Source organism: Agrobacterium larrymoorei, assembly GCF_037722385.1.
Taxonomy (GTDB): Bacteria; Pseudomonadota; Alphaproteobacteria; order Rhizobiales; family Rhizobiaceae; genus Agrobacterium; species Agrobacterium larrymoorei_C.
This window is the reverse complement of record NZ_JBBKAQ010000003.1, coordinates 443159-497402: the sequence shown is the minus strand read 5'-3', so window position 1 is coordinate 497402 and position 54244 is coordinate 443159. Positions and strand designations below refer to the sequence as shown.

General features: G+C 57.1%; 60 protein-coding genes (2 of these 60 cut by a window edge). 25 read left to right on the top strand and 35 right to left on the bottom strand.

What is annotated here, in order from left to right:
* Window positions 1-308: the 5' portion of an AAA family ATPase gene (locus WKI41_RS07765; RefSeq protein WP_340192909.1), read on the bottom strand. Its footprint begins 277 nt before the window's first position; the window shows 308 of its 585 coding nt (coding positions 1-308); its start codon is at window positions 306-308; its stop codon lies off the left edge, out of view.
* Between the two features lie 189 nt (window positions 309-497).
* Between WKI41_RS07765 and WKI41_RS07760 the strand changes: the two genes are divergently transcribed.
* From WKI41_RS07760 to WKI41_RS07750, 3 genes are all read left to right on the top strand, one after another.
* Window positions 498-680 (top strand): hypothetical protein, encoded by a 183-nt coding sequence (locus WKI41_RS07760; RefSeq protein WP_340192984.1) that lies wholly within the window; start codon window positions 498-500, stop codon window positions 678-680.
* A gap of 80 nt (window positions 681-760) precedes the next feature.
* Entirely contained in the window at window positions 761-1492 is a 732-nt protein-coding gene (locus WKI41_RS07755) for an AraC family transcriptional regulator (RefSeq protein ID WP_340192908.1), read from the top strand.
* Window positions 1493-1565: 73 nt separating this feature from the next.
* On the top strand, window positions 1566-2498 hold the full coding sequence (locus WKI41_RS07750; protein ID WP_340192907.1) for a DMT family transporter: 933 nt from the start codon (window positions 1566-1568) through the stop codon (window positions 2496-2498).
* Between the two features lie 30 nt (window positions 2499-2528).
* Here WKI41_RS07750 and WKI41_RS07745 read toward each other — a convergent pair whose 3' ends face one another.
* Window positions 2529-4256, bottom strand: coding sequence for an ABC transporter ATP-binding protein (locus WKI41_RS07745; protein WP_340192906.1), 1728 nt, complete (start codon window positions 4254-4256; stop codon window positions 2529-2531).
* Between the two features lie 222 nt (window positions 4257-4478).
* Between WKI41_RS07745 and WKI41_RS07740 the strand changes: the two genes are divergently transcribed.
* Window positions 4479-5693: an AI-2E family transporter gene (locus WKI41_RS07740; protein ID WP_425340997.1), complete on the top strand. Its 1215-nt coding sequence runs from the start codon at window positions 4479-4481 to the stop codon at window positions 5691-5693.
* A 9-nt stretch (window positions 5694-5702) separates the two neighbouring features.
* On the opposite strand, the gene WKI41_RS07735 is transcribed toward WKI41_RS07740, so the two are convergent.
* Complete coding sequence (locus WKI41_RS07735; protein ID WP_340192905.1) at window positions 5703-6158, bottom strand: GNAT family N-acetyltransferase; 456 nt, start codon at window positions 6156-6158, stop codon at window positions 5703-5705.
* A gap of 101 nt (window positions 6159-6259) precedes the next feature.
* Here WKI41_RS07735 and WKI41_RS07730 point away from each other — a divergent pair, with 101 nt between their 5' ends.
* Entirely contained in the window at window positions 6260-6658 is a 399-nt protein-coding gene (locus WKI41_RS07730) for a hypothetical protein (protein WP_340192904.1), read from the top strand.
* 48 nt (window positions 6659-6706) lie between these two features.
* On the opposite strand, the gene WKI41_RS07725 is transcribed toward WKI41_RS07730, so the two are convergent.
* The 3 genes from WKI41_RS07725 to WKI41_RS07715 form a co-directional block, all read right to left on the bottom strand.
* Entirely contained in the window at window positions 6707-7843 is a 1137-nt protein-coding gene (locus tag WKI41_RS07725) for a DUF2336 domain-containing protein (protein WP_340192903.1), read from the bottom strand.
* Window positions 7844-7994: 151 nt separating this feature from the next.
* Entirely contained in the window at window positions 7995-8600 is a 606-nt protein-coding gene (locus tag WKI41_RS07720; protein ID WP_340192902.1) for a flavin reductase family protein, read from the bottom strand.
* A complete protein-coding gene (locus WKI41_RS07715) occupies window positions 8600-9181 on the bottom strand; it encodes a nitroreductase family protein (RefSeq protein WP_340192901.1) in 582 nt (193 codons plus the stop codon). Before WKI41_RS07715 ends, WKI41_RS07720 begins: the two co-directional genes overlap by 1 nt.
* Window positions 9182-9289: 108 nt before the next feature.
* Between WKI41_RS07715 and WKI41_RS07710 the strand changes: the two genes are divergently transcribed.
* Window positions 9290-10270 (top strand): hypothetical protein, encoded by a 981-nt coding sequence (locus WKI41_RS07710; RefSeq protein WP_340192900.1) that lies wholly within the window; start codon window positions 9290-9292, stop codon window positions 10268-10270.
* A 92-nt stretch (window positions 10271-10362) separates the two neighbouring features.
* Here the strand turns inward: WKI41_RS07710 and thrS are convergent, their stop codons facing one another.
* The 4 genes from thrS to WKI41_RS07690 form a co-directional block, all read right to left on the bottom strand.
* Window positions 10363-12372, bottom strand: coding sequence for a threonine--tRNA ligase (thrS, locus tag WKI41_RS07705; RefSeq protein ID WP_340192899.1), 2010 nt, complete (start codon window positions 12370-12372; stop codon window positions 10363-10365).
* 108 nt (window positions 12373-12480) lie between these two features.
* Window positions 12481-12915 carry a DUF2267 domain-containing protein gene (locus WKI41_RS07700; RefSeq protein WP_340192898.1) on the bottom strand — a complete coding sequence of 145 codons (435 nt, stop codon included), beginning with the start codon at window positions 12913-12915 and terminating at the stop codon, window positions 12481-12483.
* 15 nt (window positions 12916-12930) lie between these two features.
* Window positions 12931-13287, bottom strand: coding sequence for a membrane protein insertion efficiency factor YidD (gene yidD, locus WKI41_RS07695; protein WP_340192897.1), 357 nt, complete (start codon window positions 13285-13287; stop codon window positions 12931-12933).
* Window positions 13288-13291: 4 nt separating this feature from the next.
* Window positions 13292-13738, bottom strand: coding sequence for an iron-sulfur cluster assembly scaffold protein (locus WKI41_RS07690; protein WP_340192896.1), 447 nt, complete (start codon window positions 13736-13738; stop codon window positions 13292-13294).
* Window positions 13739-14009: 271 nt separating this feature from the next.
* Between WKI41_RS07690 and folE the strand changes: the two genes are divergently transcribed.
* The 3 genes from folE to WKI41_RS07675 all read left to right on the top strand — a co-directional run bounded on the left by folE (window position 14010) and on the right by WKI41_RS07675 (window position 16182).
* Complete coding sequence (folE, locus tag WKI41_RS07685) at window positions 14010-14636, top strand: GTP cyclohydrolase I FolE (protein WP_340192895.1); 627 nt, start codon at window positions 14010-14012, stop codon at window positions 14634-14636.
* Between the two features lie 31 nt (window positions 14637-14667).
* A complete protein-coding gene (gene hisI / locus WKI41_RS07680) occupies window positions 14668-15123 on the top strand; it encodes a phosphoribosyl-AMP cyclohydrolase (RefSeq protein WP_340192894.1) in 456 nt (151 codons plus the stop codon).
* Between the two features lie 108 nt (window positions 15124-15231).
* Window positions 15232-16182, top strand: a complete 951-nt coding sequence (locus tag WKI41_RS07675; RefSeq protein WP_340192893.1) for a patatin-like phospholipase family protein — start codon at window positions 15232-15234, stop codon at window positions 16180-16182.
* A 61-nt stretch (window positions 16183-16243) separates the two neighbouring features.
* Here WKI41_RS07675 and WKI41_RS07670 read toward each other — a convergent pair whose 3' ends face one another.
* Both WKI41_RS07670 and WKI41_RS07665 read right to left on the bottom strand, forming a co-directional pair.
* Window positions 16244-16678 carry a CBS domain-containing protein gene (locus tag WKI41_RS07670; protein ID WP_340192892.1) on the bottom strand — a complete coding sequence of 145 codons (435 nt, stop codon included), beginning with the start codon at window positions 16676-16678 and terminating at the stop codon, window positions 16244-16246.
* A gap of 129 nt (window positions 16679-16807) precedes the next feature.
* Window positions 16808-17569, bottom strand: a complete 762-nt coding sequence (locus WKI41_RS07665; RefSeq protein WP_340192891.1) for a rhomboid family intramembrane serine protease — start codon at window positions 17567-17569, stop codon at window positions 16808-16810.
* Window positions 17570-17925: 356 nt separating this feature from the next.
* Between WKI41_RS07665 and WKI41_RS07660 the strand changes: the two genes are divergently transcribed.
* Together WKI41_RS07660 and WKI41_RS07655 are read left to right on the top strand one after the other, a co-directional pair.
* On the top strand, window positions 17926-18531 hold the full coding sequence (locus tag WKI41_RS07660; RefSeq protein WP_340192890.1) for a PilZ domain-containing protein: 606 nt from the start codon (window positions 17926-17928) through the stop codon (window positions 18529-18531).
* Between the two features lie 619 nt (window positions 18532-19150).
* The gene (locus tag WKI41_RS07655; RefSeq protein WP_340192889.1) at window positions 19151-19762 is read left to right on the top strand and encodes a transglutaminase-like cysteine peptidase; all 612 of its coding nucleotides are present in this window, start codon (window positions 19151-19153) and stop codon (window positions 19760-19762) included.
* Between the two features lie 228 nt (window positions 19763-19990).
* On the opposite strand, the gene WKI41_RS07650 is transcribed toward WKI41_RS07655, so the two are convergent.
* Window positions 19991-20425, bottom strand: a complete 435-nt coding sequence (locus WKI41_RS07650; RefSeq protein ID WP_340192888.1) for a DUF1489 family protein — start codon at window positions 20423-20425, stop codon at window positions 19991-19993.
* 64 nt (window positions 20426-20489) lie between these two features.
* Window positions 20490-21893, bottom strand: a complete 1404-nt coding sequence (locus WKI41_RS07645) for an L-serine ammonia-lyase (RefSeq protein WP_340192887.1) — start codon at window positions 21891-21893, stop codon at window positions 20490-20492.
* Window positions 21894-22553: 660 nt separating this feature from the next.
* On the opposite strand from WKI41_RS07645, the gene WKI41_RS07640 reads away from it, so the two are divergent.
* On the top strand, window positions 22554-22907 hold the full coding sequence (locus WKI41_RS07640; protein WP_340192886.1) for a hypothetical protein: 354 nt from the start codon (window positions 22554-22556) through the stop codon (window positions 22905-22907).
* Here the strand turns inward: WKI41_RS07640 and WKI41_RS07635 are convergent.
* Complete coding sequence (locus WKI41_RS07635) at window positions 22902-23657, bottom strand: phosphodiester glycosidase family protein (RefSeq protein WP_340192885.1); 756 nt, start codon at window positions 23655-23657, stop codon at window positions 22902-22904. The genes WKI41_RS07640 and WKI41_RS07635 overlap by 6 nt on opposite strands.
* Before the next feature lie 235 nt (window positions 23658-23892).
* Between WKI41_RS07635 and WKI41_RS07630 the strand changes: the two genes are divergently transcribed.
* Window positions 23893-24630: a ParA family protein gene (locus tag WKI41_RS07630; protein ID WP_340192884.1), complete on the top strand. Its 738-nt coding sequence runs from the start codon at window positions 23893-23895 to the stop codon at window positions 24628-24630.
* Between the two features lie 117 nt (window positions 24631-24747).
* Here the strand turns inward: WKI41_RS07630 and WKI41_RS07625 are convergent, their stop codons facing one another.
* Window positions 24748-24909, bottom strand: coding sequence for an entericidin (locus WKI41_RS07625; protein ID WP_340192883.1), 162 nt, complete (start codon window positions 24907-24909; stop codon window positions 24748-24750).
* Between the two features lie 111 nt (window positions 24910-25020).
* Complete coding sequence (locus tag WKI41_RS07620; protein WP_340192882.1) at window positions 25021-25977, bottom strand: LysR family transcriptional regulator; 957 nt, start codon at window positions 25975-25977, stop codon at window positions 25021-25023.
* 195 nt (window positions 25978-26172) lie between these two features.
* Here WKI41_RS07620 and WKI41_RS07615 point away from each other — a divergent pair, with 195 nt between their 5' ends.
* Window positions 26173-26373 (top strand): hypothetical protein, encoded by a 201-nt coding sequence (locus tag WKI41_RS07615; protein WP_340192881.1) that lies wholly within the window; start codon window positions 26173-26175, stop codon window positions 26371-26373.
* A 135-nt stretch (window positions 26374-26508) separates the two neighbouring features.
* Entirely contained in the window at window positions 26509-28584 is a 2076-nt protein-coding gene (glgX, locus tag WKI41_RS07610; protein WP_340192880.1) for a glycogen debranching protein GlgX, read from the top strand.
* A 102-nt stretch (window positions 28585-28686) separates the two neighbouring features.
* Here the strand turns inward: glgX and WKI41_RS07605 are convergent, their stop codons facing one another.
* Window positions 28687-29097 (bottom strand): response regulator, encoded by a 411-nt coding sequence (locus WKI41_RS07605; RefSeq protein ID WP_340192879.1) that lies wholly within the window; start codon window positions 29095-29097, stop codon window positions 28687-28689.
* A 57-nt stretch (window positions 29098-29154) separates the two neighbouring features.
* Between WKI41_RS07605 and WKI41_RS07600 the strand changes: the two genes are divergently transcribed.
* Both WKI41_RS07600 and WKI41_RS07595 read left to right on the top strand, forming a co-directional pair.
* Window positions 29155-29376 (top strand): hypothetical protein, encoded by a 222-nt coding sequence (locus tag WKI41_RS07600; RefSeq protein ID WP_340192878.1) that lies wholly within the window; start codon window positions 29155-29157, stop codon window positions 29374-29376.
* A 104-nt stretch (window positions 29377-29480) separates the two neighbouring features.
* Window positions 29481-30515 carry a GlxA family transcriptional regulator gene (locus WKI41_RS07595; protein WP_062426109.1) on the top strand — a complete coding sequence of 345 codons (1035 nt, stop codon included), beginning with the start codon at window positions 29481-29483 and terminating at the stop codon, window positions 30513-30515.
* Between the two features lie 81 nt (window positions 30516-30596).
* Here the strand turns inward: WKI41_RS07595 and gndA are convergent, their stop codons facing one another.
* The 5 genes from gndA to ccoG form a co-directional block, all read right to left on the bottom strand.
* Window positions 30597-32033 carry an NADP-dependent phosphogluconate dehydrogenase gene (gene gndA, locus WKI41_RS07590; protein ID WP_340192877.1) on the bottom strand — a complete coding sequence of 479 codons (1437 nt, stop codon included), beginning with the start codon at window positions 32031-32033 and terminating at the stop codon, window positions 30597-30599.
* Window positions 32034-32165: 132 nt separating this feature from the next.
* Window positions 32166-32321: a cbb3-type cytochrome oxidase assembly protein CcoS gene (gene ccoS / locus WKI41_RS07585; protein ID WP_340192876.1), complete on the bottom strand. Its 156-nt coding sequence runs from the start codon at window positions 32319-32321 to the stop codon at window positions 32166-32168.
* A complete protein-coding gene (locus WKI41_RS07580; protein ID WP_340192875.1) occupies window positions 32318-34618 on the bottom strand; it encodes a copper-translocating P-type ATPase in 2301 nt (766 codons plus the stop codon). The genes ccoS and WKI41_RS07580 overlap by 4 nt, the downstream gene beginning before the upstream one ends.
* Window positions 34615-35115, bottom strand: coding sequence for a FixH family protein (locus WKI41_RS07575; protein WP_340192874.1), 501 nt, complete (start codon window positions 35113-35115; stop codon window positions 34615-34617). Before WKI41_RS07575 ends, WKI41_RS07580 begins: the two co-directional genes overlap by 4 nt.
* Window positions 35112-36695, bottom strand: a complete 1584-nt coding sequence (ccoG, locus tag WKI41_RS07570) for a cytochrome c oxidase accessory protein CcoG (protein ID WP_340192873.1) — start codon at window positions 36693-36695, stop codon at window positions 35112-35114. The genes WKI41_RS07575 and ccoG overlap by 4 nt, the downstream gene beginning before the upstream one ends.
* Before the next feature lie 112 nt (window positions 36696-36807).
* On the opposite strand from ccoG, the gene WKI41_RS07565 reads away from it, so the two are divergent.
* Both WKI41_RS07565 and WKI41_RS07560 read left to right on the top strand, forming a co-directional pair.
* The gene (locus WKI41_RS07565; protein WP_340192872.1) at window positions 36808-37221 is read left to right on the top strand and encodes an SRPBCC family protein; all 414 of its coding nucleotides are present in this window, start codon (window positions 36808-36810) and stop codon (window positions 37219-37221) included.
* Entirely contained in the window at window positions 37218-37568 is a 351-nt protein-coding gene (locus WKI41_RS07560) for a VOC family protein (protein ID WP_340192871.1), read from the top strand. The genes WKI41_RS07565 and WKI41_RS07560 overlap by 4 nt, the downstream gene beginning before the upstream one ends.
* A gap of 44 nt (window positions 37569-37612) precedes the next feature.
* On the opposite strand, the gene ccoP is transcribed toward WKI41_RS07560, so the two are convergent.
* From ccoP to cobU, 6 genes are all read right to left on the bottom strand, one after another.
* Complete coding sequence (ccoP, locus tag WKI41_RS07555; protein ID WP_340192870.1) at window positions 37613-38476, bottom strand: cytochrome-c oxidase, cbb3-type subunit III; 864 nt, start codon at window positions 38474-38476, stop codon at window positions 37613-37615.
* A gap of 4 nt (window positions 38477-38480) precedes the next feature.
* Entirely contained in the window at window positions 38481-38633 is a 153-nt protein-coding gene (locus WKI41_RS07550) for a cbb3-type cytochrome c oxidase subunit 3 (protein ID WP_340192869.1), read from the bottom strand.
* A 12-nt stretch (window positions 38634-38645) separates the two neighbouring features.
* Entirely contained in the window at window positions 38646-39377 is a 732-nt protein-coding gene (gene ccoO / locus WKI41_RS07545; protein WP_340192868.1) for a cytochrome-c oxidase, cbb3-type subunit II, read from the bottom strand.
* Window positions 39378-39388: 11 nt separating this feature from the next.
* Window positions 39389-41011, bottom strand: coding sequence for a cytochrome-c oxidase, cbb3-type subunit I (ccoN, locus tag WKI41_RS07540; protein ID WP_340192867.1), 1623 nt, complete (start codon window positions 41009-41011; stop codon window positions 39389-39391).
* A 166-nt stretch (window positions 41012-41177) separates the two neighbouring features.
* The gene (locus WKI41_RS07535) at window positions 41178-41867 is read right to left on the bottom strand and encodes a hypothetical protein (protein ID WP_340192864.1); all 690 of its coding nucleotides are present in this window, start codon (window positions 41865-41867) and stop codon (window positions 41178-41180) included.
* Window positions 41868-42031: 164 nt separating this feature from the next.
* Window positions 42032-42556 (bottom strand): bifunctional adenosylcobinamide kinase/adenosylcobinamide-phosphate guanylyltransferase, encoded by a 525-nt coding sequence (gene cobU / locus WKI41_RS07530; RefSeq protein WP_340192863.1) that lies wholly within the window; start codon window positions 42554-42556, stop codon window positions 42032-42034.
* Window positions 42557-43099: 543 nt separating this feature from the next.
* On the opposite strand from cobU, the gene WKI41_RS07525 reads away from it, so the two are divergent.
* Window positions 43100-43786 (top strand): DUF599 domain-containing protein, encoded by a 687-nt coding sequence (locus tag WKI41_RS07525; protein WP_340192862.1) that lies wholly within the window; start codon window positions 43100-43102, stop codon window positions 43784-43786.
* Window positions 43787-43865: 79 nt separating this feature from the next.
* A complete protein-coding gene (locus WKI41_RS07520) occupies window positions 43866-44825 on the top strand; it encodes a heparan-alpha-glucosaminide N-acetyltransferase (RefSeq protein ID WP_340192861.1) in 960 nt (319 codons plus the stop codon).
* 325 nt (window positions 44826-45150) lie between these two features.
* Here the strand turns inward: WKI41_RS07520 and WKI41_RS07515 are convergent, their stop codons facing one another.
* A complete protein-coding gene (locus WKI41_RS07515; protein WP_340192860.1) occupies window positions 45151-45537 on the bottom strand; it encodes a MerR family transcriptional regulator in 387 nt (128 codons plus the stop codon).
* A gap of 66 nt (window positions 45538-45603) precedes the next feature.
* Window positions 45604-46974: a magnesium transporter gene (mgtE, locus tag WKI41_RS07510; protein WP_340192982.1), complete on the bottom strand. Its 1371-nt coding sequence runs from the start codon at window positions 46972-46974 to the stop codon at window positions 45604-45606.
* Between the two features lie 388 nt (window positions 46975-47362).
* On the opposite strand from mgtE, the gene WKI41_RS07505 reads away from it, so the two are divergent.
* Genes WKI41_RS07505 through WKI41_RS07495 form a run of 3 tightly spaced genes read left to right on the top strand, consistent with a single transcriptional unit; the run spans window position 47363 to window position 50494 of the window.
* Window positions 47363-49675: an FdhF/YdeP family oxidoreductase gene (locus tag WKI41_RS07505; protein ID WP_340192981.1), complete on the top strand. Its 2313-nt coding sequence runs from the start codon at window positions 47363-47365 to the stop codon at window positions 49673-49675.
* Window positions 49668-50006: a hypothetical protein gene (locus WKI41_RS07500; RefSeq protein WP_340192859.1), complete on the top strand. Its 339-nt coding sequence runs from the start codon at window positions 49668-49670 to the stop codon at window positions 50004-50006. The genes WKI41_RS07505 and WKI41_RS07500 overlap by 8 nt, the downstream gene beginning before the upstream one ends.
* Complete coding sequence (locus tag WKI41_RS07495) at window positions 50003-50494, top strand: peptide deformylase (RefSeq protein ID WP_340192858.1); 492 nt, start codon at window positions 50003-50005, stop codon at window positions 50492-50494. Before WKI41_RS07500 ends, WKI41_RS07495 begins: the two co-directional genes overlap by 4 nt.
* A 12-nt stretch (window positions 50495-50506) precedes the next feature.
* Here WKI41_RS07495 and WKI41_RS07490 read toward each other — a convergent pair whose 3' ends face one another.
* Window positions 50507-50929, bottom strand: a complete 423-nt coding sequence (locus tag WKI41_RS07490) for an OsmC family protein (RefSeq protein WP_340192857.1) — start codon at window positions 50927-50929, stop codon at window positions 50507-50509.
* Between the two features lie 125 nt (window positions 50930-51054).
* Between WKI41_RS07490 and WKI41_RS07485 the strand changes: the two genes are divergently transcribed.
* Entirely contained in the window at window positions 51055-51222 is a 168-nt protein-coding gene (locus tag WKI41_RS07485) for a Thivi_2564 family membrane protein (protein WP_003502827.1), read from the top strand.
* Window positions 51223-51404: 182 nt separating this feature from the next.
* Here the strand turns inward: WKI41_RS07485 and WKI41_RS07480 are convergent, their stop codons facing one another.
* The 3 genes in view from WKI41_RS07480 to WKI41_RS07470 are tightly spaced (at most 39 nt apart) and all read right to left on the bottom strand, a layout consistent with a single transcriptional unit that may run on beyond the window.
* On the bottom strand, window positions 51405-52478 hold the full coding sequence (locus WKI41_RS07480) for a BMP family ABC transporter substrate-binding protein (RefSeq protein ID WP_340192856.1): 1074 nt from the start codon (window positions 52476-52478) through the stop codon (window positions 51405-51407).
* A gap of 39 nt (window positions 52479-52517) precedes the next feature.
* A complete protein-coding gene (locus WKI41_RS07475; protein WP_340192855.1) occupies window positions 52518-53438 on the bottom strand; it encodes an ABC transporter permease in 921 nt (306 codons plus the stop codon).
* Window positions 53438-54244: the 3' portion of an ABC transporter permease gene (locus tag WKI41_RS07470; protein WP_340192854.1), read on the bottom strand. It continues 282 nt past the right edge of the window; only the last 807 of its 1089 coding nucleotides appear in the window; its start codon lies beyond the right edge, outside the window — the gene reads right to left on this strand; the stop codon is at window positions 53438-53440. The genes WKI41_RS07475 and WKI41_RS07470 overlap by 1 nt, the downstream gene beginning before the upstream one ends.

Here is a 54244-nt window from a genome sequence, read left to right as displayed (position 1 = left end):
CGCAGCCAGATGACGGCATCTGTTCGAGGCAGGCGTAGCGGAAGCGTTCCTGGACTATTGCCGTCGATGATCCAGCGATCCTCAGCTGCAAAGGCGGTCATGCGCTCGACAATCTCGGGCCGTGGTCGCAGCTTCCAGCCGGGCAGCCAGAAAATGTCGCGGTCACAGGATATGTGCGGCATTGCGAGCCGCTCGGACAGACCTTTGCTCAGCGTGCTTTTGCCGTTGCCGGAGCACCCCATGACGAGGAGACGACGAGAGCCTTTGATGATTTGTGCGGCCTCTTTGACGTCCTTGACGATGATCATCCTCATCACCCCTGCATAGCTGTTCTTAGAAAATCGCTATTGCAACCCTACTGGGCGGATTGCTATTAAATTAGAACATTGTTTGCAGCCATGAGATGCAACCGAGCCAAGACGGTCGTTTTGGCGCGGTTTCGTGTCTGGCGCGTTTTTCAACCATGAACCGGACCCATGGTCCAGCCGAGAGCCACGATGGACGACTTTTCCAACATCATCAACCTTCTCGAGTCCGCCAAGCAACTCGCTTCGATGAACAGCATGCCGGTACTGGCATACCTTATCGACGTGGCGAAGTGTGAAGCGCGTGAGAATAAGCCGGTTCTGCGCAAGCGCAAGCGGGGCGAATCGACGGTCAAGCAGGAAGCTGAGGTCTGAGCTTCTGTTCCCGTTCTCCGCACTTCATGTTAGAGAGTGGCCGCGAGGCCACTTTTTGCGTTTGAAGGAAGGAGAACGCCATGCAAGCCGCATCTGTCGATCTTCGCTCCTATTCTAAGGAATGGCCGGAGGAACGGCACGCTTTCGTCCAGATCGTCGTGCCGCTTCAAGGCAGTATGGATATCGACGTAGGAGGGCTGCAGCAGCGGCTCTCGACCTCAAAGGCCGTTCTGATCAACGGCAACACCAAGCACAGCATCGTCACGTCAGACAACAACCACTCACTGATCGTCGATCTAGACGAGCGTCACATTCCCGACGCGACGTTGGAGACGTTTTGTAATCAACCGTTCATCGATCTGACCAAGCGCTCTGCATCCGTCGCTCGTCACATGCGGCGATCCATCCATGATGGGGAATGCGATTCATCGTCGACGAGACTATGGGCCGAGTTGCTCGTGGGCAGCTTCACCGATAACAGAGCGGATACGGCATCTCGATTGCTGACGCTCAAAGCACTGATCGAGATCGATCCTTTCAAAGCCTGGACAGTCGAGCGCATGGCATCCGAGGCGGAGATCAGCGCGAGCCGGTTACATGCCCTGTTTCTGGATTACTTCGATTCCACGCCGCATGCTCTGGTAGCAGACGTGCGGATGAGGAAAATCTGCGCGCTCCTCGCCGGTTCGTCCTTGCCGATTGCCGAGATCGCCGCACGAGCAGGATTCTCCGATCAGACCGCTTTGACGCGGGCTATGAAGAAGTCGCTCGGCACCACGCCCTCCGCCTATCGGCGCTGTGCGATTTCCTGAATACCAGGAGTTTATGTCAAGACAGGTCCTCCCGCGCATGGCAAACAGCCCGCCATGATTGCGAGGGCATGAGATGAACAAGACGGGTTTGGGACTTTTCTACGGAATGCTGGCGGGTGCGCTATGGGGTGGGATTTTCCTCGCACCGAAGCTCATCCCGGCGGGCTTCACCCCGTTGCAGCTTTCCACAGCCCGCTACCTGACCTATGGCATCATCGCGCTTGTGCTGATTGCGCCAAAGATCAAGCGTGTGTCGGCACAGTTCGGTCGGGCAGAATGGACCGCCCTTCTTTGGCTCAGCCTCGTCGGCAACCTGCTCTATTACGTGTTCATCTCGACTGCCGTTCAACTGAGCGGTGTCGCCTTCACCTCCATCATCATCGGCTTTCTCCCGGTCGCCGTCACCATCATTGGCAGCATGGACCATGGCGCCGTGTCGCTGAAGCGGCTCTGGCCGTCTCTCTTCTTCGGCGCTGTCGGAATCATCGGCATCTCTTGGCAATCGCTGATGCACGACGGCACACCCCTGGATGCGCGAAAGCTGATTGGGTTGGCAGCAGCAATCGGCGCGCTCGCCTCCTGGACAGCGTTTGCTGTGGGCAATGCCCGTTGGCTCGTGCGACTGCATGCCGTCAGCGCGGATGAATGGAATCTGATGACCGGCGTTGTCACCGGCGGCATCGCGCTTGTTCTTGCTGTCCCTGCTTTCGTTTTTGGCGACGTCGCCCACCCCTCGTCTGATTGGATGCAGTTTACGATGGTCGCCGTCGGTCTCGGCATCTCGGCATCCATATTCGGCAACGCGCTGTGGAACCGTATGAGCCGGCTCCTTCCACTGACCATGGTGGGGCAGATGATCCTCTTCGAAACACTCTTCGCCCTGCTCTACGGCTTCCTTTGGGAAGGCCGTGGTCCGACGATAATCGAGAGTATCGCGATCGTCTCCGTCGTTCTCAGCGTGTTGCTGTGCATGCAGGCGCATCGGCCGCGAAAAATTCCTGGGTGAGGAAATACCCTCAGCCGAGAGTTCAGCCTGTCATGCGATCAGGCCGACACCAAACTGTGCTTCATAAAGCCGGCTGTACGGCCCTCTTGCGGCGAGAAGCTGCTGGTGGTTTCCGCTCTCGACGATGCCGTTGCCATCCACCACGACAATGCGCGATGCGTCGCGGATGGTTGCCAGGCGGTGGGCGATGATGAGTGTCGTGCGTCCTTCGGCAAGCTCTCCGAGCGATTGCTGGATTGCGCGCTCGGTTTCTGTGTCGAGGGCCGACGTCGCCTCGTCTAGAATGAGGATCGGCGGGTTCTTCAAGAACATGCGGGCAATCGCGAGACGTTGCTTCTGGCCACCGGAGAGCTTGACGCCGCGCTCTCCAATCACCGTCTCCATGCCGTTGGGCATGGCTTCGATGACTTGGTCCAGACGTGCGCGCCGTGCCGCGATCCAGATATCCTCGTCGCTCGCGCCTAGCCGCCCATATTCGATGTTCTCGCGCACCGTACCGCCGAACATGAAGACATCCTGCTGGACAATGCCGATCTGGCTGCGCAACGACGCCAATGTCATATTGCGAATGTCTATGCCGTCGATGGTGATAGCACCACTCGTAACCTCGTAGAAGCGCGGCAAGAGCGAGCACAACGTCGTTTTGCCTGCACCTGACGGCCCGACGAAGGCGACGGTTTCGCCAGCACTGATCGCCAGATCGATGTTGGAGAGCACCTGCTTGCCGTCGGCGTAGCCAAAGCTTACGCCCTTGTAGGCAATGTCTCCCCGAAGAGACGGAGCCGTGATCGCGTCCGGCGCATCGGCGATATCTGGCTCAGTATCGATCAATTCTGTGAAACGACGGAAACCGGCGATGCCTTTAGGATAGGTTTCAATGACGGAGTTGATCTTCTCGATCGGGCGGAAGAAGACGTTCACGAGGAGAAGGAAGCTGACGAAGCCGCCATTTGTCAGATCGCCATGCAGCACCAGCCAGGCACCGCAGATCATGATGATCATCTGCGTCAGGCGCATGCTCATATAGCTGAGCGAGGTGCTGGCCGTCATGATCTTGTAGGCGTCGAGCTTGGTGCGGCGATAGCGCTGATTGTCCTTTTCGAACAACGCGCGCTCGTGATCCTCATTGGCGAAAGCCTGGACCACCCGCATGCCGCCGACATTCTCCTCGATACGGGCATTGAAGGCACCAACGCGATTGTAGAGCGCGCGGAAGTTGTTGGTCATTCGGGTGCCGTATCGGCTCGTGACATAGGCTGTCAGAGGCACGATGACCGCCGTGATCAGCGCCAGTGGCACGTTGACCGAGAGCATCAAGAGGAACGCGCCGATGAAGGTCATGATCGCGATGAACAGATCTTCCGGGCCGTGATGCGCGACCTCGCCGATTTCCTCCAGGTCCTTCGTCAACCGACCGACAAGGTGGCCGGTCTTCTGATTATCGAAGAAGCGGAAAGACAGCTTCTGCAGATGGTCGAAGGCGGCGCGGCGCATATCGGTTTCAATGTTGATGCCGAGCATGTGTCCCCAATAGGTGACAGTCGCCATCAGACCGGTATTGAAGACGTAGACAATCAGCAATCCGACGGATGCTGCCATGATGACCGGCCAGTTGGATGCCGGCAGGAGGACATCGACAAAAAGCTTTACCGCCATGGGAAAACCGAGTTCGAGAAGACCCGAAAACACGGCACAGGAGAAATCGAGAATGAAAAGTCCCCGATATGGGCGGTAGTAGGCAAAAAATCGGCGCAGCATGATGAACAGCCCAGAACGGAGCAGGAAACCTCAGAGGTTGTAAAAGCGCTTGTTCATTCTCACATTCATGTCAGAAGTCCAAGCTTGTTGCTCAAATTTTACCAAATTCGTTCAATATGTTTTGCGACAACATAAAAGCGAAATAACGGGGGAATAGATTGCACCCCATATCTTACCTGTGACAGTGTGACCCGCTGCTCGGGGAATGCGAAAGAGACAAGAGTGAACAAAGCCGACAATCATCATCCGGATGGCGAAACCCGGTGGCTGGACACGGCCACGCATGCTCGAATTGCACTCGTTCCATCCGTATCGGCGGCTCGCTGGCTTTTACTGCTGATCGTCGCAGCCGGCATCTACTTCTTCTACGGCTTTCTGGTTCCTGTGCTTGCCGCCCTCGTCATTGGCTTTGCGAGCTGGCCCATCTATCGGCGGTTGCTGGACCGAGTGGGCGGTAATAATACGATCGGGGCGACGATCGCGATCTTGCTGATTATCACTTTCCTTATCGTACCCATCGTGATTGCCGCGTCCTATACGGCCGGTGAGATCCGCGAATGGTTCGGCTGGGCCGTAGAGGTCAACAAGACCGGCGCCCCTGTTCCCGCATGGATTGGAGCGCTCCCAGGGGTCGGCGTCTGGCTGAGTGAACAATGGACCCGCTATGTCGGAACGCCTGGCGCAATCGGCGAAGTGATCCAACTCGTCAGCGGTGCCAATATCGGCAATATCTACCGTGCGATCGTCGCGGCTGGCAACGGAGCGTTTCACCTCGTCCTGACGCTGCTCTTCATGCTGATCGCGCTGTTTTTCGTCTACCGCAACGGCGTGGGCTTTGCCCGCCAGGTCGACCTTGTGGGCGAACGCATCCTTCCGAACCGATGGGAGCGCATCTCGCGCGTGGTTCCTGCAACCATCAGCTCTACCGTCACAGGCATGACTCTGATCGCCATTGGCGAAGGCATCATTCTTGGCATTGCCTACTGGATTGCCGGCGTCCCCTCCCCGGTGACGCTCGGCGTTCTGACCGGCGTCATGGCGCTCATACCAGGTGGTGCGCCACTTTCCTTCACGCTCGTCTCGCTCTATCTCATTGCAAGCGGCTCTCCGGCCGCAGGCATTGGCCTCTTCATCTGGGGGTCGGTGGAACTCTTCATCGTTGATAAGACGATCCGTCCACGCCTCGTCGGTGGCCCGATCAAGCTTCCCTTCCTGCCAACCTTCTTCGGTCTTGTCGGCGGCGTGAAGACAATGGGCTTCCTCGGTCTCTTCATAGGCCCGGTGCTGATGGCGCTCCTCGTCGCCGTCTGGCGCGAGTGGGTGCGCGAGGCCGAAATCTCGGCGGGAGAACCCGTGATCGTGCAAGAGGTCTTTGAGGAGGAGATAGAGCTGGTAGAAGAGCCTCCGAGACCACGTAAAACCATGGGCTCGGTCTAAGCGCCTCGTTTAGAGGCACAGCTCCATGAACATGCTGAGCGGATCCGGCTTATAAGGCGCAAACGGCTCGATTTCAACGAAGCCAGCCTTGCGGTAGAGGCCAATCGCTTCCGGCTGGCTGATGCCCGTTTCGAGGCGAATGACCGCAATGTTTAGAGCCTTCGCGCGTTCGATCAAAGCAGCCATCATCCGTTTACCGATCTGAAGGCCGCGCGCTTCGGGATCGACGAACATCCGCTTGATTTCCGCCGTGCCATCACCTGCCTCTACCAGTGCGCAACAGCCGACAATGGTGCCGTCATTTCGAGCGACGAGGAACGAGACCGTTGGCTTTTCAAGCGCTTCGAGATCGACAAGATGGTTGCTTTCGGCAGGATAGAGCGAAGCCATGTAAGCGTTCGACATATCCATAAGGCGGGCGATCTCGGGCTGACGTGGCGATTCCGGATTGATTTCTACGGGCATGCTGTTTCCATATTAACCGAGCGGCTTTAGCCGCAATAAGACTGCAATCATATTGAATGACAAGGTCAGTAGAACAGCTCTTTCCTCCGGAGAAAAGTGAAATGCGAACCGCCCTCGTCTTGATGACCATCCTCGGCTGCGACGACACGGCATCCGATTGCCGTTACGTCGCCACGCTTCAACAACGATGGACGAGCGTGGAACTCTGCGATGCCGAGTCGGAGAAGCAGCTCGGTCAGTTTACCAACGTCTCCTATCCCGTCGTGGTTGCCGTTTGCCAGATGCCGGACGCCCCGGTAGAGCAAGCTGCAACCGGACAGGACACACCGAAGGTCGAGCCGCAGACGGAAGCGCAAGAGGAAGAAAATCTGGCGCAACGCGCTATTGGCCGCGTGCGAAAAATACTCCCCTCGACAGAGGGGGTGAAGGAGGTTCTAGGCAAACCCGTGCGGATGGTCGAAGACAGCTATTCCTGGATCGCCAGACGCCTGTCCAAATAAGGGCAGAGGTGAACCCACGATCTGTGTTTTCACCCGCCTGATCGGCGATCAGGCAGCCTCGGCGATCAATTCCTGCGCGAAAGACCGTGCTCTCTGGCGCTGATCGACGATGAGAAGTTTTTCGATCATCGACATCATTTCATAGATGCTTGCATCGTTCTCCCGGCTCGAGAACATATCAAGGAGTCTTTTGGCAACCTGCTGGACTGCACCGCCATAGGGCATCTCAGCAGCCTGGCGCCACAAACGTGTTGCCTCGACGAACACCTCAAGAGCACGACCAACGAGGCCTGTCGACTGATAGAGTGCCTTGACCGCATGATGTCTTCCGGTGGCGAGGATGGAGCGGACACGCCGCTCTTCGAGGCCGGACAGAATGGACATGGCTTCGGCAAAGAAATCGAGCTTGCCCGTACAAAGAAGCTGAAGGAGGAAAGCTGGCGTCAACTGGCTCTGCCGGCATAGATGTTCGACCAGATCCGATCTGTCCTGACCGGATGCCTGCCCGGCAATCAGCGTGACTGCTGATTCGGACGCGTCCTGGACGATCTGGCGCGCGCGTGCCACAGTGATCACATGGCTGACGATCCCTGCGGATGCCAGCGCCTCTCCGACCTGGAGAACAAGCGTGTGGCGCACATCGGCAGGCAGATCGCTGCGATCCAATAATAAGCTGCGGATTTCGAACTGTTCGCCAAATCGCTCGCAGACGCGTCTTAGCGTAACTGGCGTCAGCCTGGCGGAGACATTCTCCAACATGATCACAATTTCACAATCGCCGCCGATCTCTGCCATGGCGGCGCAGACACCAGCCGTCAGATCGGCGCGCGCCGCGATCATCGCGCGAGTGAGCGACGATCCTCGACCGATGAGATCGACGAGATCCGATTCTCGAAGCACCGGCGAATTGATGATCACCGGACAAGCAATCTCGACCTGATCCTCAGCGAGCGCGATTATGATGGGACGCGGTGCGTCCTTTGAACAAGCGAGCGCTTCGGCAAGCGCCAGACGAACTTTGGGGGACGGGTCGTCAAGAAGATAGGACATCGCCATGTAGGCGCCTGCCTGCTTGTCTTTCGGCAAGGATGCCGTCACATAGGCAGCACCCAGCGCCTTTGCAGCCTTGGCCCGATCGCCAGCACGTGCCTTATCCGTCCAGCTGATAAATGCCTCTACGACCACCCTGCACCCCAAGAAATGTTTCTTATGATCCCTTGGAAGTCATCGCGACTCGTTGCCGAAGCGGCGATCACCATCCATGGGTGAAACCTAGGGGGAAAAGGTTTACGATTGGTTCACCATGTTCTTTAACCATGGTAAAAACCGGAGGCTATCAGGCCTTGGGCCGCGCCAGTTGGAAGACATCGGCGCCACCATCTGCATAATCCATGTAGCCCATGCGGGCCACCGGCCGAGCAAGCCCCATATCGATGCGACCGTCACGGATGATCGAGCCGTCGATATGAATGCCCATCACCTGTCCGAAAACCACCCAGGAGTCAGCCGCCTCGCCTTCGATATCGTGTGGCTGCACGATCTGCGTGACGCGGCATTCTAGAGCGGCAAGAGCTTCAGCCACATAAGGCGCATCGACAACCTGCCCCGTACGTGCCGTCAGGCCAGCCAGTGCGAACTCGTTGATGGCATAATCGACAGGTGCGGACGACGCATTCATCCGATCCACGAGATGGCGGCTGACGAGGCTCGCAGTAAAGACGCCGGTTTCGCGCACATTACGCAAACTGTCCTTCTGTCCGCTCGATGAGAACATCACCAGTTTGGGCTTGTCCGCTATGGCGTTGAAGAAGGAATAGGGAGAAAGATTAAGCGTACCGTCGCTTCCCTTGGAGCCGATCCAGCCGATGGGTCTTGGCGCGACGATTGCCTTAAAGGGATCGTGCGCCATGCCATGCTGGTTCTTATCTGTGGTGTAGAACATCAGGCTTCACCAACCCAAGTCACGACGTCGGCCAGTTCCGGGCGCGGACGCTCTACAGGCGGAAAAGTCGTCGAACCGATGTAGATTAGTCCAGCTACCTTTTCCCCGTTGTTTACGCCCAATTCAGGTAGAAACTCAGAATCGTAGGATACCCATTCCGTCAGCCAGTTGGCAGCATAGCCGAGGGCATTCGAAGCCATCAGCAGGTTGAGGCATACGGCACCTGCCGACATTACCTGTTCCCATTCAGGGATTTTCACGTGCGCACCAGCCTTGCTGACGACCGCGATGACGACCGGCGCTCTGGTGAAACGAGTTCTTTCGACGGATTGGAAGTCGGTGCTGAGGTCGGGGTTCTTTTTGAGTGCAAGCGCCAGCGCCGCTTCGCCCAGTCTTACCCGCTCTTCGCCACGGATGACGATGAACCGCCAGGGTGCAATCTTTCCGTGATCTGGAACGCGGACTGTCAGGCGGAGGATCTCTTCAATATCCTCCTTGCTCGGGCCCGGCTCCGTCAACTGCGGCGCGGGGGTCGAGCGTCGTACATTCAGATAGTCGATGAGCTTGATGTCAGTTTTCATAGTCGCACCGTTCCATTCGCATGCAATGTAAAGACAGGCCTTGAAATAGCCTTGCGGTTCGGATTGAAGTGGTCCCACAAAAACAAGAAGTCAATCCGGTCGAGAGAAATGACGTTCACCAAAATCGGAGCCGCTCTGTGCATCGCGCTCGCCTCAACGAGTGCGCTACCCGCCATTGCCTTCTCGCAGGATGCCTTCAAGGAATTCAAGCAGCTTGGCGGCACGCCGAAAATGCCGAAGCTGAACGCCTTCTCAGTGCCCTCGCCCAGCGAACCGGAAGCGGTCAAATCTCGTGACATCGTACTGGAAGCCAAGCTGACCCAGCAGGGTGAGCCGATGATGGAGGGGCTGGCCTGGCGGGTCTTCAGCCCGATCCCCGGTGCGGATGGCAAGCTGCCGATGCTTGCAAGCTCCGAGGGCGGCTCAGCCGAGTTTCACCTCCAACCGGGAGACTACTTCGTCAACGTCGCGTTTGGTCGTGCAGGCGTCACAAAAAAGCTCAACGTTCCTGAAAACGGCAAGATCGACAAGCAGGTTCTCATTCTCGATGCCGGTGGCTTTGTGCTCAATGCGGTTGCCGGCAACGACAAGAATATCTCCGCCAATCAGTTGAAGTTTTCCATCTACGCTTCGGAAGCCTCGGAAAACGGCGAGCGCAAGCTGGTGATGACGGATGTGAAGCCGAACACCATCGTTCGCCTCAATGCCGGAACCTATCATGTGGTATCTGAATACGGGTCAGTCAATGCGGTGGTGCGTGCTGATATCCAGGTGGAAGCTGGAAAGCTGACGGAAGCGACGCTTCAGCACCATGCCGCGCAGGTGACCCTAAAGCTCGTCTCCGAGCATGGCGGCGAAGCGATTGCCGATACGGCCTGGTCTGTACTGACGGGTGCCGGCGACGTGGTAAACGAGAGCGTCAGCGCCTTTTCCACAATGGTCTTGGCCGATGGCGAATACACCGCGATCGCTCGCAACAAGGACAAGGTTTACCAGCGCAATTTCAGGGTGAAGGCGGGCCAGGACTCGGACGTGGAAGTGCTGATGAAAGATCAGGCCCCGGAAGACGCGACAGGCGACTTCGAGTAGTTCGCGAAACACTCAGTCTCGTCCCGTATACGTCCTGTTCTCCACGAAGCATCTTACGAAAACGGCGCCCTGAGGCGCCGTTTTCTGTTTGGTTAAGCAAGCTTGGCTTTCGCCTTTGCAGCGCGCTTGCGCTTGACGTCCGGCGGCGTGGCCTCGTCGACCAGATTGGCAATCGCTTCATCCAGAGCAAACGAGGTCTGTGCCTGCGAACCAAGGCGGCGGATATTGACGGTGCGCTCTTCCGCTTCCTTCTTGCCGCAAACGATGATCACCGGAACCTTCGTAACCGAGTGCTCACGGATCTTGTAGTTGATCTTCTCGTTGCGGAAATCTGTTTCCACCGAAAGACCGGCGTCACGCAGAGCCTCTGCGACTTCGCGACCATAATCGTCGGCATCCGACGTGATCGTGGCCACGACCACCTGAAGCGGTGCGAACCACAGCGGCATGTGGCCGGCGAAGTTTTCGATCAGAATGCCGAGGAAGCGTTCCATCGAACCACAGATCGCGCGGTGAATCATCACTGGCTGACGCTTTTCCGAGGCCTGATCGATATAGAAGGCACCGAAACGCTCTGGCAGGTTGAAGTCCACCTGCGTGGTGCCGCACTGCCATTCGCGCCCGATCGCGTCCTTCAGCGTATATTCGAACTTCGGACCGTAGAAAGCGCCCTCGCCCGGCAGAATGCCGGTCTTGATGCGGCCGCCGGATTGCTCCTCGATCGTCTTCAAGACATCGGTCATCACGCTTTCGGCGCGATCCCACAGATCGTCCGAGCCGACGCGTTTTTCAGGACGCGTCGAGAGCTTGACGACGATCTCTTCGAAGCCGAAATCCTGATAGACCGACAGGATCAGATCGTTGATGCGCAGGCACTCGGCCGCCATCTGCTCTTCTGTGCAGAAGACGTGCGCGTCGTCCTGCGTAAAGCCACGGACGCGCATCAAGCCGTGAAGAGCACCCGACGCCTCGTAGCGATGGACCGTACCGAATTCCGCAAGGCGAACAGGCAGTTCTCGGTAAGATTTCAACCCATGTTTGAAAATTTGGACGTGACCTGGGCAGTTCATCGGCTTCAGGGCGAAGACGCGGTTGTCCGCTTCCTTGTCATCCGGGTGGGTGAAGGCATAGGCGGATTTCACCGCAAACATGTTTTCCTGGTACCAGCCCCAGTGACCGGAGGTTTCCCACAGAGATGCGTCCAGCACCTGCGGTGCGTTGACTTCCTGATAGGTGCCCTCAAGGTTGCGGCGCATATAGCTCGTCAGCGTCTGGAACATACGCCAGCCCTTGCCATGCCAGAACACCACGCCTGGACCCTCTTCCTGGAAATGGAACAGGTCCATTTCACGGCCGAGGCGGCGGTGGTCACGCTTTTCAGCTTCCGCGAGAATGTGCAGATATTGATCCAGTTGTTCCTGCGTTGCCCAGGCGGTACCGTAAATGCGCGTCAGCATCGGATTGTTGCTGTCTCCGCGCCAGTACGCGCCAGCAACCTTCATGAGCTTGAAGGCGGTACCGATCTGCCCGGTGTTGGCCATGTGCGGACCGCGGCAGAGGTCGAACCAGTCGCCCTGATAATAGATCTTGAGATCCTGGCCCTCCGGGATCGCATCGACAAGCTCGACCTTGTAGTTCTCGCCCTTGGCGGCAAAAACTTCCTTGGCCTTCTCGCGCGACCAGATCTCGCGAGTGAATGGCTTCGACCGGCCAATGATCTCTTTCATCTTCTTTTCGATCTTGGGAAGATCTTCCGGGGTGAAAGGCTCATTCTTGGCGAAGTCGTAATAGAAGCCGTTTTCGATGACGGGGCCAATCGTCACCTGGGTGCCGGGCCACAATTCCTGCACGGCTTCCGCCATCACGTGGGCAGCATCGTGACGGATGAGCTCAAGCGCCCGCTTGTCGTCGCGGGTGACGATCTCGATTGCGCCATTGGCGATCGTATCGGACAGGTCGCGCAATTCGCCGTCCAGCGCAATGGCGATGGCTTTCTTTGCGAGCGACTTGGAAATGGATTCGGCGACGTCACGTCCCGTCGTACCCGCAGGATACTGACGAACGGAGCCATCTGGAAATGTAAGGGAAACGGCGTCTGACACTTTAATTCTCCTGTCCAGTCCCGCCAACGAATGCGGGTGGGATATTGGTCAGCCGAAACGACTGACAATGCAGCGCGTGGATACTGAAATTTGCCTATTCAGTAAAGTCTATTCAACTTCGGGAGAAAAACCCCAAAATGAAAGTGCTTCGGGAGAAACGGATTTGAGAAACCTTTTTAGCTTTTCCTCGTCGATGTGAAGACGCAATGCTTCCGTCACATCCCGTATCGCCGTATCTGGTGAGAGATTATGATCGCGCCTGAACGACATAAACTCCTCCTGCATCTTCTGTTTCGGGGCAAAAGGAACGACTGGGCAATTTGCATTCCAACCCGCAACGAAGAGTGCCCTCAAGCCTACGTTCAGCAAACCAGCAAACTCCAGGCTCTGATCCGCTGTCAGCCGCCGTCGAAACACACGAAGGACAGCTTCGAGCGTCGTGAAAGCTCGGTGCGTTGTGCTGACCATGGCTCTGTCGCGGACATCGATCAGCACAGCTCCAAAATCTCGGGATGCATGTATGAATTCCCGGGGTACAGTCATCGACCAGCTTCACCCTTAATGTTTTGCGGCCGTCCAGAATTTCCAAACCTGCCAGACGCGGACCGATTGAAGGTTCTCCGGCACGGTATCAAGGCCACTCGTTCCACCTGGTCCGCAACGCGCAACGCGGAACAGGCTTAACCATCCGCCGGACCACAAGCCGTGTCGGGCAATCGCTTCATATCCATATTCCGAACAGGTCGGGATGTGACGACAGGAGTTTCCGATGAAGCCGGAAAGCGTCAGTTGATAGAGCCGGATGAAACCCATGCCGAACAGCCTGCCGGGCGTCTTGCGAAAAGGTCCTGTCCAGTTGCGGGACCGGCGCACCGGCTCATGCGACTTATCCTGGCACCCCGGCTGTCCGCACATGCGATCAACTCGCTTCCGATAGAGGCTGCTTCGCCTCGAGTTGATCCAAGCAATCACAGACGGCATCGAAGGTGAGCATGGTCGAGGCGTGGCGCGCCTTGTAGTCCTTGACGGGCTTCAGGACGCGCATGTCCGCAAAGCGTCCCTCCGGTCCATCGCCGCCCGCTGTCAGCATATCGATCATGTCCTGGCGCGCCTTGCGGATTTCCGCGCGGCTGGCACCTAAGACATGATGCGCCATGATCGAGGAGGACGCCTGACCCAGCGCGCAGGCACGTACTTCATGGGAGAACTGAGACACCCGGTCACCCTCCATCTTGAGGTAGACCTTGACCTTGGAACCGCAGAGCTTGGAGTGCTTCTGCGCTTGCGCCTCGGCATCTGCCATGGCTCCAGCCAGCGGAATATTGCCGGCGAATTCAAGGATGCGGTTGTTATAGATGTCGTCCATGGTCGATATTCCAGATGATGGCTGAGGCTGGGCTCCTTGCCCCGTCATCATTTTTTAAACGATGTGTCGCTTGGGGAAAAGCTTTGCTGCCCATGGCGACCGTAATATGTTAACTCATGAGAGATACATCAAGGTTTGATGAAATAATGAAGGCAACAGGTGCACACTCTTGCCAAAATTTGGAAAAACAACCAGATAGCAGCAATTGGCGCGTAAGCGTCGTTGCAGGGCGTGTTCAGGTGTGGCCTTGAACCACACCGGGAGATTAAAAATGGATGCAATCGTGAAGACTTTTCCTGGCGCAGGTGCGACGGACGATTTGACTAAGGCGCGGCCCACGCAGGCTGAAGCTGAGGATGCGGTGCGCGTCCTTCTGCGTTGGGCAGGCGACGATCCTACCCGTGAGGGCTTGCTCGACACGCCCAAGCGTGTGGCGAAGGCCTACCGCGAACTCTTCTCCGGCTATGATCTCGATGCAAAGGACGTTCTTGGCACCTTCTTTGAAGAAGTCGGTGGCTATGACGACATCATTCTTGTGCGCGATATTCCCTTCTTCTCGCACTGCGAACACCATATGGTGCCGATCATCGGCAAGGCGCATGTCGCCTATCTGCCGAATGGCCGTGTTCTGGGCCTGTCCAAGATCGCTCGCGTCGTTGAAATTTTTGGTCGTCGGCTGCAGACTCAGGAAACGATGACGGCGCAGATCGCTTCGTCCATCGAAACCACGTTGAAGCCGCGCGGCGTTGCCGTGATGATCGACGCGGAACATATGTGCATGTCCATGCGCGGCGTGCAGAAACAGGGCTCGACGACACTGACGACTAGCTTCACCGGCGCGTTCAAGAAGGACCCTGCCGAGCAGGCTCGTTTCATGTCCATGGTGCGCAATCGATAAGTCGATTGCCGCAGCTTCAACAGGATATCTCATGTCTGCCACTTTTCCAGCCGCGCCCGCCGACAAGACAGCGCTGGAGGCATCCGGGCCGTTCTCGCCGAAGTTCGATGCGAACGGTCTCGTGACCGCCGTCGTCACCGACATCAAGGACGGTGAGCTACTGATGGTGGCGCACATGAATGCCGACGCTCTGAAGCTGACGCTTGAAACGGGCATTGCGCATTATTACAGCCGCTCGCGAGACAAGATCTGGAAGAAGGGGGAAACCTCCGGCAATCTTCAGACCGTCCGCGAGTTTCGCACCGATTGCGACCAGGACGCCGTCTGGCTGAAAGTGTCCGTCGCCGGACATGACGCGACGTGCCACACCGGCCGTCGCTCCTGTTTCTATCGCACCGTGATGCTGGAAGACGGAAGCGCGATCACCACGATCACGGACGACACGCGGCATTTTGACCCTGAAACCACCTATGGTTCATCTTCTTGACCCTGAGATCGGCGGAATCTTTTCGATTTCTTTGCCTTTTGATACGATCATGTGACGAAGCCTTGAGAAGACTCGTGGTTCTCGGCAGATGCAAGTGGGAGGCGTCGAATGCTTGGATGGGGAATTAACCGCGATAATCCATCGTCCGCGACGACACTTGGCAGCCTGGAAAAAATCGCACCGGTACCGAAACCACAGCTTCCACCCAACCGTATCGCACTGGCGCTTGGCGGCGGCGCAGCTCGCGGCTGGGCACATATCGGCGTGCTGCGCGCGCTCGACGAAGCCGGCGTGAAGATCGGCATGATTGCCGGCACATCGATCGGCGCTCTTGTCGGCGGTTGCTACTTGGCAGGCAAGCTCGACGAGTTGGAAGAGTTTGCCCGCTCGCTGACCATGCGCCGCATTGCTGGACTTCTCGATCTGACGATTGGTGGTAGCGGCCTGTTTGGGGGCATGCGCTTGACGAAGCGCATGCAGGAGCATCTCGAAGGCCTCAACATCGAAGATCTGGAGCATCCCTTCATCGCCGTTGCCACCGAACTGCGCACAGGCCACGAGGTATGGGTGCATCAAGGCAACCTGATCACCGCTCTTCGCTCATCCTATGCCCTTCCAGGTATTTTCGAGCCGGTGCGCTGCAACGGCAGGACGTTGATCGACGGGGCACTGGTCAACCCGGTACCGGTCTCGGTCTGCCGGGCGTATGAGCAGGCTCTCGTTGTTGCGGTAAACCTCAACTACGACATTTTCGGCCGCTCGGCTGTGGTCAAGCATGGTGCGGGTGCCGGCAGCAAGAGCGAAGCCGAAACGCCGATAACCGCCACATCGAGAATAGGCTTGCCGGGCGTCATGGTTCAGGCATTCAATATCATTCAGGACCGCATTTCGCGCGCACGACTGGCGGGCGATCCACCGGACCTGACACTGCATCCACGCATAAGCCATATCGGTCTGTCCGAATTCCATCGTGCATCTGAAGCGATCGACCAGGGTTATGAAGAGACACGTTCACGCATTCCCGAATTGAAGCGCATGCAGCAAGTGTTTCAACCTTGAAAACACAAAAGGCAGGCCGGGTGGCCTGCCTTCCTTACATCTGTGCGACCGGAAAGAGCAATCAGCCTGCAATATAAGCCTTGATGTGCTCCGCTTCCGTCTCGATCTCACTGATACGGGCTTTCACCACGTCACCGATTGAAATAATGCCTGCCAGGCGCCCATTGGCCTCTACCGGCAGATGGCGGAACCTGCCACCCGTCATGATCTCCATGAGATCGTCCGTGTTGGTCTCCTCGTTGCAGCGCGTCACATTCTTCGTCATCACATCGGAGACTCTGGTCTCCAAGGCGGCGGAGCCTTTGGCTGCCACGGCACGCACCAAATCACGCTCTGTAAAAATACCCAGGACCGCGCCATTATAATCGGTCACCACGACAGCACCGATGCGATGCTCGTAAAGGGTCACGGCAGCATCGGCAAGCGTCATATCGGGATCGACAGTTACGACCTCCCTACCCTTGAGATCGAGAATTTCTTTTACAAAAATCGGCATGCGTACCTCCCTTGTCCATTGCAGCCGGTTTACCGTTCTCAAGTCTCCTCCCTGAAAACGACGCACCATCTCCGAAATTTTGCGCTCCCTCGAAAGGGAAAGCAACAGGATTTCAGGCGCGAGCAAACTTCAATCGATTGAGGTTTCTTTGTTTTCCAAGGCGACTTGGCGATCGAACAGGCCGAAGAAAAGGAAGCCGAAGAAGAAACCGAAGATGTGGGCGTCCCACGCCACTTCGCCGCCGACATCACCGAAAAGCGGGAAACCGACCGCAATGAGCACATTGCCGGCCAGCCACATGATCGTGAAGATCAGAACCGTTCGGTTGGTCAGCGCCTGGATGATCCCCTGTCGTGGCAAAAGATGACCAAACGAGGGATTGTAGCGTTGCCCGCGTGGCGGAAAAGCGAAGCGGCAGGCAGCGCCCATAAGGGCTGAAACGACGCCGGAAGCACCGATCAGAACCGTAATGCTGCTCCAATCCAGCGCCGCATGACCAAAAGCGGAGACCGCCGCTGAGAGCACCCAGAATATACAAAACCGAGGCGTACCAATGCGGCGCGCGACCGGTGCACCAAAGGCCATCAACCAAAGTCCGTTAAACAGGATATGTTCGACGCCACCATGCAGGAAGGAGTAGGTCACCGGCGTCCACAGCCACTCGAGTCCCTTTTGCGCCAAGGGATCGATATAGCGTGCTGGAATGAAACCGAACGTAAAAACGAACGCTTCATATGTCTCGTCCGACATCAGATACGTCGACGCCACCTGGATGGCGATCATGAAGCCTAGAACGGCGACCAGAATGAACGGAAGATTGAAAATGGGCTGCTTCTGCGTCGGGCGATCGTCTTGCGGTTCTTGAAACTCACCGCCTTCATGATGCGTCATCTCATTTCCATTTCATATCGTTCGACCGTGTTTGAGCAATATAGGAAGGGCTGACCAAATAAAAGCGCGCGCCATAGGGCGACTTGCCTGATACCCGCCTTTTTCGCGACCCGAATATCCGTTTATTCCGATGTACAGAGAGCATCGGGAACTGACGTTACGACGGGTCGACATAGGTCGGAGTACACGCAATTTTGTGTGCATAATAGTTTTGCGCCAAAACGAGACAGTTGAATGGCATACCGCCAATGTTATCTCGCCATTCTCCTCAAATATTGGTGTACGATAAAACAGTCTGTTAACCTGCGCGTAGTAAACAGGGCTTGTCTTTTTCTTCATGCAACATAGCGCAGGCCATGTTTTCATCAAATCTCGCACACACCCACGTTTCGAAATCAATCGACACCGCCGAACCGCCGGTTACCGTCGGTCTGTCCGGACGTCTTATGTTGCCGACGGAAGATGAGTTCGACTGTACTGCCACGGAAATGACTGCGGAAAGCGCGCGGTTGACATGCTTCGCCAGACCCAATCGCAACGATCGCATCATCATCTATTTGCAGCATCTCGGCCGCGTCGAAGGCAAGGTTACGCAATTGACCGCCGACGGCTTCTCGATTGCCATTGCTGCGACAGAACGTAAGCGTGAGAAGTTAGCCGCTCAGTTGGCGTGGATAGCGAAACGCCAGGCGCTCGGCCTGCCAGAAGACAGACGCCACGACCGCCTCACTCCGCGCAACCCCGTTTCGTCGCTCCTCTTGAACGACGGCAATACCGTTGCCTGCCGCATTATCGACCTTTCGCTATCCGGCGCCGCGATCGAGGTCGATCCGCGCCCAGCGCTAGGCACAACGGTTCGTCTTGGAAATATGGGCGGACGCATTGTGCGTCATTTCATGGAAGGCGTTGCGATCGAATTCGACAGTGTGCAGTCAAAGGACGCCCTGATCGAGTTTCTCTAACGCCTCTTCACAGTTGAATATATCGACCGGCGACGCCACGCGTTCGCCGGTTTTTTATTGTCTTGCATCCGTGGCTTCGCAGTCGATTGCGTAGAGACGCTACGATTTCGATCTCGGCCCATTCAGATAAGCGCGTTCGTTAAAGCCAATAGGCACGCCTTCACACCTCCTCAAGTCTCGCGTGGTGTCAAAAAAGCTTCGATATGACCCTGTTCCAAAGCGGGAACTGGAAGAAATTTCAGAAAAAAGTGCAGAAAAATTCGATTGAAGTTCGATTTTCATCGCAACTTCAAGGAGAATTTCTGCCTGAGTAAGCCGTTTTTGATGTGTTCTCGGCGCAAAAACAAAGTTAGCAACGGATAAAAAGCAAGCGCATTTTGCCGGAAATGGTCGCGTCCGTTAACCTCGTTCCCTTGCCGAGTCCCGAAACACTGGCTCATTTCAGCCTCCCCTCGGATAAGCAGCTAACGAGATAGCTAAAATACTACTCAAATTTGCTTCAAATGAGAATCAAATAAGCTGTTGTTTTTGCTTAATTTAAGCTCGAATTTGAGCGCGGTTTTTTGCCTGCGATCAAAGTGTCGCTGGCATTGTCATCCTCACAACGGGGAGACAAGAAATGAAAAAACACAGCCGTTTGGGACTTACGATTTTGGCGCTGGCGATGGGCGCATTCGCTCCGCAGGCAGAAGCATCTCCGGGTGCGGCAATGCGCATTATCGGCAAAGCGAACCCTCCGATCGGGCACTACGAGTTCTGCCAGACTTACCAGAGCGAATGCCAGCCGACCTCGGCCGACATGGGCCCGCTGCGGCTTACGGAAGAAACCTGGAAGATGATTCTGGACGTGAACTACACGGTCAACACCACGATTACGCCTGCCACAGACATGGAAATCTACGGCGTTGAAGAGCGCTGGGCGTATCCCACGACCGCTGGCGACTGCGAGGACTTCGTGCTTCTCAAGCGCAAGATGCTGATGAACAAAGGCATCTCTGCCTCCAATTTGCTGATCACCGTCGTGCTGCAGCCAAATGGCTCGGGTCATGCGGTGCTGACGGTTCGCACAGATCGAGGTGACTTCATTCTCGACAACCTCCGCAACAAGGTCATGGACTGGTCGGATACCGAGTATACCTATCTCAAGCGGCAGGATTCAGCCAATCCAGGCCGCTGGGTAAAGGTTCAGGATGGCCGCAACGTCAGTGCCGTCGCGGGTATCAAGAACTGATTGTAAATACTAAGTTCCGGGACGCCTCCCCGCGGCTCGGCAAGTTTCGAAAAGCGGAAGTGCGAAGGGTATAGGTCCCTGAAAGGGCTTCCTTGGTTTAGGCAGGTCGCTCTACCCCGTGTCGATCCTGCCCCAGAACCGGTTCCGTTGCCCCCGGAGCCGGTTTTTCTGTTTTGTGGAAATCGTCATCGGTAAACCGCGATACGTTTGTTGCTGTGATCGCGCGCTCTAAAGAAGCCCGAGTTCGGCAAGTTCTCGCCGCAGGTCTGAGGGCATGTCTTCGGCAAGGCCTGATCCGCCGAGATCACGCGGGGCTTCCTCATCTTTCAGATAACGCCAGCCTTGAAACGGCCGCTTCGGCGCAGGCGAGGTTTCGATGACCTCAGGTCCCAGAACCAGATCACAACGCGTGATGCCGTCGCCGCCGGTGAAGGAGCGGATGTCCAGAAGCTTCTGGCGCGCCTGCACCTGTCCCTTGATCACCCAATAAAGCGAGCCGCCTTCCAGCAGCTCCTTCATGCGTTTCGGGATCATGCGCGTTGTGTGAACGCTGTGCGGTTCCAGCCCAGCCGCCATCGCGGTTAGAGAACGTTGAGAAACCCACTCGCGCAGATCCTCGATGGAGTCTGCGCCAACGCAAAGCTTGATCAGATGTAGAGCCATGCCGCTATCAATGCCGTTTCGGCGGACACGTCAAGCGCCCGTCGAACAATGGCGAGATCAAATATCAACATTCCACGACATTGACTGCGAGACCACCCGTAGAAGTTTCCTTGTATTTTTCGCTCATATCATTGCCGGTCTGGCGCATAGTCTCGATACAGGCGTCAAGCGGCACGAAATGTTCGCCATCGCCCTTCAAAGCAAGCGACGCGGCGGTCACGGCCTTCACCGCCCCAAGGGCGTTGCGCTCGATGCAAGGGACCTGAACCAGTCCCGCGACTGGATCGCATGTCATGCCGAGATGATGCTCGAGCGCGATCTCCGCGGCGTTTTCAACCTGTGCCGGTGAGCCGCCCATGACCGCTGCCAGACCCGCGGCCGCCATGGCAGCCGCAGACCCCACCTCACCCTGGCAGCCAACTTCCGCGCCAGAAATCGAGGCATTGTGCTTTATGATGCCACCGATCGCCGCGGCCGTCAGCAGGAAGTCACGAACGTCATCCACCGAGGCATCCTCGTGGAAATGGCGGAAATATCGAACGGTGGCAGGCACAACGCCAGCGGCACCGTTGGTCGGAGCCGTCACGACTCGCCCGCCGACTGCGTTTTCTTCATTCACCGCCATGGCATAAACGCTCAGCCAATCATTGGCGAGAACCGGGTTCAGCCGGTTGCTGCGCCACTCGGCATTCAGCTTGTTGTGAATGGAGCGCGCGCGGCGGCGTACCTTCAAGCCGCCCGGCATAATGCCCTCGCCCTTCAGGCCGCGCTCGATACAACCGTTCATCGCCTCCCAGATCTGGTCGAGGCGGCTGTTCAGCGCATCGCGGCTCATCACCGTTTCTTCATTGGCGCGTTTCATTTGGGCAATGGTACGGCCGGAGCGTGCTGCCATGTCCAGCATCTCCTTTGCGGTAGCAAAGGGATAAGGCACCTTGGGGCCGTTATCGACGGTTTTTCCGCGCTGGCGCATGGCGTCGAGCTCCGTATCGGTAACGACGAAACCTCCACCGACGGAGTAATAGATGCGCTTCAACAGCATCCTGCCCTGATTGTCGTAGGCGGAGAAGGTCATGCCGTTGGCGTGGCCTGGGAGCGGGTTCTTCTTGTCGAACACAAGGTCTTCGTTCGGTCGAAAGGCGTAGGACGGATGACCGGGCGGTGTGACGAGGCCGGTGCGCTCCACCTCGGCGATGATGCCGTCCATCGCGTCAGGATCGACCTGATCCGGCTTCTCGCCGGTGAGGCCCAGCACGACCGCCCTGCCCGATCCATGGCCGATGCCCGTAAAGGCGAGCGAGCCGTGGAGACTGACCTTAATGGCGGATACGGCAGCACCAGAAGGCCGTGGCCACTCATCCGACAGGATCAGTTCAAGAAAGCGATTGGCCGCCGACATAGGTCCCATCGTATGGGAACTGGAAGGCCCGATGCCGATTTTGAACACGTCGAAGACGGAAAGAAACATTCTGGGATGCCCTATGTATAGACCTATTGGCGCGACTCTATCGGAAGCGAGCGGGACGAACCATATCAAAATGCGGCCTAAACTGTGTCGGTAGCGCTATGGCGACATAGCTTGCTGCAAACGAAAACAGCGCAGCTCTTGGGAGAGGCCGCGCTGTCTTGAAAAAACTTTTTAAAAAGTGAGATGCTTACGGTGTACCAAAAAGATAGGTCAATGCGAGAAAAGCAGCGAAGCCTGCGAGTGCGCGTAACGTTACACCCCAGCAGGATTTCTGAGCGGTTTCTTCCATGTTTACTCCAGCGTGTTCACTCTTCGGGCGGCTCTTGCAGCGCGTCCCGTGGCGCAATCATTTATTAAAAATGTATGACGAACGCAAATGCAAAAAGAGGCTAAACCGAGGCAAATCCTGTGATCTGCCATACGCGCAGCGCATAGGTATGTGAAAAAACAAGCAGTTAATAGGTGGCATCAATATAGGGGCGGTACCTTTGTAATCTCAATTCGGACATGAGTGTAAACGATGTGAGACAGTCACTACTGGAACTGCTGATCGCTCGGTCAAATGTCGCTCGGTCCGGCTTGTAAAACGATCGTGCGGAGACCGCTTGAAAAGCACATGCCTCTAGACTACCGGAAGAAACTCAAAGAGAGCGGGGAATCATGCAGAGCGCTTCATCAGCCTTTCCAGACCGGGATACAGTGGCATCTAAGATCTCGACGCTGAGCGTGGACGACCAGGCTTGGTTGAGACTTCTATTGGAAAATCCACAGCAGGACGAAGCGCTGCTTGAAGGTCTCCTTGCCTTTCTCGATAGGCAATCCCAGTCCAGCTTTCTGAATGCTCTGAAGCTGGAAAAAAGCGGCAAGTGGTTTGGTGACAATGCCCCTGCCCGCCTGCAAATCCGCCTTCACGAGGTAGCCAAGAGCAGCCAGCATCCCGCCTACAATGCCTTCAAAACCGGCGTCTCCAAATCTGGCGGACTGGAAAAGGCTTATCCCAAGTCGCCTCTATAAGTCCGGCACCTTGTCTACCACCGCAATGATTGGCCCCATGGGAAACAGATCGTCGCGTCGGCCCATGGCGGGAATGTCCACACTCGAAATGGTTCCGTCCAGATAAAGAGCGTTATCCGATTTCAATCTGTCGCGGAACAGGGTGGCGAAGTCATAGAAGCGCACCGGGTCTTCTGAAATTGCGAAATGCACGACGCCGTCGGATGATACGCCGACGCCGTTTCTCCGCTTGAAGCTGTCGCTGTCGGCCAGAAAGCGCGGATGGAGCTTGCCGTCGATGACCAGCATTGGACCTGACTGCGTAGCTGTGTCGGGTTTGAGATTGGCGTTTAGATAGGCGCTGGTTTCGCGGACGCCCGCTTTGCCGTCAGCGATGAAGAAAACGCCGTTCGGTTGCATGTGAAAATTGCCCCACCCCCCGGCGATACTGATCGATTTTTTCTCGATCTTGTTGTCTATAAAGAGCCCGACCGGCGATAGATCGCGGTGGTACATGCCGCCATTCATGGCAAAGACGATGAACTGATGCTGGCGCCATAAGGCAGATGACAGTGCGGCGAACCCACCATAGGAAGTGCCGTTAACGTCGTCCCTGCTGTAAAGCCGGATGTCTGCCGTCTCAGGATCAAAGCTGCAAACCGTGTAGGTGGCGCTGACGTGTTCCATTTTAAGACAGTATGAAGGTAATTCGCTACCGCGTGCTTGTGTTGCAAGAAACAACGATGAAAAATATATTGCTAAGCGACGCATATTTCCCCTTGGCGCAAGTAAAGAATCGTCGTTTCTATTGGGCGGGCGCTGGTGCGCCGCATAATCGAGATCCAAAAGACCTGAGACGAGGCCACCTTCTTTCCAGCCGGAATTTCCGTCTGAATTGAGGCCGCAGAACTACGATCCAATAACAAAACACGTTCCGTTTTATGATGAAGCGGTTGTCGATTGCGGGCGATGATACGGCTCGAACACACTATCAGGGGTTCAGACAGTGCCAGTCATTACATTTGCAAATACCAAAGGCGGTGCCGGTAAAACAACGGCGGCCGTAATCGTTGCCAGCGAACTCGCACGAATGGGACACCGCGTCACATTGCTCGATGCGGATCCGCAACAGTGGACGTCCAGATGGTTCGGGCTGACCAAAGCCCAGAAGAACCTCTCCGTAATTTCGGACGTGAGCGACGAAACCATTGAAGGCCATATCAAGGACGGAAAGAAGCGTGGCGGCTACATTATCGTGGATCTTCCCGGCGGGCGGTCGCCTCTTATGGCAAAGGCCATCGGCTTTGCCAACCATGTGTTCATCCCGGTTCAGGGCTGCGCCATGGATGCGGTGGGCGGCGCCGAAGTGCTCGGTCTTCTCAAAGACCTTGCTGATCGTTGTGACATCCGCATCCCGCATTCGGTTATTCTGACGCGCATCAGCCCGATCATAACGACCCGCTCCATGCAGGCAGTGAAGTCCTTGCTGGCTGAAAAGATGGTGCACGTTCTCGGAACGCCTCTGGTTGAACGCGCCGCCTATCGCGACATGTTCGTTGCCGGCGGTGCGCCACACATGATGGATCCCGAGCGCGTCAGCAATCTGGACAAGGCGTGTGAGAATGCACAGGCGCTTGCGCTCGATGTCCTTAGCCTCGTTCCACCGAAGGCAGTTGCGGCCAAGTCCACGAAAGCAGCAACCGCGAAGGCGGCTGGTAACAAGGCGGCTAAGAAAGCAGCATAATACCACGTGACTATTTGCAGAATGGCATATTGTTACACTGCTTCAGAAACAAAAAAGCCGACGATCGCTCGTCGGCTTCATCTTCTTCGACCAGTACCGTAGGGTACAACGATCACATCAACGGCGTGCGGCGCGATCTACACTGCGCCCTGCATCCTGGGTTGCGTCTACAGCGTTTGCCGTGTCGCGCCCGAGGCCACGGATGGTGTTGCCGCAAGAGCTGAGGCTAGCGACCGTAACAAGAATGGCAGCAACGGTTGCGAGTGCACGTGTTGTCATATTTCAAAACTCCCCTTGAGCCTACGCATGCAGGCGTGATCCTGAACGATCAAAAAACGTTGCACACTTAATGGGGTTCCACGCGTTTTCAAAAAAACGTGAGGATGAAACTTATTTTGTTTCTGGCTGGCCGCCGACCTGCGCAACATCGCGAAACGCACTGCGTATGCTGTCGGCAACAGCTTGGATCGGACGCGAGACCTTATCTGTCATGATGAGACGGATATCGAAACTACCAAGCGCAGGCAGCCCCTCCTTCTCACCTAAAATGACCATGTCGTTCTGGATGTAGGAGCGCGGTAACGGCGCAATCGCGAGATCCGCTTCGATCGCGGCTCTCTGAGCCATGGTATGACCGCTCAAGTAGGCTACCCGGTACGGACGATTGCGCTTATCAAGAGCGTTGATTGCCTCTGAGCGCCAAATGCATCCATCTTCCCATATCGAGATCGGCAGTGGATCGCGCAGATGCGCAGTACCGCACTTGGCGCCGGCCCAGACGAGCCGCTCCCGCATCAACACTTCGCCAGTCTCCCGCAAAGGATGAGATGCGCAATTGACCAGCGCTAGATCGAGCCGCTGCTCGTCGATGCGCTTATAAAGTTGAGAGCTGGAATCGATCGTGACATCTACCATGATCGCCGGGAAGGCTTCAGCGAAGCGCTTGAGAATGCCGGGTAACAATCCCCGCTGACCGAGATCATCCGGTGCGCCCAATTTAACGACGCCCGACAATTCCGGCATGACGAAGCGAGATACGGCCTCGTTCGACAGCGCTATCATTCGTCTTGCATAGGTCAACAATATCTCACCGTGGGCCGTCAAGGTGACAGACCGTGCGTCTCGCAGAAAGAGCGTCGTCTTCAGCTGCTCTTCGAGCTTCTTGATCTGCATGGAGACAGCCGACGGTGTGCGGAAGACCACCTCCGCAGCCGTCGAGAAATTGCCTGTTTCGGCAATCGCGACAAAGGTGCGAAGGATGTCATTATCGAGCAGAGGAAGCGGCTGGCGAAAGGAAACAGTCATGACCATGTCCGTCAATTTTTCTGAATGATAGATCGATATCATTTCGTTTGATTGAATGTCAAGCGACGTTCATTATCCATTGCAGAGACAGACAAGCGCTCCGACAGCGAACTGAAATCAACACAAAATGTCATAGGTGACATCAACGCCATTCAGTTGATTGATGATTTTGTTGGGCGCATAGCTGTCCATGTCAGAAGGAAGACAGACGCTAAAACTGAAGGAAGGAGCGTTAAAATGACAATGATCATACTGCATGAAGAAACCGGTAGCTGGCTTAGGCTACGGCCACCAACCTGGCTTTCCCGCGCAATCCGGGCTGGTTTTCAGCTTCACGCGTCCTGGCAGATCAGACGCAACCTCCATATTCTCGAAAGCCTGCCGGCGGACACATTGAAGGACATTGGATGGCCTGCCAACGACACCATCCGCAAGTGATCAGACGGTATAGACGCTCCGTCTATACGAAAGAGTAAGCGGCTCGCCAGATATCCCGGCGGGCCATTTTTTTGCGTTGCGGAACAAACCGCGCGGACGCCAGTTTCACAGGGTCACTTCATCACGAGGAAACCCATGTCCAAGTTTGGCTCCAGCATTCAGCCCGGCGACTTCACGCGCCTGGGCGCCAATTTCGATGGCGACGGCGTAAATTTTGCGATCTTCAGCGCATGTGCAGAACGAGTTGAACTTTGTCTTTTCGACGAAACGGGCACTACCGAAATCGAGCGTATCACTCTTCCAGAGTTCACCAATGAAATCTGGCATGGCTATGTTCCGGGGCTGAAGCCCGGCGCTCTTTATGGCTATCGCGTCCACGGGCCTTACGATCCGGAAAACGGCCACCGCTTCAATCCGAACAAGCTGCTCGTCGATCCTTATGCGCGCGAGCTTGTGGGCGATATCCAGTGGGGCCAAGAGCAGTTCGGTTACGACCTGAACAGCGAAGACAAGGACCTGTCTTTCAACGAGGCCGACAGTGCATCCAAGATGCCAAAGTGCCGGGTGATCGACCCGAAGGATTACGACTGGAGCGGCGACAAGCGCCCGAACATCCCATGGTCGAAAACGATCTTCTATGAGACTCACGTCAAAGGCTTCACCAAGCTGCACCCTGCACTTCCCGAGGAACTCAAGGGTACTTATGAGGGACTGGGCCATAAGGATGTGGTGGCCTATGTCAAAAGCCTTGGCATCACCTCGATCGAGCTTCTGCCGATCCATTACTTCCCTGACGATTCCCACTTGCTGGACAAGGGCCTTAAGAACTTCTGGGGATATAATTCCCTCGCCTTCTTCGCACCGGCGTCTCGTTACTACGGCCCGCGCGCTATGGCAGGTTTCCGTGACATGGTTCGTGCCTTCCACGATGGGGGCATCGAAGTCATTCTCGACGTGGTTTACAACCACACGGCGGAAGGCAATGAGCTTGGACCGACCCTCTCATTCAAGGGCATCGACAACTTCTCCTACTACCGCACCCTGCCCGATCAGCCGCGTTATTACATCAACGACACGGGAACGGGAAACACCGTCAACACCTCTCACCCGCGCGTGCTGCAACTCGTGACGGATTCGCTACGCTACTGGGCGGAAGATATGCACGTCGATGGCTTCCGCTTCGACCTCGGCACTATTCTTGGTCGCGAGCCGGAAGGTTTCGATCAGCGCAGCGGCTTCTTCGATGCTGTCGGTCAGGACCCGGTGCTGTCTCGCTTGAAGCTCGTCGGCGAACCTTGGGATATCGGCCCTGGCGGTTATCAGGTTGGCGGCTTCCCACCCGGCTGGGCAGAATGGAACGACAAGTATCGCGACACGGTGCGCGAATACTGGAAGGACGAGGATGGCACTGCCGGCGACTTCGCCGCGCGCGTTCTCGGCTCCGGCGATGTCTATGATCTTCGTGGTCGCAAGACCTGGGCCAGCGTCAACTTCATCACGGCGCATGACGGCTTCACGCTGAACGACCTCGTTTCCTACAACGAGAAGCATAATGAGGCGAATGGCGAAGACAATAAGGACGGCCATAGCGATAATCGCAGCTTCAACTACGGTGTCGAAGGTCCAACGGATGACGAAGGCATCAACGCCGTTCGTGATCGTCAGAAGCGCAATTTCCTTGCAACTCTGCTGCTCTCTCACGGCACTCCGATGATCCTGGCCGGTGACGAGTTTGGCCGCAGCCAGATGGGCAACAATAATGGATACTGCCAGGATAGCGATCTGAGCTGGGTACACTGGGAAGGCCTGCCGGAAAGTGCTGAAACCCTGCGCGACTTCACCCGCCGTCTGATCGAACTGAGACAGACCCACTCCGTGCTTCGTCGTGACAGCTGGCATGACGGCACACATGTGACCTGGCTGAACCCAGGCGGTGGCGAGCAGAAGCCGGAGCATTGGCAGGACCCAGGCAGCACATCGCTCGGCCTGCGCATGACGCGCGAAGGCGGCCCGGAAGGCGATGAGTGGAATGACGTTCTCATTCTTTTCAATCCGCATGAGGGAGACGTCGAGTTCAAGCTTCCTGAAGTCGAGCATGGCTGGACCACGGAACTGACCACGGCGGACCCGACCGTTGCCGGCAATCAGATAGCGAATGCGCAGAACTATACGATGGAAGGCCGAAGCCTGGTTCTGCTGCGCGCGGCGTAAATCATCGATCGACAGCGTGATCTAAAATCAAAAGCCGGAGTGACCCTCCGGCTTTTCCTATGTGGCAGAGTAGGTTGTCGCTCATTCCGCTTGCTTCAAGCGTCAGCGCGCAGACGCGCCGACGAGACGCAAGCCGCGACGCTTCTTCAACAGTTTCGCCTTTGCAGCGATCGCGGAGCGGACGGCGAAAAGAATGTCGTCGAAATGATAGGGCTTGCTAAAGAAGCGAGCGTCTGGCGGAAGGTCCAGTGCTTCGGACGCATGCCCCCCAGAGGTCACAACGACGGCAATGTGATTTTGAGAACTGTCCAGTGTCTCGACCAGATCCAGGCCGGACAGGCCGCCCGGCATGTCAATGTCTGTCACCACGGCTGCAATCTGCTCGTTCTTGCCAAGCACACCCACAGCTTCCAGTACATTGGATGCTTCCAAGACGCGGTAGCCCTTCTCTTCCAGGGCATCCACAAGGGCAAATCGAATGATCGGTTCGTCTTCGACAACCAATACCGTCACGCCAGCTTCCTGCATACGCAATACTCCGCTTTAAGCTTGGACCGACAAGCACAAGGCTTGACCAGTTCACGTGCCGTGGCACCCGACGGGGCGGCGGTGGCTTCGACGCCCGCCATCCCATCTTTCCAACAGAACGCGCAATTCGGCGACATTGATGAAAGCATGCGGGACAAAATTGAAAACAATATTAATAAAATGCAAAATATCTCCGAATGGCATGTCGCAATTCAGATATTGCCGTTTGTCAAGCCACTCCCACGGATTGTTTTTTTGACGTAACGTAAGTCACGTCGTATTTGTCAATCGACATGTCGCATCAAGAACATAAAGATGATAGTTTCCAAGCAAGAAATTGCTTTTCCGCAAAATGGAGCATGGTCATCATGAGCAAAACTCCCAAGAAGCGTTCAATCGTATTTTTTATGGTTCCTCAATTCACTATGCTGCCTTTTACGGCGGCAGTGGAAACATTGCGTATCGCTAACCGTATGCTCGGCTATGACGCTTATGAGTGGCGCCTTGCCTCCATTGACGGTCTGAAAGTCACCTCCTCCAGTGGTATTGCACTTGAGGCAAACACCTCTCTTGCCGAGGAGCGCAAATGCATCGGCGGGGAAAACCGCCCGAGCATGGTACTCGTCTGTTCCGGGATCGACATCGATCAATACGTCAACAAGTCGGTCAATGCCTGGCTTCGCGAAGTCAACAATCGCGGAATCGCTGTCGGCAGTCTCTGTACGGGCGCACATGTGCTTGCCCAGGCAGGACTGCTGAATGGCAAGCGCTGTGCGATCCACTGGGAAAACCTCCCAGGCTTTTCCGAAGCCTTCCCGCAGGTGGAAGTCTATGCAGATCTCTATGAGGTGGACGGCAACATTTATACCTGCGCCGGCGGAACAGCCTCCCTCGACATGATGCTGAACCTGATCGGTCAGGATTTCGGCGAAAACCTCGTCAACCGTGTTTGCGAACAGCAGTTGACGGACCGCGTGCGCAATCCCCACGATCGTCAGCGCCTGCCGCTCCGCGCCCGTCTCGGCGTCCAGAACGACAAGGTCCTGTCGATCATCGAATTGATGGAGAGCAATCTTTCCGAGCCGCTCTCGCTCCTTGATATCGCTGAGGGTGCCGATCTTTCGCGTAGACAGGTGGAGCGACTGTTCCGCCAGGAAATGGGGCGTTCGCCCGCACGGTACTACCTGGAAATCAGGCTCGATCGAGCGCGTCACCTTCTGGTGCAATCGGCCATGCCAGTCGTCGAAGTCGCGGTCGCCTGTGGCTTCGTCTCGGCCTCGCACTTCTCCAAGTGTTATCGCGAAATCTACAACCGCACGCCACAACAGGAGCGCGCGGAACGCAAACTCGTGATCAGCGCATCGAGAATGCTGGCAGCGAGCCAAGGCAAGGCAGCGCATTAAGCCATATATGCGCGTCGGACCTGATGTCGGAGACGCGCAACTCATTATGAAAAAGGCCCGCCGGAGCGGGCCTTTTGTTCATTACTTCGAGAAGATATCCAGACCGCTTCCCCAAGGTCCGTGCGGCTTGTCGACACCGTCGGTCCGTTCGAAGCCATGGGCGCCGAAGAAGTCGCGCTGCGCCTGGATGAGGTTTGCGGTACCGCGACCGCGGCGATAGGCGTCGAAATAACCGAGCGCGGAGGCCAGAGCCGGCACCGGCAGACCGGACAGGATGGCATGCGAGACGACATGGCGCAGAGGTGCGTCGGTGTCCTGAACCATCTTGGAGAAGGCCGGTGTAACGATCAGGTTCGCGACATGCGGATCCTTGGTGAAGGCCGAGGTGATTTCATCGAGGAACTGCGAGCGGATGATGCAGCCAGCGCGCCAGATGCGGGCGATGGTGGGCATTGGCAGATCCCAGTTGAACTCTTTGGAAGCCGCGGCCATCACGGCAAACCCCTGCGCATAGGCGCCGATCTTTGCCGCGAGAAGTGCGTTTTCCAAATCGTCGATGAAAGCCTGCTTGTCAGCAGGTGCGGCAAGCGCCTTCGGAACGCCGAAGATTTTCTCGGCAGCTTCGCGCTCATCCTTCTGGGAGGAGAGAATACGGGCGGCGACGGCAGCTTCGATGGCCGTTGCGGCAACGCCCATGTTCTGGGCCTCGATGACGGACCACTTGCCCGTGCCCTTCTGACCGGCCTTGTCGAGGATCAGATCGACCATCGGCTTGCCGGTGACGGGATCAGCGGCGCGTAGCACCTTCTCGGTGATCTCGATCAGGTAGGAATTCAAGCGGCCCTTGTTCCACTTGCCGAAGACGTCGGCGATTTCGCCAGCGCTCAACTTCAGGCCGTCGCGCAAGATGCCATAGATTTCCGCGATCATCTGCATGTCGGCATATTCGATGCCATTATGGATCGTCTTGACGAAGTGACCGGCGCCGTCGTTGCCAAGCCAAGCAACGCAAGGGTCGTTATCGTACTTCGCGGAAATGGAGGTGAGCACTTTCTCGACGCGCTTCCAGCTCTCCTCGGTGCCGCCGACCATGATGGACGGACCATGGCGTGCGCCTTCTTCACCGCCGGAAACACCCATGCCGATGAAGGTCAGGCCGCTGTCTTTGAGATTGTCAAAACGGCGGATCGTGTCGCGGAAGTTGGCGTTGCCGGCGTCGATCATGATGTCGCCGTTTTCGAGATAGGGCTTCAGAATTTCCATCTGCTGATCGACTGGATCGCCGGCCTTGATCATGATGATGATGGGGCGCGGCGGGCGGATGGCGGCAACGAAGTCTTCAATGGTCTCGCAAGGAATAATCTGTCCCTGCAACTCGCCGGCGTCGGCGTAAAATTTCTTCGTTGCTTCCGGGGTTCGGTTGAAAACGGCAATCTTGTTGCCTTTTTCCGCGATGTTGAGCGCCAGGTTCGAGCCCATGACGCCAAGACCGATCAAACCGATTTCTGCCTGTTCCACGGATGTGTCTCCATTTTGCATTTGATGGCGCCTGTTTTGGCACTCTAACCTTCAAACGGCAAGGTGAGACCCTGTTTAAACGGTTAAATTTTGATGACAGCGGTCAGCTTTGGCGCCACTCTCGATAGACCATCAGGCTGTAGGTTTGTCGTCTCCATCCTCAAGTGCACGCCATGCGGAACCATCCATATCCTCATACTGCCCGCTCTTCAAAGACCAGAGGAAGGCGAAAAGACCGAGCGCGCCGAGAAGCAGCGCCACGGGTATCAGGAACACCAACATGTTCATGCGATCTGCACTCCAGTTGCCATCTCACCCGCGGCTTCCCGTCGATCGAGCTTGCGTGTCACTTTCCTTTCAAAGCCACTAAGGCGCAGCGCGTTGGTGACCACAATGATTGAGGACGTCGACATGGCAATGGCTGCAATCATTGGCGTAGCGAGACCTGCAAGCGCAATCGGAACGGCGATGATGTTGTAGCCGATCGCCAGCGCAAAGTTTTGGCGGATGAGCCGCCCTGCCCGTTGCGAAATGTCGACAGCAAAGGCGACAGACCTGAGATCGTCCTGCAAGAAGACAAAGTCTGCGGCCTGACGGCCAATGTCGGCTGCCGATGCTGGCGCGATAGACACGTGGGCTGCTGCAAGTGCCGGGGCGTCGTTGATTCCGTCGCCCACCATCAGCACCTTGCGACCTTCGCGGGCAAGTTCATGGCAGCGACGCGCCTTGTCCGCCGGGGCGAAACCGCCGTGCCAGCTTGCAAGCCCGAGCTTGCCCGCCAATGCTTCTACAGCGGAGGGTCGGTCTCCGGAGACGATCTCTGCGCTGAACCCGAAGCGCTGCAAGGTTTGAATCGCATCGCAAGTACCGGGCCTCATCTGGTCCTCGAAGCGAAAGCAAGCAACTTCTTCACCCTCCAGTGACAACACAACCTCCGACGCTGTATCTCCGTCCAGTCGTGGCATCTCGGTCGGGCAGCAGAAGCGTCTGTTGCCGAGCCGGTAGATGCCTTTGTCTGTCCTCGCCTCGACCCCGCATCCGGGTATCTCGCTGACCGCATCGAACATTGGGAGCGCGCCGCGAACGGAGCCGTAGAGCGCCTGTGAAAGAGGGTGACGAGAATTGGCGGCAAGTCCCGCAGCGAGCCGCAAGGCATCGTCCGGCACGGCCGTCGTATCAAGCAGACGGGGCTCGCCGAGTGTCAGTGTCCCCGTTTTGTCGAAAAGCACGGTATCGGCCTCGGCAAGCCTCTCCATCGCCGACCCATCCTTGACCATGACGCCGTTCTTGAACAGTTCGCCTGCTGCAACAACCTGCACAACAGGAACAGCAAGGCCAAGGGCACACGGGCAGGTAATGATCAGAACGGCAATCGCGACTAGCATCGCCTGCTTCCAGTCACCGCCAAATATGCCCCAAGCAACGAAGGATATGAGCGCCAAAAGGTGAACCACCGGCGAATAGTACTGCGCAGCGCGATCTGCCAGGCGCCGATAACGCGCCCTGCCCCCTTCGGCCGCCTCCATCAACCCGATGATCTCAGCCAGAAAAGACTCCCGCGCAATTGCCGTTGCTTTAAGGTTCAGTGGGCCTGTGAGGTTTAGTGTTCCTGCCTGAAGATTGTCCCCCGGCTGCACGGTTCTAGGGGCGCTCTCGCCGCTGACGATGGACATATCCAGATCGCTGCTCCCGGCGACGACCACACTGTCCACCGGCACTCTTTCGCCGGCTGCAACAAGGATTGCGTCGCCCGGAGCCAACTCGGCAATTGCACGGTACTCTCGCTGTCCATCTGGGAGCAGCACCATGGCACCGCGTGGTGACAGTCTCGCAAGACCGGCGACTGCCGAGCGCGCGCGGTCTCGCATGACATGATCGAGCGTGCGTCCGATCAGTAGAAAGAACAGCAGCGAGACGGTCGCATCGAACCAAGCATGACTGCCGCTATGCATCGTTTCCCAAAGCGAGACGGCATAGGACAGCGTGATCGCCAGAGCGATCGGCACATCCATATTGGTTCGGCCATGCTTCAGAGCATGATAGGCGGACTGATAGAAGAAGCGTCCACCATAGATCAGCGCTGGAGCCGCGATCAGGGCAGATATCCAGTGAAACATGTCGCGCGTGGAGGCATCCGCACCTGACCAGACCGAGACTGACAGAAGCATGATGTTAGCGGCTGCAAATCCGGTCAAACCAACGGCACGGATCAGCTGGTTTCTGAGTTCGTCGGAAGCTTCCTCGGCGCTGGTGAAGAGATGAGTTTCGTATCCGCTCAGGGCTACGGTCTTTGCAAGATCACCGGGATCGGTTCGAACGCCAGCGATCTCTTCCCGCCAGACAACCGACACGCGCTTCGAGGAGAGATTGACGCGAGCGCGCTCCACCTGCGGCAGTCTTTTCAAACACGTTTCGATCGTGGTGATGCAGGCGCCGCAATAGACACCGGGCACCGAAAGATCGATCTGGCGTAAGCCTTGGCCGAGATCGCGACTGGCGAGCATCATCTCTTCAGACGACGGCAGGGCCTTCCTCAAGCCCGCTTGCTCAATGGCACCTTCGGTGCCCGGCGCGCAACAAGTCATCTGACACCTCCGGCAATATCGATCCGTTTGCCTTCATGAACGATGATCTTACCGTCCTTCACAGCCACCGCCTCGATGATCCAGTCTCCTGGCGCGAGTTGGTAATGCGACGCAAATCGATTTGCGGATTGCTTGTCTAAAACGAGCGAAAAATCCTGTTTCTCTCCAACAGGCCGGCGAAAATTGAGCGTTACAGCATCAGTCTCTACAGGACCCTCAGTGGGATGAGTGACTTCATACACGATTGTATCGCCATCAAGTTTGAGTTCGCCGACGATGCCGCTCGCTGCACGCGCCTTGGCAGCCTCCGCCTTGCTGTTGAACTGCTGGCTGGCAACATAGGTGTTTTGCACCACAAGCCCGCTCCAACTCGAAACCGCATTCCACGCCATGGTGACATTGACGGCAATCACCGTTCCGAAGAACAGCACCATGATGGTGAGCATGTGCCAGCCGGTGAAAACAAAGCCTGGCTTTTCCTCTCGCTCGATCGTCATTTCTTTGCTCCCGGTCCGTTGAATACGGCCTTGTAATGCGCAGCCTCGGCGTTTTGCGCATCCGAGGCGAGGAAGGTGAAATCGCTCGCTGCCTTGGTGTCAGCGGCGGGAGTGGTGACGAAGAGCTTCAGGCTCGTCACTTCGTCCGGCTTCACTTTGATGTCGAAGCTACGCGCAGGCTCATCTGCGAAACCGTTGATCTTCATCACGGCACCGGGAAGCCCTTCCAGCGACAGGGTAATGGTGCGCGGCTGTGCAATCATGTTGAGAATTCGCACAGTATATCCGTTGCGGATGGAGCCATCCGATTCCAGCACATATTGCGGATTGCGATCGTGAATAACATTCAAGGCAAGCCGCTCCCGCGTGGCAAGCGTCACCAGCATGACGACACCGACCAGACACCAGACGGTCATGTAGAAGATGGTGCGCGGGCGGAAAATGATGCGCCAGTTGAAATGACGAATAGCATTGACGAAGCTGCCATCGGGATTGCGCACGGCACCTGGCGCTATGGCATGGGTGCCATCGCCGGTGGCCAAAGCCATGTTCGCATCATATTCCTGCAGCGTGGCATACGCGATCAGACCGCGCGGCTTGCCGACCTTGTCCATAACGCCGTCGCAGGCATCGATGCAGAGCGCGCAGGTAATGCACTCCATCTGCTGGCCGTCGCGGATATCGATCCCCATGGGACAGACGGCAACGCAGGCATTGCAGTCCACGCAGTCGCCGACCGGCTCGCCAGCGGCAAGTGCCTTCTTGGCGTGGCGCGAGCGGGGTTCGCCGCGCCAGTCATTATAAGTCACCACCAGCGAATGCTCGTCCAGCATTGCGCCCTGGATGCGAGGCCAGGGACACATATAGGTGCAGACCTGCTCGCGCATCAGGCCGCCAAGCACGTAGGTCGTCGCGGTCAGGATCGCCACGGTGTAATAAGCGACCATTGGCGCTTCGCCCGTTACGAACTGCTTCAGCAGTGTCGGAGCATCGGCGAAGTAGAATATCCACGCACCGCCCGTCATCACGCCAATCACAAGCCAGATAAGATGCTTGGAGACGCGCTTGCGCAGCTTGTCGAAGCTCCAAGGCGCGGCATCGAGCTTCATGCGCGCATTGCGGTCTCCCTCTACGGCGCGCTCCACCACGAGGAAGAGATCGACCCACACGGTTTGAGGACAGGTGTAGCCGCACCAGGCGCGACCAACGGCAGAGGTGATGAGGAAGAGGCCAAAACCAGCCATGACGAGAAGCCCGGCAACGTAGTAGAATTCCTGCGGCCAAATCTCGATGAAGAAGAAATAGAAGCGCCTGCTGGCAATATCCACCAGCACGGCCTGATCCGGTGCGTAGGGCCCACGGTCCCAGCGGATCCAGGGAGTGAGATAGTAGATGCCGAGCGTGATCAGCATCACGATCCATTTGAAACGGCGAAACTGCCCCTCTGCCCGCTTCGGGAAAATCTTCTTGCGTGCCTCGTAAAGCGGCTTTCTGTTTTTCGCGGAATTGACCGGCTCGGCATTCAGTCTCTCGACAGGCTCAGAGCCATTGCCAGGGTCGCGGGCGGTATAAAGGTTCATGATCGCAAGGTCCGTTTCTGTCCTTGCTTTTTGACATCTTGGGGGTCCATCATCCTTGACTTAGGTCAAGTAGGGACAAAGTGGCACAGGCGCTGCGAAGTGGAGAGGCATGATGGCAACGATGATTTCACGGATCGTGCACATTGCAATCGACCGGCCATGGCGGGAGGTCTACGCCTTTGCATCAGATCCTGAAAAGATGCCGCTGTGGGCCGCGGGTCTGGCAAGTGGCCTCAGACAGGATGGTGAAGCCTGGATCGCTTCCGGGCCTCTGGGAGAAGCCCGTGTGCGCTTTTCCGAGCCAAACGATTTCGGTGTCATCGACCATGTGGTCACGCTTCCAGATGGCATTGATGTCTATAACGCGCTACGGGTGACACCGAATGGTGACGGGGCGGAAGTAGCGTTTACCGTCCTGAGACTGCCGGGCATGAGCGAGGCGGATCATGAGCGTGATGCAGTTGCCGTCATGGCCGATCTGAAAATGTTGAAACACCTTCTTGAAGAGAGCGAAGGAACCATATGAGCAGCCGCAACAACAGGCTCGACTACGTCGAGTTCAACGTCATTGACATCGAGGTCTCGAAGGCCTTTTACGGCAAAGCATTTGGATGGACCTTCAAAGATTATGGTCCTGCCTATTGCGAGTTTTCCGATGGCCGTCTCACAGGCGGCTTCACCACCACGGCGCCGGTGAACGCTAAAGGCGGTGCGCTCATCATCCTTTTTGTCAATGATATCGAGGCTGCAAGAACACGCGTTGAGAATGCCGGCGGAAAAATTACGGTGCCTATATTCTCTTTTCCCGGCGGACGCAGGTTCCATTTCGAAGACAAAGACGGGTACGAACTTGCGGTTTGGTCCGACCAATAGAGAGGGAGGGGCTACACTTCGCGACCCCTCCATTTTGACCTCATCTATTCTCCACCACCTAGCGAATGAACGAAAAGCGCCAGTTGCTTGACGGTCGTATCGCCTAGGCGCTCGCCCCAAGCTGGCATGACACCATGCTTGGGTGCGCGGATCTGGGCGACGATCCCCTCCTCGCCATGTGCTTTCAGCCAAATTGCGTCAGCAAGGTTTGGGGCGCCCATATCGCGATTACCCCTGGCGTCTTCGCCATGGCAGGAAGCGCAATTATCGGCAAAGATTTGCTTGCCGGCGTCCACGAGCGCTGGATCATACGGCGTACCGGTGAGGCTCACCACATAAGCCGCCACGGCACGGATTTCGTCGCTCTTAAGCACATCAACAAAGACCGGCATTTCCGAGACCCGCGTTTCCGGATCTTCGTTGAAGCGGATACCATGGGTGATGGTGGTGTAGATATCTTCTGCCTTGCCACCCCACAACCAGTCGTCGTCGTTGAGATTAGGGTAGCCGCTACCGCCTTCCGCACCTGAGCCGTGGCATTGGACGCAATTGACCTTGAAGGCTGCAGCACCGCCGGCGACAGCGAATTGCATGAGCTCATTGTCGGCCTGGATATCCTCCAGCGACGAGGATGCGATCTTCTCCAGATAGGTATTCTGGGCTGCCTTGGCATCGGCGATCTCGGTCGCGACATTGGCGCGGCTGCTCCAGCCGAGAACGCCGTGCGTTGCACCGCTGATCAAGGGCCAGGCGGGAAAGGCGATGGTGTAGCCGATGGCCCAGACGATGGTGGCGTAGAAGGTCCAAACCCACCAGCGGGGCATGGGGTTGTTCAGCTCGCGAATACCATCCCATTCGTGGCCGGTGGTTTCGACGCCGCTGATCTGGTCTATGTGTTTGTCCGACATGGTATCAATCCTCCTTGAGAGGAATATTAGCGGCGTCATTGGCGGCCTTTCCGCCACCGGGACGCAGGGTGAAGAGGACGACGCAGAGGAAGAAGAGCGTCATGACGAGCAGGCCCCAGCTATCGGCGAAGTGGCGCATGGCGGTGTAGGTTTCCATCTGATCCTTCTCCTATCGATAGCCAGCGGCATCGTCATAGGTCGAGAAATCGACGAGCGTGCCGAGCATCTGCAGATAGGCAACCAGCGCGTCCATTTCGGTCAGCTTCGTCGGGTCGCCATCGAAGTCGCCGATCTTTGCCTTGGGGTAACGCGCCTCCAGTCCGGTCGTGTCGGCATTGGGATCGGCCTGCGCCTTTATGTCGGCTTCTGCGCTCTGCAGCATTTCCTCGCTATAGGGCACGCCAACCGCGCGGTTGGCCTTCAACTCCATTGCGACATTTGTAACCTGCAGCGGCGTCGTCTTCAGGAAGGCGTAGCTCGGCATGACCGATTCCGGGACGACGGAGCGCGGATCGCTCAGGTGCTGGACATGCCATTCGTTGGAATAGCGATCTCCAACGCGCGCCAGATCGGGGCCCGTTCTCTTCGAACCCCACTGGAACGGATGGTCGTACATGCTCTCCGCCGCCAGGCTATAATGACCGTAACGCTCCACCTCGTCGCGGAAGGGACGGATCATCTGGCTATGGCAGACATAGCAGCCCTCGCGGATGTAGATGTTGCGACCCGCAAGCTCCAGCGGCGAGTATGGCCGCATGCCCTCCACCTTTTCGATGGTGTTTTCCAGATAGAAAAGCGGCGCGATTTCCACGATGCCGCCAATCGAGACGACAGCCAGCGATCCGACGAGAAGCAAGGTGGCGTTTCGCTCGATGACGCCGTGTTTGTCCAGGATAGACATGATCGGTCTCCTTACTCGGCCGGTTGCAGCTTGGGCGCTGCAGACTTGCCGGTGTTCTCTTCACGCATATGGCCGAGAATGGTTCTGGTGATGTTGTAGGCCATGACGATTGCGCCGCTGAGGAACAGCAGGCCACCCGTTGCGCGCAACAGGTAGTATGGGAACATGGCGGCGACGGTTTCGGCGAAGGAGTAGACCAGGAAGCCCTGCGCATCATACTCACGCCACATCAAGCCCTGCTGGATGCCGGCAACCCACATGGAGGCGGCGTAGACGACGATACCAAGCGTGGCGAGCCAGAAGTGCCAGTTGACCAGCGCAAGGCTGTAGAGCCGTTCGCGATGCCACAGTTTCGGCACGAGGAAATAGACCGCACCGAAAGTGATCATGCCGTTCCATCCAAGTGCGCCTGAATGGACGTGGCCGATCGTCCAGTCGGTATAGTGACTGAGAGAATTCACGGCCTTGATCGACATCATCGGGCCTTCGAAGGTCGCCATGCCGTAGAAGGCAACCGCCATGATCATCATGCGCAGGATCGGGTCGGTGCGCAGCTTGTCCCATGCGCCCGATAGCGTCATCAGGCCGTTGATCATGCCACCCCATGAGGGCATCCAGAGCATGATGGAAAACACCATGCCAAGCGTCTGCGCCCAGTCGGGAAGTGCTGTGTAATGCAGGTGGTGCGGGCCGGCCCAGATATACATGAAGATCAGCGCCCAGAAGTGGATGATCGACAGGCGGTAAGAGTAGACCGGGCGGTTCACCTGCTTCGGAATGAAGTAGTACATCATCCCTAAGAAGCCAGCAGTCAGGAAGAAGCCTACGGCATTGTGGCCATACCACCACTGCGTCAACGCATCCTGCACGCCGGAGAAGGCCGAATAGCTCTTCACGCCGAGGAACGACACCGGCACTGCCAGATTGTTGACGATGTGGAGCATCGCGATGGTGACGATGAAGGCCAGATAGAACCAGTTCGCCACATAGATATGTGGCTCCTTGCGCACGAAAATGGTGCCGAGGAAGGTGACAAGATAGGCGACCCATACGATGGTCAGCCAGATATCCACATACCATTCAGGCTCGGCATACTCCCTGCCCTGCGTGATGCCGAGCAGATAGCCAGTGGCGGCCATGACGATGAAGAGATTGTAGCCCCAGAAGACAAACCAGCCGAGATCTCCACCGAACAGGCGTGCGCGACAGGTGCGCTGCACCACGTAAAAGGAGGTCGCGATCAGCGCATTACCACCGAAGGCAAAGATGACCGCGGAGGTGTGCAGCGGACGAACGCGGCCGAAATTGAACCATGGCTGGATGTTGAGGTCGGGATAGGCAAGCTGGAGCGCGACGATGACGCCGACAAGAAAACCGACGACGCCCCAGAAGACTGTGGCGACGACGCCATAGCGGATAACATCGTCGAAATATTCGGTTTTCTTGCGCGTCTGTACGACGGGATCAACCGGCGCGAAGGAGACGCGACGCAGCATCACCACAGAGCCGACAAGCAGCACGAAGAACAGCACCCACATATGGGCGGCAAAGAGATTGTCGTGAGCGAAGGCCGCTCCGAGCAACGCGAGGAAGGCCCCCACGGCCACCATCGCTATTCCTAAGGTAGAGTTCATTGTTGGCTTCCCCCAACGTCGCATCAGATATGACGCGGAGCGAAGGAACCGGAATCAAAGCGGCAGACATGCTTTCGCGTCGTTTGCAGCTTTGCCACCAGGACAAGAAAGCGACCTTGATCCAAATCAAGACCGCAGCCTTACCGGACGATGTGGGATGGGCGGCTCAATGAGCAATAGGTGGCGGCGGGAAGCTGAGGAGCGCGGATTTATAGTTCTCGATCACGAAGCTGATTGGCGTCCCGTCTGGCTTCGTCAGGACGGCCTCGTTGCTGATGATGGTTTCCGGAATATCCAGTAGCTCGCTTTGGGCGGTCGGGATTGCATCGCCTGTTTGCCAATGCTCCGGAAGAGATTGCCAGATGAGGTGAGAGGACACGGTATGACGCTGGAAATGCAGCGGTAGCACGACCCTGCCGAAGGGCGTGTCCGTGGTGTCCAGCGTCTGGTTCATGTCAGTCGTCAACCGCTCCGGCACATACCAATTATCCGCTTCCGATAGCACCAGATCGCCGCATTTTAGCAAGACGTGCCGGTAGCCGAGCGTATCTGAGGCGGAAACGTTCAATTTGCGGCGTACCTCATCCGCCGCGGTCTTTGTATCCTTGAGGCGGATCGCCGAGATTTTCGCAGGTTCGGCGAGCTTATGGTCGGCACACCAATGCTCGAGTGTCAGTGTCGCGCTGTCCTGGCTGAGCAGTTGGATACTAAGATCCTGCACGGTGGCCAGCGCCGCGAGACGACCCACAGGCGTGTCCGGCCACCTCGCTTGCGAGGCAAGGGCTTGCCCGGAGATGGAGATGGAGACGGAGATGGCTAGGCAGGAGAGAAGAGCTTTGAAGGCGGAGGATGACATGGGCTGCTGACTCCGGATCGACGTGAATGGCTAGAATCGGAACAGGCAGTCGGCTTCAGACGATGCAGACACAGCACATCACGATGCCTCTGTGGCAGATTTATGGGAGGCTTGGGATATCGAAACGTCGTACGAGTAAGACCAACGTGGCGCCTCAGGGTGGCCTACCCTTTCATCTTCAAAGGCAAACCGGCCGCGATGAAATATACTTCCGAAGCAGCAGTAGCGATCTTCTGATGCAGACGGCCAGCGTGATCCCGAAAGTCTCGCGCCATGCGATTCTCGGGTACGATGCCAAGTCCTACCTCGTTCGAAACCAGAACGATCTTCGCTTTGGCTTTTACCACATGCTCAACGAGCGGCAGAAAAGCTGCTTCAACGTCCCGCGCCTCTTCCATCATCAGATTCGTGACCCAGAGGGTCAGGCAATCAACGAGGATGGTGTTAGATACGTCATCGAGACGTTGTAGCGTCTCCACCAGATGCAACGGTTCCTCATGGGTGATCCATTGATCCCCGCGCTGGAGCCGGTGGCTGGCGATACGAGACTCCATTTCCTCATCCCAGGCGCGGCCCGTTGCCACGTAGTGAGCAACACCCTCGGACGACAGCACCAGCCGTTCAGCAAAAGCGGACTTGCCCGAGCGCGCGCCGCCCAGAACCAGCACGGCACGAGATGTCTCGCTCATTCAGAGCCTGCAGGGATAGGAAGAGTTAAGAGCGATCCGGCCGCCAATTCGGACTGTGCCGAAAGCCTTGAGGCGCCAGACATGAAAAGAGAACGATTCGTAGATATGGAGGCGTTCTCCCGGTCGATCATGCTGGATCGTCGCAGTAACCGTCACAAAAGCCGGATGCCCGACCGCACTGCGCGGTCAAGTCGACATCGGCTTCCATGTGGAAAGCGTCGGATCGCTAAGATGAAGGTAGGATGCGATGTGGCTCTTGTCAAATTTTGCGAGAGAAACGCCACCCAAAAATGTGCTCTCCGGCGCGGGAATTGACGGAAAACAGAGGACGGGCCCCGGTACTCAATACCCGCTCCGGAGCCCCGCCGATCTGTCTAACGGTATAAGCTTACCGGATGGTTAGCGCGCACTAAAATGGTTCGGATTTTTACGCCGGCATGTCTCGATTGCCTTGCAATGATTTCTTGGTATGACAACCTTCGAAAACATTCCAGGTAGTTATCTGGTCGAAGAGATGGTTGGCGGGTTACGGGCGGGATCGACATGACGACAATGGACTACATCGCGCTCGTCATCTTCCTGGTGCTCTGGGTATCCTACGCCTACATCACCACCGCACGATCGCCCTTCGGCAGAACCAGCCTCAACCAGGCAATGGCCGAACGCCGCAGAAGATGGATCTATAATTCCCTGACGCGTGACCTGAAGATGATCGATACGCAGATCATGTCAGGCCTACAGAATGGCACGGCGTTTTTCGCCTCGACTTCGATCTTCGCGATCGGCGGCTGCTTTGCGCTTCTCGGCGCCACTGACAGGGTCGAATCGGTTTTTCGAGATATGCCCTTTGTCTATTACGGCGGGCGAACCGCTTTCGAGTTAAAGGTTATCGGCCTCACCTGTCTTTTTGGCTATGCCTTCTTCAAGTTCGGCTGGTCGTATCGCCTCTTCAACTACTGCACCATTCTCTTTGGTGGAATGCCGATGATGCATGAAGCAACCGCAGATAAGAAAGCGGCGCAAAGTGCGGCTGAGAATGTTATTCGCATGAACGTCATCGCGGCGAAGAATTTCAATGACGGGCTTCGAACCTTCTTTCTATCGATCGGCTATCTCGGCTGGTTCATCAACGCCTATGTCTTCATCGTCATGACGGTCATCATCATCGTCGCGCTGTTGAGACGTCAGTTCTACTCGGAAGCGCGTCTTGCCATCATGGACGATCTTTAATCGCCTGTCATGAAATCGCCCCACTTTGCGGGCGCAAGCGCAGGCAAAGCCACCTCACCGTTGCGAAGGAAATCACAGAATGAATGAGGCGACCGCAACGGTTACCAAGTCCGGCCGTATCGGCTTTCTCGACACATGGCGCGGCATCGCGCTGATTGCCATGGCAAGCTACCATTTCACCTGGGATCTTGCCATGTTCGGCTACATCCCGCCGGAAACGCCCACCGAGGGACTGTGGCGTCTTTATGCGCGCGCCATCGCCAGCTCATTTCTGTTCCTTGCAGGATTCAGTCTGTTTCTCGCGCATCGCAGGGGAATAAACTGGCCGGCCTTTGGCAAGCGGTTTGCGATGGTCGCAGGCGCTGCGCTACTGATCTCGGTCGCGACGTTCTTCGCGGTGCCAGACGGCTGGATCTTCTTCGGCATTCTGCACAATATCGCGGTGGCAAGCCTGATCGGCCTGATCTTCCTGCGATTGCCTGCGGTGGTCACATTGGCCGCGGCTCTGCTGGCCTTGTTGGCTCCGATCTATTTCTCGTCGGATGCCTTCAACACGATCTGGCTTTCCTGGATCGGGTTCGCGACCGCGCCACCGCGCTCCAACGACTACGTACCTGTCCTACCATTTCTGGCGCCATTCCTTGCTGGTCTAGGTGTTGCGCAAATCGCTGTCCCACTGGGATGGCTGGATCGCTTCCGTAAGCCCAGCGGCAGACGCAACCTGCTCGCCTTCTTCGGTCGTCACAGCCTCTCCTTTTACCTCATCCACCAACCGGTGCTGATCGGGCTCGTCTATCTGGCGTCGATCACCTTCCCGCCACCGCCTGTCGATCAGGTCGAGGCTTACAAGAAAAGCTGCGAAGCGAGCTGCATGCAGACCCAAAACAATCTTGATCTCTGCCAAAGCTTTTGTGGCTGCACCTTGGAGAAGCTGCACACAGAAAATGTCTTCGACGCGATGATGGCGAACACCGCCACCACCGATCAGCAGAGCAAGATCAGGGACGTCGCGACGCAGTGCTCCGCAGAGGTCCAATAGCGTGCAAGTGTGCGAAGCGGTCGGATTATGCGGAGATGGTATTGAGATGGTCGGGTTGGTCGCTGTGACGCTCTGACGTTGCCTGGGAAAGAGCATCAGCACGCACGTCCTAGATAACCGACGAGGTCCGCTACCCGTATTTTGCTAGAAGTGCACCGTACATCGCCGAGCAGCCCGCCTTGGGTAGAAGTCTGGTAAAGCAGATCTTCTTGGAGACAGGTGTGGTATGCTCAGAGCCGATCAATCAGGCAGACGACCCACTCGGCGTCTCGATCGCGATTGGCATAATCGGAAATGTCTTCATCATCTGGTACAGACCAGGATGTTACGTACCGACACCGATCTCGGCGAGGCGCGTCAGGCACGCTTCCTCGACATTGTCGAGTTCCGCTAAGGTCTCTTCAATGTCACGGCGCTTTTGGCGAAGGTCGGCGCGCTTCTCGTCGACCTTTTTCATGAGCAGCTCGAGCTGGCCAGATTCACCGGGCGGCTCTTTGTAGACCTGGATGATTTCTCGGATTTCAGCAATGGTGAAGCCAATGCGCCGGCCACGGAGGATTTCCTGGATGAGTCGGCGATCAGCGGTGCGGAACAAGCGGGTACGGCCACGGCGCTCCGGGTGGATCAGCCCCTCGTCCTCGTAGAAACGAAGAGTGCGGGTGGATACACCGAATTCGCGCGTGAGTTCCGTGATGCTATAATACTTGTTCAAGGCTGTGTCCGATTCTGGCTTGCGGACATTATGTTTGACCTTCACGTAAAAGTCAATTTTCGATGCTCATCCCGATATGCCGAACCACCAGGTTGCCAGGCCGAGGAAAGAGAAGAAGCCGACAATATCGGTCACTGCAGTGACGAAGACGGCCGAGGAAACGGCTGGATCAGCGCCAAACTTGTCGAGAAACAACGGAATGAGAATACCGGCCAGAGCTGCAGCAAGCATGTTGATCAGCATGGCTGTCGCGATGATGCCGCCAATGTTTACATCGTGAAACCAAATGCCGGCGATGATGCCGATGGCGCAGCCGAAGAGAGCGCCGTTCAATAGGCCCACACCCGCTTCACGGCGGATAATGCGCGCTGCATTGTGGATATCGAGGTTTTTGGTTGCGAGAGCACGAACCGAAACTGTCATGGTTTGCGAGCCCGCATTTCCGCCCATGCCAGCCACGATCGGCATCAGGATGGCGAGCGCCACAACCTGCTGGATCGTGGCGTCAAAGAGTTCGATCACCGAGGCTGCCAGAAACGCCGTCATCAGATTGATGCCGAGCCACGGCACACGCGATTTGGACGTGCTGGCGATACTGTCGGACAGTTCTTCATCGCCGACGCCGCCAAGACGAAGCAAATCTTCCTCCGCCTCTTCCTGGATCACGTCAACCACATCATCGATAGTGAGCACGCCGACGAGGCGGCCGTTGCTGTCCACGACGGCCGCAGAAAGAAGGTCGTACTGCTCGAAAAGCTGGGCTGCCTCTTCTTGGTCCATCTCTGCAGGAATGGGATGGTTCGTTTCGTGCATGATCGTTTCGATCTTCACCTGCCGCTTGGAGCGCAGCAGCCGATCAAGATCGAGCGCGCCGACGAGTTTGAAGGTCGGATCGATAACGAAGATCTGCGAGAAGGATTCGGGCAACTCCTCCTCTTCTCGCAGGTAGTCGATCGTCTGGCCAACCGTCCAGAAAGGCGGCACGGCGACGAACTCCGTCTGCATACGGCGACCGGCGGAGCTTTCGGGATAGTCCAGTGCCCGCATCAGCCTGACACGTTCAGTGAACGGCATTTGCGAGAGGATGTCTTCGCGGTCTTCGCGATCGAGGTCTTCGAGAATGTAGACGGCGTCGTCCGAATCGAGCTCACCAATGCCGGCGGCAATCTGCTCGTTGGGCATCTGCTCGACAATATCGAGGCGGATTGCTTCATCCACCTCGGTCAGCGCGGTCATGTCGAAATCGGTGCCGAGCAGGCGCACCAGCGCGTGGCGCTGATCCGGCTGGATCGATTCCAGCAGGTCCCCCAGTTCGGATTCATGCAGACGGGCAACATTCTCGCGCAGGAACAGCACATCGCGATCGGCGATCGCAGCACCGACAATGGCGAGGAAATCGGACCGGATCGAGCCGTCCTCGGCATAGATGTCGGCCATGACTTCCGGACGCTTGGCCTCTTCCGTTGCGGGATGATCGTGGTCGGCTTGTGTCAACGTGCGCCCCCTTCTCCGGTCATTGGCCTGCTTCGCGAACGGGCTGGAGATTGTCGTTTAGAACAACAATGTCAACAACCCGTTAGGCAGGAACTGGTTTCATCTTCTTCCTCCCCACCATCGGAAGCCGATGACGAGAGCGCTCATGTCGTCCAGAAGCAAAGAGGATGTCGCCATTGAGAAAACGAAACGCGCATCCGCGCCACCGAAAGAATTGATATATGCTAGTTAAGCGCCTATCTGAACGGCGACGCTGCCACGGGCGCGAATAGATCGGCAGGGCTTTTTTTGGGGCGCCGGTCGAGACATATCTTCAAGGAGAGACATGACTATGGGCAAGATGGATTTCATCGGCAAGCCCTCATCCGCGGCTGGCGGCTGGGGCGCGCTAAAGAGCGTGGGCAAACGCTTGTTGGAATCCGGCGCTCCTTTCTCGAATGCGAAGGTGCTGCTCAAAACCAATCAGCCCGATGGCTTCGATTGCCCCGGCTGCGCCTGGGGCGACCCGGAGCACGGCTCATCCTTCGAGTTCTGCGAAAACGGTGTGAAGGCCGTTTCGTGGGAAGCGACTGAGGCCCGCGTTCCGCCGGAGTTTTTTGCCGAGCATAGCGTCTGCGCGCTCAGCGGTTGGTCGGATTACGAGTTGGAAAAACAGGGGCGCCTGACAAACCCGTTGCGCTACGATCGCGCGTCAGACCGCTACATGCCCGTTTCCTGGGACGATGCCTTTCGCGAGATCGGCAGCATTTTGCGCAGCCTCGACAGCCCGGATCGCGCAGAGTTCTACACCTCCGGTCGCGCCTCCAATGAAGCTGCGTTCGTCTATCAGTTGATGGTTCGCCTCTATGGCACCAACAACTTCCCCGACTGCTCCAACATGTGCCATGAGGCGAGCGGCGTGGGCCTCAAAGCCTCGATCGGGGTCGGTAAGGGCACCGTTCTTCTGGAAGACTTCGAGAAGACCGAAGCGATCTTCGTCATTGGACAGAATCCCGGCACCAACCATCCCCGTATGTTGGGCGATCTGAGGCGAGCGGCTCTGCGCGGTGCGCGTATCGCCGTCTTCAATCCCATCCGGGAAAAGGGCTTGCAGCGCTTCAGCGATCCGCAGGACAAAATCGAGATGATCACCGGCGGCAACACCAAGATTGCCACCAATTACTATCAGCCCCGCCAGGGTGGCGACATGGCCGCCATTCGCGGCATCAGCAAAGTGGTGTTCGCGGCAGATGAAGCAGCGCGTGCGGCGGGCAAGCGGGCGGTCATCGATTATGATTTCATTGCCGACCATGCCACAGAGTTTGAGGCCTACCGGGCTGCAGTGAACGAAACGAGTTGGGAGACGATTCTCGACCAGTCAGGTTTGACGCGCGAAGAGATCGAAGAGGCTGCCTCCATCTACATGAGTGCCAGATCGGTCATCGCCACGTGGGCTATGGGGGTCACGCAGCACAAGCATTCGGTCATGATCGTTCGCGAGATCACCAATCTCATGCTGCTGCGCGGCAATGTCGGACGGCCCGGCGCAGGTCTCTGCCCCGTTCGCGGACACTCCAACGTGCAGGGCGATCGCACCGTCGGCATCGACGAGAAGGCGCCACCTGCCCTCCTCGATGCGCTTGAGCAAGAACTCGGCGTCAGCATGCCGCGCAATCGCGGTCACAACACAGTCGAAGCGATCAGCGCCATGCTGGACGGCAAGGCACAAGCCTTCATCGCGCTTGGCGGCAATTTCCTGCGCGCCACACCCGACAGCCCGCTGATCATCGAAGCATTCAAAAAGCAGAAGCTGACCGTCAACATCGCCACCAAGCTCAACCATTCACATCTGGTGCCAGGAGAAACCTCCTTCATCCTGCCTTGCCTTGGCCGCACCGAGATCGACCGCAATTCCGCAGGTCTGCCGCAAATCGTGACGGTGGAGGATTCCATGAGCATGGTTCACGGTTCGGGTGGCATCAATGAACCTGCATCCCCGGAACTGCGCTCCGAGATCGCTATCGTCGCCGGTATCGCCGAAGCGACGCTTGGAAATGAGCGCGTCAACTGGAAGGCGCTTGCGGACAATTACGATCTGATCCGGGATATGATCGAACGTGTGATTCCAGGTTTCCGGCAATTCAACGAGCGCGTGCGCGTGCCGCGCGGCTTCCATCTGCGCAATGCGGCTGCCGAGCGGGACTGGGACACGCCGGAGAAGAAGGCCGTCTTTTTTACTGGCCCTTTGCCGGAGATGACCGAGCATCAACAGGCGCTTTCGAAAGACGGTGTCTTCGTGCTGCAGACCTTCCGCAGCCACGACCAGTACAACACGACCATATATGGACTGGATGACCGCTACCGCGGCGTCTACGGCGAACGTCAGGTGATCTTCATGAACCCGAAGGACATGGAGACGCTGGGCGCCCACGCCAAGCAGCGCGTGGATGTGATCGGCGAGTATGGCGATGGCGTCGAACGGATTGCCCAGAACTTTCGTCTGGTGCCGTACAACATCCCGAAGGGCAGCATTGGCGGTTATTACCCCGAGCTCAACGTTCTTGTTCCGCTGCATAGCTATGGCGAAGGCAGCTTTACGCCCACCTCCAAATCGGTGCTGGTGTCGGTGCGACTGCGGCATGAAAACGAGATGGCAAATGGATGAGGACGCCGCCGCAACACGCTTCATGGCCGTGGTGGACCACATGCTGAGGAATGCGTCTGGTGGACTCCAACCGACAGGTGCCGCCATCATTGCCGCGATCCATATGGGCATTGGCAATGACAGTCGCAGCCTCTCCAACCAGCTTGGGGTGGCCCATGCTCTTGTGCTCAGAGAGATCAGCACGCTTTCCGGTACGCTGCTTCGCATCGTTCGACGCGACGCGAGAACGCAGCGGACATTTGTGGAGTTGACGGACGAAGCGCAAGCGCTTGCGGCGGCAACCTCCAAAGCCTTTATGAAAAGCTCACTTTCAAACTTCGAGACACCATGACGGTCCGCAACATCGTTCGATATCCAGACCCTGCCCTTGCTACGTCGTGCGCTATGGTGACGACGTTCGGCGCAGATCTTGCGGCACTCCAGCAGGACCTGGTCGACACCATGCGTGCCGCGCCTGGAGTTGGCATCACGGCGGCGCATATCGGCGTGTCTCAAAGGATCTTCGTCCTGGAGCTTCAGCCCGGCAAGATACTCACCTACGTCAATCCCAATATCGTTAGAAGCTCGACGGAGACGATGCGTCATGCGGAAGGCAGCGTCTCCATGCCGGGCCTGACTGAGGAACTGGAACGTCCCCGCGAGGTGACGGTGCGATTCCAGGATGTGACAGGCGCTGAGCAGGAGGAATCCGCTGTTGATTTCCACGCCACTTGCATCCAGCACGAGATTGATCAGCTCGACGGCATCTTCTGGATCAAACGCCTGTCGAAACTCAAACGCGACCGTCTGATCCGCAAATGGGAAAAGATGCAGCGCTGATGCCCTGATGCGTCAGGCAACAGACAGACGAAAATCTGCATTGCCGCGAAGGGTATTGCTGACGGTGCAAATTCTCTCGGCTTCATGAGCGATTGCCTGTTTCGTTGCCTCGTCGAAATCACCCGTGATCGTGAGCTCCATGTCGAAACGGAGAATGCGGGCTGGTTCACCCTGTGACTTTTCGCCCGTCACCTTTGCCGCGACCGCTTCGAACCCGCCAAGCAGACCCATGCGGCTTGCGGCGATGCGTGCGCTGAGGACCAGGCAGGCAGCGAGTGACGAGTACATCAAGTCGAGCGGATTGAAGCCAGGCTCGGACACGGCGGTGACTACCGAAAGATGTCCGCCGGTTGGCGTTTCGATCCGGGGATGGCCGTTACGTCCCAAAAGTGCAGTCGCGCCGACGTCCCGCTTTTTCACCCTGAGCTCGCTCATGCCTCCGCCAATCTCCATTTCCCGCAAATTCATTTTGCACAATGGAACCAAAATATAGATTGCGGCTTTTACTCACGCAACGGTGATCGGGCCGTTAAACGAAACGGAAATAGGAGCTGGGACATATGGTTACCTCGACGCTTGTCAGCATTCTGATCACCTTTCTGGTCATCGTACTGGTGCTGTGGCTTATTGCGCGCTTGCCGGTTGGCGGCGGTGCGAAGCAGATCGCTCAGGTCATCGTGATCATCATCGGTATTATCTCGCTGCTGAAGTATCTCGCAGTCTTCTGATAACGATTTTGTCCGATCCGCAGCATCCACATGCGCGGTAAAGACATGGAAAAGCCCGTCGCTCCATCGACGGGCTTTTACTTTTTCAGCATGAGGAGCAGCCGGTCGGAAACATCGGCATCGCCCAATAGAAAAGGGCGCGCGAGTGGATCGCACGCCCTTGCCGAAATCAACGATCAGACTTACTGCGGCAGCTTGTCGTCCACGCCTTCGACGTAGAAGTTGAGACCGAGCAGAACGCCGTCTTCAGCCTTCTCGCCCGCCTTCAGCCACTCGGTGCCGTCCTGCTTCTTCACAGGACCGGTGAAGGGGTGCAGTTCGCCGGACTTGATCTTGGCTTCGGTTTCCTCAGCCATCTTCTTCACATCGTCAGGCATGTTGGTGTATGGCGCCATCGTCAGGATGCCATCCTTCAGACCGTCCCAAACCGACTCCGACTTCCATGTGCCATCAAGAAGAGCCTGCGTGCGCTTGATGTAGTACGCGCCCCAGGTGTCGACGATCGCTGTCAGCTGTGTGTTTGGGCCAGCCTTGATCATGTCGGACGCCTGACCGAACGCCTTGATGCCGCGTTCTGCCGCAACCTGCATCGGTGCGGTGGTGTCGGTGTGCTGCGTCAGAATATCGACGCCCTGGTCGATTAGAGCCTTGGCCGCATCGGCTTCCTTGCCGGGGTCGAACCAGGTGTTGGCCCAGACGACCTTGACCTTGAAGTCAGGATTGACGGAGCGTGCACCGAGAACGAAGGCGTCGATACCCATCACGACTTCCGGGATCGGGAAGGACGCGATGTAGCCTGCGACGCCCTTTTGCGACATCTTGGCGGCGATCTGGCCCTGAATGTAACGGCCTTCATAGAAACGGGAGTTGTAGGTCGCGAGGTTCGCAGCGGTCTTGAAGCCGGTCGCATGCTCGAACTTCACCTTGGGGAATTTCTGAGCAACCTTGACGGTGGCATCCATGAAACCGAACGATGTGGTGAAGATGACCTCACAGCCGGAACGGGCCATACGCTCGATTGCGCGCTCGGCATCAGGGCCTTCAGGAACGCTTTCCAGGAACGGTGTTTCGATCTTGTCGCCGAAGTGCTTTTGCAGTTCCTGGCGGCCGATATCATGCGCCTGCGTCCAGCCGCCGTCGGTGCGCGTGCCGACATAGACGAAGCAGACCTTCTTGGCGTCAGCAGCCTGCGCGGCGGGAACCACGCCGACGATTGCCGCGGCGGATGCGGCCAATGCGATAATAAGTCTTTTCATTTTTACCCCTGCTTGGTTAGGCATGACATTCGGATTTTTTTAGCGATCCGGCACGAACGGTTTGCCGAGCGATGCCGGTGTGTTGATCAGCGTTGTGCGCCGATTATGGGAGATGATGATGAGCACGACAATAGTCGCTACATAAGGAAGTGCTGAAAGGAGCTGCGACGGTACGCCAATACCGAAGGCCTGCGCATGCAACTGGCCGATCGTTACCGCGCCGAACAGGTAACCGCCCGCCAATACGCGCCATGGTCGCCAGGACGCGAAGACGACAAGCGCCAGCGCAATCCAGCCGCGACCGGCCGACATGTTCTCCACCCATTGCGGCGTGTAAACTAGCGACAACTGCGCGCCGGCAAGTCCGGCGCACGCACCGCCGAACATCACAGCGAAATAGCGCGTGCGGATGACGTTGATACCGAGCGCGTGGGCCGAGGAATGGCTGTCGCCGATGGCGCGGATCTTCAGGCCGGTGCGGCTTTTAAACAAAAACCAACCAATGCCGAAGACGAGCGCCAGCGAGAGGTAGAAGATCAGATCTTGGCGGAAGAGGATTGGACCGATAAATGGAATGTCCGACAGCACCGGAAACACGATGTTTGGCAGCTTCACGCCCGGCACACCAACAAAGCTCTCGCCCAACATGCCGGAAACACCAAGCCCCAGAATCGTCAGCGCCAGGCCAGTTGCCACCTGATTGGTGACAAGCGTGAGTGTCAAGAAACCGAAGAGCAACGAGAAGAGTGCGCCTGCCGCAATGCCAGCAAGAATGCCGAGATAGGGTGATCCGCTCATATGCGCGGCTGCGAAGGCGCAGACCGCACCCATGACGATCATGCCCTCAACACCGAGATTGAGGACGCCGGCACGCTCTGTAACCAGTTCACCGAGCGCTGCAATGACCAGCGGCGTTGCCGCAGTGATAACGGTGAGAAGGATCGCCTGAAACATATCCATCATGCGGCTCCTTCACCGGCAGCGCTGCGCGACCAACGGATGCGGATTTTATAGAGGATCAGCGTATCACAAGACAGCACGAAGAACAGAAGCAGACCCTGGAATACGCGCACGACCTTGTCCGATATCTGCAGCGACATCTGCACTGCCTCGCCCCCGAGATAGGTGAGCGAAAGGACGAGACCCGAGGCGATGATGCCAAGCGGGTTCAAGCGCCCAAGAAAAGCGACGATGATGGCTGTAAAGCCATAGCCTGGCGAAATCGAAGGCTGCAAGTGGCCGATGGAGCCCGAGACCTCCGAGATGCCAGCAAGGCCTGCCAGCGCGCCGGAGAGGAGCAGCGAGAACCAGACCATGCCACGAGAGGAAAACCCGGCAAAGCGCCCTGCCCTTGCCGATTGGCCAAGCACGGTGACTTCAAAGCCCTTCAGCATATAGCGCATCATGAACCAGAGCCCGACGGCGGCAACGAGCGCGAAGACAACGCCCCAGTGGGCGCGGCCTGAGTCCAGAAGTTCCGGCAGGACGGCACTTTCATTGAAAGGTTTGGTCTGGGGAAAATTGTAGCCCTGCGGATCACGCCAGGCACCACGCACCAGCCAGTCGAGAAAGAGCTGTGCGACATAGACCAGCATGAGGCTGGTCAGAATTTCGTTGGTGTTGAACCGCGTCTTCAATAGCGCTGGGATGCCGGCATAAAGCGCGCCGCCCGCTGCTCCCATGATCAGCATCAGCGGCAGGATCATCGGCGATTGCCAATCCGGGTTCAGCACCGGCAGGATGGAGCCGGTAATCGCGCCGATGGT

Excerpts from the sequence above, each read along its gene's own strand:
- WKI41_RS07760 (WP_340192984.1), top strand. The coding sequence starts at position 498 with ATGGACGACTTTTCCAACATCATCAACCTTCTCGAGTCCGCCAAGCAA.
- WKI41_RS07755 (WP_340192908.1), top strand. The coding sequence starts at position 761 with ATGCAAGCCGCATCTGTCGATCTTCGCTCCTATTCTAAGGAATGGCCG.
- WKI41_RS07750 (WP_340192907.1), top strand. The coding sequence starts at position 1,566 with ATGAACAAGACGGGTTTGGGACTTTTCTACGGAATGCTGGCGGGTGCG.
- WKI41_RS07745 (WP_340192906.1), bottom strand. The coding sequence starts at position 4,256 with ATGCTGCGCCGATTTTTTGCCTACTACCGCCCATATCGGGGACTTTTC.
- WKI41_RS07735 (WP_340192905.1), bottom strand. The coding sequence starts at position 6,158 with ATGCCCGTAGAAATCAATCCGGAATCGCCACGTCAGCCCGAGATCGCC.
- WKI41_RS07730 (WP_340192904.1), top strand. The coding sequence starts at position 6,260 with ATGCGAACCGCCCTCGTCTTGATGACCATCCTCGGCTGCGACGACACG.
- WKI41_RS07720 (WP_340192902.1), bottom strand. The coding sequence starts at position 8,600 with ATGTTCTACACCACAGATAAGAACCAGCATGGCATGGCGCACGATCCC.
- WKI41_RS07715 (WP_340192901.1), bottom strand. The coding sequence starts at position 9,181 with ATGAAAACTGACATCAAGCTCATCGACTATCTGAATGTACGACGCTCG.
- WKI41_RS07710 (WP_340192900.1), top strand. The coding sequence starts at position 9,290 with ATGACGTTCACCAAAATCGGAGCCGCTCTGTGCATCGCGCTCGCCTCA.
- WKI41_RS07700 (WP_340192898.1), bottom strand. The coding sequence starts at position 12,915 with ATGACTGTACCCCGGGAATTCATACATGCATCCCGAGATTTTGGAGCT.
- yidD (WP_340192897.1), bottom strand. The coding sequence starts at position 13,287 with ATGTGCGGACAGCCGGGGTGCCAGGATAAGTCGCATGAGCCGGTGCGC.
- WKI41_RS07690 (WP_340192896.1), bottom strand. The coding sequence starts at position 13,738 with ATGGACGACATCTATAACAACCGCATCCTTGAATTCGCCGGCAATATT.
- folE (WP_340192895.1), top strand. The coding sequence starts at position 14,010 with ATGGATGCAATCGTGAAGACTTTTCCTGGCGCAGGTGCGACGGACGAT.
- hisI (WP_340192894.1), top strand. The coding sequence starts at position 14,668 with ATGTCTGCCACTTTTCCAGCCGCGCCCGCCGACAAGACAGCGCTGGAG.
- WKI41_RS07675 (WP_340192893.1), top strand. The coding sequence starts at position 15,232 with ATGCTTGGATGGGGAATTAACCGCGATAATCCATCGTCCGCGACGACA.
- WKI41_RS07670 (WP_340192892.1), bottom strand. The coding sequence starts at position 16,678 with ATGCCGATTTTTGTAAAAGAAATTCTCGATCTCAAGGGTAGGGAGGTC.
- WKI41_RS07665 (WP_340192891.1), bottom strand. The coding sequence starts at position 17,569 with ATGACGCATCATGAAGGCGGTGAGTTTCAAGAACCGCAAGACGATCGC.
- WKI41_RS07660 (WP_340192890.1), top strand. The coding sequence starts at position 17,926 with ATGTTTTCATCAAATCTCGCACACACCCACGTTTCGAAATCAATCGAC.
- WKI41_RS07655 (WP_340192889.1), top strand. The coding sequence starts at position 19,151 with ATGAAAAAACACAGCCGTTTGGGACTTACGATTTTGGCGCTGGCGATG.
- WKI41_RS07650 (WP_340192888.1), bottom strand. The coding sequence starts at position 20,425 with ATGGCTCTACATCTGATCAAGCTTTGCGTTGGCGCAGACTCCATCGAG.
- WKI41_RS07645 (WP_340192887.1), bottom strand. The coding sequence starts at position 21,893 with ATGTTTCTTTCCGTCTTCGACGTGTTCAAAATCGGCATCGGGCCTTCC.
- WKI41_RS07640 (WP_340192886.1), top strand. The coding sequence starts at position 22,554 with ATGCAGAGCGCTTCATCAGCCTTTCCAGACCGGGATACAGTGGCATCT.
- WKI41_RS07635 (WP_340192885.1), bottom strand. The coding sequence starts at position 23,657 with ATGCGTCGCTTAGCAATATATTTTTCATCGTTGTTTCTTGCAACACAA.
- WKI41_RS07625 (WP_340192883.1), bottom strand. The coding sequence starts at position 24,909 with ATGACAACACGTGCACTCGCAACCGTTGCTGCCATTCTTGTTACGGTC.
- WKI41_RS07620 (WP_340192882.1), bottom strand. The coding sequence starts at position 25,977 with ATGATATCGATCTATCATTCAGAAAAATTGACGGACATGGTCATGACT.
- WKI41_RS07615 (WP_340192881.1), top strand. The coding sequence starts at position 26,173 with ATGACAATGATCATACTGCATGAAGAAACCGGTAGCTGGCTTAGGCTA.
- glgX (WP_340192880.1), top strand. The coding sequence starts at position 26,509 with ATGTCCAAGTTTGGCTCCAGCATTCAGCCCGGCGACTTCACGCGCCTG.
- WKI41_RS07595 (WP_062426109.1), top strand. The coding sequence starts at position 29,481 with ATGAGCAAAACTCCCAAGAAGCGTTCAATCGTATTTTTTATGGTTCCT.
- ccoS (WP_340192876.1), bottom strand. The coding sequence starts at position 32,321 with ATGAACATGTTGGTGTTCCTGATACCCGTGGCGCTGCTTCTCGGCGCG.
- WKI41_RS07580 (WP_340192875.1), bottom strand. The coding sequence starts at position 34,618 with ATGACTTGTTGCGCGCCGGGCACCGAAGGTGCCATTGAGCAAGCGGGC.
- WKI41_RS07575 (WP_340192874.1), bottom strand. The coding sequence starts at position 35,115 with ATGACGATCGAGCGAGAGGAAAAGCCAGGCTTTGTTTTCACCGGCTGG.
- ccoG (WP_340192873.1), bottom strand. The coding sequence starts at position 36,695 with ATGAACCTTTATACCGCCCGCGACCCTGGCAATGGCTCTGAGCCTGTC.
- WKI41_RS07565 (WP_340192872.1), top strand. The coding sequence starts at position 36,808 with ATGGCAACGATGATTTCACGGATCGTGCACATTGCAATCGACCGGCCA.
- WKI41_RS07560 (WP_340192871.1), top strand. The coding sequence starts at position 37,218 with ATGAGCAGCCGCAACAACAGGCTCGACTACGTCGAGTTCAACGTCATT.
- ccoP (WP_340192870.1), bottom strand. The coding sequence starts at position 38,476 with ATGTCGGACAAACACATAGACCAGATCAGCGGCGTCGAAACCACCGGC.
- WKI41_RS07550 (WP_340192869.1), bottom strand. The coding sequence starts at position 38,633 with ATGGAAACCTACACCGCCATGCGCCACTTCGCCGATAGCTGGGGCCTG.
- ccoO (WP_340192868.1), bottom strand. The coding sequence starts at position 39,377 with ATGTCTATCCTGGACAAACACGGCGTCATCGAGCGAAACGCCACCTTG.
- ccoN (WP_340192867.1), bottom strand. The coding sequence starts at position 41,011 with ATGAACTCTACCTTAGGAATAGCGATGGTGGCCGTGGGGGCCTTCCTC.
- WKI41_RS07535 (WP_340192864.1), bottom strand. The coding sequence starts at position 41,867 with ATGTCATCCTCCGCCTTCAAAGCTCTTCTCTCCTGCCTAGCCATCTCC.
- cobU (WP_340192863.1), bottom strand. The coding sequence starts at position 42,556 with ATGAGCGAGACATCTCGTGCCGTGCTGGTTCTGGGCGGCGCGCGCTCG.
- WKI41_RS07525 (WP_340192862.1), top strand. The coding sequence starts at position 43,100 with ATGACGACAATGGACTACATCGCGCTCGTCATCTTCCTGGTGCTCTGG.
- WKI41_RS07520 (WP_340192861.1), top strand. The coding sequence starts at position 43,866 with ATGAATGAGGCGACCGCAACGGTTACCAAGTCCGGCCGTATCGGCTTT.
- mgtE (WP_340192982.1), bottom strand. The coding sequence starts at position 46,974 with ATGGCCGACATCTATGCCGAGGACGGCTCGATCCGGTCCGATTTCCTC.
- WKI41_RS07505 (WP_340192981.1), top strand. The coding sequence starts at position 47,363 with ATGGGCAAGATGGATTTCATCGGCAAGCCCTCATCCGCGGCTGGCGGC.
- WKI41_RS07500 (WP_340192859.1), top strand. The coding sequence starts at position 49,668 with ATGGATGAGGACGCCGCCGCAACACGCTTCATGGCCGTGGTGGACCAC.
- WKI41_RS07495 (WP_340192858.1), top strand. The coding sequence starts at position 50,003 with ATGACGGTCCGCAACATCGTTCGATATCCAGACCCTGCCCTTGCTACG.
- WKI41_RS07490 (WP_340192857.1), bottom strand. The coding sequence starts at position 50,929 with ATGAGCGAGCTCAGGGTGAAAAAGCGGGACGTCGGCGCGACTGCACTT.
- WKI41_RS07485 (WP_003502827.1), top strand. The coding sequence starts at position 51,055 with ATGGTTACCTCGACGCTTGTCAGCATTCTGATCACCTTTCTGGTCATC.
- WKI41_RS07480 (WP_340192856.1), bottom strand. The coding sequence starts at position 52,478 with ATGAAAAGACTTATTATCGCATTGGCCGCATCCGCCGCGGCAATCGTC.
- WKI41_RS07475 (WP_340192855.1), bottom strand. The coding sequence starts at position 53,438 with ATGGATATGTTTCAGGCGATCCTTCTCACCGTTATCACTGCGGCAACG.